The organism is Shewanella sp. SM87 (assembly GCF_025653705.1).
Lineage (GTDB): Bacteria > Pseudomonadota > Gammaproteobacteria > Enterobacterales > Shewanellaceae > Shewanella > Shewanella oncorhynchi.
On the sequence record NZ_JAKKSC010000002.1, the window covers coordinates 115,343 to 173,013 of the forward strand.

The 57,671-nt window shown below is 45.1% G+C and carries 48 protein-coding genes and 2 tRNA genes (2 of these 50 running past the window's edge); 36 read left to right on the forward strand and 14 right to left on the reverse strand.

The window, feature by feature from the left end; genetic code table 11:
- From rlmE to rpsO, 14 genes are all read left to right on the forward strand, one after another.
- A protein-coding gene (gene rlmE / locus L5M11_RS02140) for a 23S rRNA (uridine(2552)-2'-O)-methyltransferase RlmE (protein ID WP_006082724.1) crosses the window boundary here: on the forward strand, window positions 1-445 show its 3' portion. Its footprint begins 185 nt before the window's first position; only the last 445 of its 630 coding nucleotides appear in the window; the start codon falls outside the window, past its left edge; its stop codon occupies window positions 443-445.
- Between the two features lie 29 nt (window positions 446-474).
- On the forward strand, window positions 475-2,445 hold the full coding sequence (gene ftsH, locus L5M11_RS02145) for an ATP-dependent zinc metalloprotease FtsH (RefSeq protein WP_173913187.1): 1,971 nt from the start codon (window positions 475-477) through the stop codon (window positions 2,443-2,445).
- A 210-nt stretch (window positions 2,446-2,655) separates the two neighbouring features.
- Complete coding sequence (gene folP / locus L5M11_RS02150) at window positions 2,656-3,489, forward strand: dihydropteroate synthase (protein ID WP_263172662.1); 834 nt, start codon at window positions 2,656-2,658, stop codon at window positions 3,487-3,489.
- A gap of 80 nt (window positions 3,490-3,569) precedes the next feature.
- Window positions 3,570-4,907, forward strand: a complete 1,338-nt coding sequence (glmM, locus tag L5M11_RS02155) for a phosphoglucosamine mutase (protein WP_263146892.1) — start codon at window positions 3,570-3,572, stop codon at window positions 4,905-4,907.
- Window positions 4,908-5,101: 194 nt separating this feature from the next.
- Window positions 5,102-5,884, forward strand: a complete 783-nt coding sequence (tpiA, locus tag L5M11_RS02160; protein WP_006082720.1) for a triose-phosphate isomerase — start codon at window positions 5,102-5,104, stop codon at window positions 5,882-5,884.
- 1 nt (window position 5,885) lies between these two features.
- Window positions 5,886-6,221 (forward strand): preprotein translocase subunit SecG, encoded by a 336-nt coding sequence (gene secG, locus L5M11_RS02165; RefSeq protein WP_028761453.1) that lies wholly within the window; start codon window positions 5,886-5,888, stop codon window positions 6,219-6,221.
- Window positions 6,222-6,232: 11 nt separating this feature from the next.
- Window positions 6,233-6,319: transfer RNA gene (locus tag L5M11_RS02170), tRNA-Leu, on the forward strand.
- 82 nt (window positions 6,320-6,401) lie between these two features.
- Window positions 6,402-6,478 (forward strand) — tRNA-Met (locus tag L5M11_RS02175).
- A gap of 173 nt (window positions 6,479-6,651) precedes the next feature.
- Window positions 6,652-7,107 carry a ribosome maturation factor RimP gene (gene rimP, locus L5M11_RS02180; RefSeq protein WP_006082718.1) on the forward strand — a complete coding sequence of 152 codons (456 nt, stop codon included), beginning with the start codon at window positions 6,652-6,654 and terminating at the stop codon, window positions 7,105-7,107.
- Window positions 7,108-7,136: 29 nt separating this feature from the next.
- Complete coding sequence (nusA, locus tag L5M11_RS02185) at window positions 7,137-8,636, forward strand: transcription termination factor NusA (RefSeq protein ID WP_028761452.1); 1,500 nt, start codon at window positions 7,137-7,139, stop codon at window positions 8,634-8,636.
- A gap of 25 nt (window positions 8,637-8,661) precedes the next feature.
- Window positions 8,662-11,304 (forward strand): translation initiation factor IF-2, encoded by a 2,643-nt coding sequence (gene infB, locus L5M11_RS02190; RefSeq protein WP_105251699.1) that lies wholly within the window; start codon window positions 8,662-8,664, stop codon window positions 11,302-11,304.
- Window positions 11,305-11,361: 57 nt separating this feature from the next.
- Window positions 11,362-11,820, forward strand: a complete 459-nt coding sequence (rbfA, locus tag L5M11_RS02195; RefSeq protein ID WP_105251700.1) for a 30S ribosome-binding factor RbfA — start codon at window positions 11,362-11,364, stop codon at window positions 11,818-11,820.
- On the forward strand, window positions 11,820-12,785 hold the full coding sequence (gene truB / locus L5M11_RS02200; protein WP_113939302.1) for a tRNA pseudouridine(55) synthase TruB: 966 nt from the start codon (window positions 11,820-11,822) through the stop codon (window positions 12,783-12,785). Before rbfA ends, truB begins: the two co-directional genes overlap by 1 nt.
- A gap of 148 nt (window positions 12,786-12,933) precedes the next feature.
- The gene (gene rpsO, locus L5M11_RS02205; protein WP_028761447.1) at window positions 12,934-13,203 is read left to right on the forward strand and encodes a 30S ribosomal protein S15; all 270 of its coding nucleotides are present in this window, start codon (window positions 12,934-12,936) and stop codon (window positions 13,201-13,203) included.
- Window positions 13,204-13,394: 191 nt separating this feature from the next.
- Here rpsO and L5M11_RS02210 read toward each other — a convergent pair whose 3' ends face one another.
- Window positions 13,395-15,449 carry a putative bifunctional diguanylate cyclase/phosphodiesterase gene (locus L5M11_RS02210; RefSeq protein WP_263185639.1) on the reverse strand — a complete coding sequence of 685 codons (2,055 nt, stop codon included), beginning with the start codon at window positions 15,447-15,449 and terminating at the stop codon, window positions 13,395-13,397.
- 195 nt (window positions 15,450-15,644) lie between these two features.
- Here L5M11_RS02210 and pnp point away from each other — a divergent pair, with 195 nt between their 5' ends.
- From pnp to deoD, 11 genes are all read left to right on the forward strand, one after another.
- Window positions 15,645-17,744, forward strand: a complete 2,100-nt coding sequence (gene pnp / locus L5M11_RS02215; protein ID WP_263191230.1) for a polyribonucleotide nucleotidyltransferase — start codon at window positions 15,645-15,647, stop codon at window positions 17,742-17,744.
- A gap of 192 nt (window positions 17,745-17,936) precedes the next feature.
- The gene (nlpI, locus tag L5M11_RS02220) at window positions 17,937-18,839 is read left to right on the forward strand and encodes a lipoprotein NlpI (RefSeq protein WP_263191232.1); all 903 of its coding nucleotides are present in this window, start codon (window positions 17,937-17,939) and stop codon (window positions 18,837-18,839) included.
- Between the two features lie 99 nt (window positions 18,840-18,938).
- Window positions 18,939-20,519 carry a peptide chain release factor 3 gene (gene prfC, locus L5M11_RS02225; RefSeq protein ID WP_263191233.1) on the forward strand — a complete coding sequence of 527 codons (1,581 nt, stop codon included), beginning with the start codon at window positions 18,939-18,941 and terminating at the stop codon, window positions 20,517-20,519.
- Between the two features lie 91 nt (window positions 20,520-20,610).
- The gene (locus L5M11_RS02230; RefSeq protein WP_168822819.1) at window positions 20,611-20,814 is read left to right on the forward strand and encodes a hypothetical protein; all 204 of its coding nucleotides are present in this window, start codon (window positions 20,611-20,613) and stop codon (window positions 20,812-20,814) included.
- 10 nt (window positions 20,815-20,824) lie between these two features.
- Window positions 20,825-21,589, forward strand: a complete 765-nt coding sequence (locus L5M11_RS02235) for a TatD family hydrolase (protein ID WP_263191234.1) — start codon at window positions 20,825-20,827, stop codon at window positions 21,587-21,589.
- Between the two features lie 176 nt (window positions 21,590-21,765).
- Complete coding sequence (locus L5M11_RS02240; RefSeq protein WP_263140119.1) at window positions 21,766-23,061, forward strand: NupC/NupG family nucleoside CNT transporter; 1,296 nt, start codon at window positions 21,766-21,768, stop codon at window positions 23,059-23,061.
- A gap of 347 nt (window positions 23,062-23,408) precedes the next feature.
- Window positions 23,409-24,248 carry an outer membrane protein OmpK gene (locus L5M11_RS02245; protein WP_113939307.1) on the forward strand — a complete coding sequence of 280 codons (840 nt, stop codon included), beginning with the start codon at window positions 23,409-23,411 and terminating at the stop codon, window positions 24,246-24,248.
- Between the two features lie 421 nt (window positions 24,249-24,669).
- Window positions 24,670-25,440 (forward strand): deoxyribose-phosphate aldolase, encoded by a 771-nt coding sequence (gene deoC, locus L5M11_RS02250; RefSeq protein WP_173497508.1) that lies wholly within the window; start codon window positions 24,670-24,672, stop codon window positions 25,438-25,440.
- 184 nt (window positions 25,441-25,624) lie between these two features.
- The gene (deoA, locus tag L5M11_RS02255; protein ID WP_173243376.1) at window positions 25,625-26,956 is read left to right on the forward strand and encodes a thymidine phosphorylase; all 1,332 of its coding nucleotides are present in this window, start codon (window positions 25,625-25,627) and stop codon (window positions 26,954-26,956) included.
- Window positions 26,957-26,965: 9 nt separating this feature from the next.
- Complete coding sequence (locus L5M11_RS02260) at window positions 26,966-28,180, forward strand: phosphopentomutase (RefSeq protein WP_263191238.1); 1,215 nt, start codon at window positions 26,966-26,968, stop codon at window positions 28,178-28,180.
- A 91-nt stretch (window positions 28,181-28,271) separates the two neighbouring features.
- On the forward strand, window positions 28,272-28,982 hold the full coding sequence (gene deoD, locus L5M11_RS02265) for a purine-nucleoside phosphorylase (RefSeq protein ID WP_006082701.1): 711 nt from the start codon (window positions 28,272-28,274) through the stop codon (window positions 28,980-28,982).
- Between the two features lie 188 nt (window positions 28,983-29,170).
- Here deoD and L5M11_RS02270 read toward each other — a convergent pair whose 3' ends face one another.
- The gene (locus tag L5M11_RS02270) at window positions 29,171-30,205 is read right to left on the reverse strand and encodes a YtjB family periplasmic protein (protein ID WP_411569283.1); all 1,035 of its coding nucleotides are present in this window, start codon (window positions 30,203-30,205) and stop codon (window positions 29,171-29,173) included.
- A gap of 79 nt (window positions 30,206-30,284) precedes the next feature.
- On the opposite strand from L5M11_RS02270, the gene serB reads away from it, so the two are divergent.
- Together serB and L5M11_RS02280 are read left to right on the forward strand one after the other, a co-directional pair.
- Window positions 30,285-31,265, forward strand: coding sequence for a phosphoserine phosphatase SerB (serB, locus tag L5M11_RS02275; RefSeq protein WP_263191243.1), 981 nt, complete (start codon window positions 30,285-30,287; stop codon window positions 31,263-31,265).
- A gap of 128 nt (window positions 31,266-31,393) precedes the next feature.
- Window positions 31,394-32,389, forward strand: coding sequence for an alpha/beta fold hydrolase (locus L5M11_RS02280; RefSeq protein WP_226059603.1), 996 nt, complete (start codon window positions 31,394-31,396; stop codon window positions 32,387-32,389).
- On the opposite strand, the gene L5M11_RS02285 is transcribed toward L5M11_RS02280, so the two are convergent.
- Entirely contained in the window at window positions 32,386-34,767 is a 2,382-nt protein-coding gene (locus L5M11_RS02285) for a PilZ domain-containing protein (protein ID WP_263191247.1), read from the reverse strand. The genes L5M11_RS02280 and L5M11_RS02285 overlap by 4 nt on opposite strands.
- Window positions 34,768-34,867: 100 nt before the next feature.
- On the opposite strand from L5M11_RS02285, the gene radA reads away from it, so the two are divergent.
- Window positions 34,868-36,232: a DNA repair protein RadA gene (radA, locus tag L5M11_RS02290; RefSeq protein WP_263191248.1), complete on the forward strand. Its 1,365-nt coding sequence runs from the start codon at window positions 34,868-34,870 to the stop codon at window positions 36,230-36,232.
- Between the two features lie 81 nt (window positions 36,233-36,313).
- Here the strand turns inward: radA and L5M11_RS02295 are convergent, their stop codons facing one another.
- Window positions 36,314-36,685 carry a PilZ domain-containing protein gene (locus tag L5M11_RS02295; protein ID WP_173243387.1) on the reverse strand — a complete coding sequence of 124 codons (372 nt, stop codon included), beginning with the start codon at window positions 36,683-36,685 and terminating at the stop codon, window positions 36,314-36,316.
- A 694-nt stretch (window positions 36,686-37,379) separates the two neighbouring features.
- Between L5M11_RS02295 and L5M11_RS02300 the strand changes: the two genes are divergently transcribed.
- A complete protein-coding gene (locus L5M11_RS02300; RefSeq protein WP_105251716.1) occupies window positions 37,380-38,732 on the forward strand; it encodes an NCS2 family permease in 1,353 nt (450 codons plus the stop codon).
- A 62-nt stretch (window positions 38,733-38,794) separates the two neighbouring features.
- Here the strand turns inward: L5M11_RS02300 and L5M11_RS02305 are convergent, their stop codons facing one another.
- The 3 genes from L5M11_RS02305 to L5M11_RS02315 form a co-directional block, all read right to left on the reverse strand.
- Complete coding sequence (locus L5M11_RS02305) at window positions 38,795-39,226, reverse strand: CBS domain-containing protein (RefSeq protein WP_113939315.1); 432 nt, start codon at window positions 39,224-39,226, stop codon at window positions 38,795-38,797.
- 115 nt (window positions 39,227-39,341) lie between these two features.
- Window positions 39,342-41,228 (reverse strand): lysophospholipid acyltransferase family protein, encoded by a 1,887-nt coding sequence (locus L5M11_RS02310; RefSeq protein WP_263185647.1) that lies wholly within the window; start codon window positions 41,226-41,228, stop codon window positions 39,342-39,344.
- Window positions 41,218-42,330 (reverse strand): UDP-2,3-diacylglucosamine diphosphatase, encoded by a 1,113-nt coding sequence (locus tag L5M11_RS02315; protein ID WP_263185648.1) that lies wholly within the window; start codon window positions 42,328-42,330, stop codon window positions 41,218-41,220. Before L5M11_RS02315 ends, L5M11_RS02310 begins: the two co-directional genes overlap by 11 nt.
- A 580-nt stretch (window positions 42,331-42,910) precedes the next feature.
- On the opposite strand from L5M11_RS02315, the gene L5M11_RS02320 reads away from it, so the two are divergent.
- Both L5M11_RS02320 and L5M11_RS02325 read left to right on the forward strand, forming a co-directional pair.
- Window positions 42,911-43,522: a hypothetical protein gene (locus L5M11_RS02320; protein ID WP_263186058.1), complete on the forward strand. Its 612-nt coding sequence runs from the start codon at window positions 42,911-42,913 to the stop codon at window positions 43,520-43,522.
- 94 nt (window positions 43,523-43,616) lie between these two features.
- The gene (locus tag L5M11_RS02325) at window positions 43,617-43,988 is read left to right on the forward strand and encodes a pentapeptide repeat-containing protein (protein WP_263186061.1); all 372 of its coding nucleotides are present in this window, start codon (window positions 43,617-43,619) and stop codon (window positions 43,986-43,988) included.
- A gap of 375 nt (window positions 43,989-44,363) precedes the next feature.
- Here the strand turns inward: L5M11_RS02325 and L5M11_RS02330 are convergent, their stop codons facing one another.
- On the reverse strand, window positions 44,364-45,722 hold the full coding sequence (locus tag L5M11_RS02330; RefSeq protein WP_131523258.1) for a YjiH family protein: 1,359 nt from the start codon (window positions 45,720-45,722) through the stop codon (window positions 44,364-44,366).
- 705 nt (window positions 45,723-46,427) lie between these two features.
- Here L5M11_RS02330 and L5M11_RS02335 point away from each other — a divergent pair.
- Window positions 46,428-47,141: a hypothetical protein gene (locus tag L5M11_RS02335; protein WP_028761881.1), complete on the forward strand. Its 714-nt coding sequence runs from the start codon at window positions 46,428-46,430 to the stop codon at window positions 47,139-47,141.
- Window positions 47,142-47,177: 36 nt separating this feature from the next.
- Here L5M11_RS02335 and L5M11_RS02340 read toward each other — a convergent pair whose 3' ends face one another.
- Together L5M11_RS02340 and L5M11_RS02345 are read right to left on the reverse strand one after the other, a co-directional pair.
- Window positions 47,178-48,065: a U32 family peptidase gene (locus tag L5M11_RS02340; RefSeq protein ID WP_263191251.1), complete on the reverse strand. Its 888-nt coding sequence runs from the start codon at window positions 48,063-48,065 to the stop codon at window positions 47,178-47,180.
- A 37-nt stretch (window positions 48,066-48,102) separates the two neighbouring features.
- On the reverse strand, window positions 48,103-49,113 hold the full coding sequence (locus tag L5M11_RS02345) for a peptidase U32 family protein (RefSeq protein WP_263186064.1): 1,011 nt from the start codon (window positions 49,111-49,113) through the stop codon (window positions 48,103-48,105).
- Window positions 49,114-49,251: 138 nt separating this feature from the next.
- Between L5M11_RS02345 and L5M11_RS02350 the strand changes: the two genes are divergently transcribed.
- Window positions 49,252-49,785 (forward strand): SCP2 domain-containing protein, encoded by a 534-nt coding sequence (locus L5M11_RS02350; RefSeq protein WP_219234640.1) that lies wholly within the window; start codon window positions 49,252-49,254, stop codon window positions 49,783-49,785.
- A 109-nt stretch (window positions 49,786-49,894) separates the two neighbouring features.
- On the opposite strand, the gene L5M11_RS02355 is transcribed toward L5M11_RS02350, so the two are convergent.
- The 3 genes from L5M11_RS02355 to yegQ all read right to left on the reverse strand — a co-directional run bounded on the left by L5M11_RS02355 (window position 49,895) and on the right by yegQ (window position 53,929).
- Window positions 49,895-51,784 (reverse strand): S8 family peptidase, encoded by a 1,890-nt coding sequence (locus L5M11_RS02355; protein ID WP_263186065.1) that lies wholly within the window; start codon window positions 51,782-51,784, stop codon window positions 49,895-49,897.
- A gap of 521 nt (window positions 51,785-52,305) precedes the next feature.
- Complete coding sequence (locus L5M11_RS02360) at window positions 52,306-52,557, reverse strand: YfhL family 4Fe-4S dicluster ferredoxin (protein WP_006082676.1); 252 nt, start codon at window positions 52,555-52,557, stop codon at window positions 52,306-52,308.
- Window positions 52,558-52,561: 4 nt separating this feature from the next.
- Window positions 52,562-53,929 (reverse strand): tRNA 5-hydroxyuridine modification protein YegQ, encoded by a 1,368-nt coding sequence (gene yegQ / locus L5M11_RS02365; RefSeq protein ID WP_263186067.1) that lies wholly within the window; start codon window positions 53,927-53,929, stop codon window positions 52,562-52,564.
- A 328-nt stretch (window positions 53,930-54,257) separates the two neighbouring features.
- Between yegQ and L5M11_RS02370 the strand changes: the two genes are divergently transcribed.
- Both L5M11_RS02370 and L5M11_RS02375 read left to right on the forward strand, forming a co-directional pair.
- A complete protein-coding gene (locus L5M11_RS02370; RefSeq protein WP_131523262.1) occupies window positions 54,258-55,100 on the forward strand; it encodes an HDOD domain-containing protein in 843 nt (280 codons plus the stop codon).
- Window positions 55,101-55,190: 90 nt separating this feature from the next.
- On the forward strand, window positions 55,191-56,684 hold the full coding sequence (locus tag L5M11_RS02375) for a putative bifunctional diguanylate cyclase/phosphodiesterase (RefSeq protein WP_263186107.1): 1,494 nt from the start codon (window positions 55,191-55,193) through the stop codon (window positions 56,682-56,684).
- 182 nt (window positions 56,685-56,866) lie between these two features.
- Here the strand turns inward: L5M11_RS02375 and L5M11_RS02380 are convergent, their stop codons facing one another.
- Entirely contained in the window at window positions 56,867-57,292 is a 426-nt protein-coding gene (locus tag L5M11_RS02380; RefSeq protein ID WP_113939326.1) for a thioesterase family protein, read from the reverse strand.
- A 352-nt stretch (window positions 57,293-57,644) separates the two neighbouring features.
- Here L5M11_RS02380 and L5M11_RS02385 point away from each other — a divergent pair, with 352 nt between their 5' ends.
- Window positions 57,645-57,671 carry the beginning of a chemotaxis protein gene (locus tag L5M11_RS02385; RefSeq protein WP_028761419.1) on the forward strand. Its footprint extends 954 nt past the window's final position, so only the first 27 of its 981 coding nucleotides appear in the window; it begins with the start codon at window positions 57,645-57,647; its stop codon lies beyond the right edge, outside the window.

Here is a 57,671-nt window from a genome sequence, read left to right on the forward strand (position 1 = left end):
GGGAGGTTGGTCTCAAGTGGCAGTTAAATTAGCGGGAGATAGAGGTAAAGTCATCGCCTGTGACATTTTGCCTATGGATCCCATCGTCGGCGTCGATTTTTTGCAAGGGGATTTTCGTGAAGATAAAGTCCTTCAAGCATTACTTACTCGCGTCGGTGATGCTAAAGTTGACGTTGTGTTGTCTGATATGGCACCCAACATGAGTGGTTCAGATAGTGTTGATCAACCCCGTGCCATGTATTTAGTGGAATTGGCGTTAGATATGTGCCATCAAGTATTGGCTCCTAATGGCTGTTTTGCGGTAAAAGTCTTTCAGGGGGAGGGCTTTGACGAATACATGAAAGCGGTAAAAGCAGTGTTTAAAGTCGTTAAAACACGTAAACCAGACTCTTCACGGGCTCGTTCCCGCGAAGTCTATCTTGTGGCGACAGGGTACAAGTTGTAGTAACCTAGCGTTAATAATCGCAAGACTTAATGAGGTCTAGTAATTTGAGTGACATGGCAAAAAATCTAATACTCTGGGTTGTCATCGCCGTTGTGCTGATGTCAGTGTTTCAGGGTTACTCCCCCTCTTCTTCGTCATCGCAGAAGATGGATTATTCTACCTTCTTAGATAATGTCCGTGATGGACAGGTCGCAACTGTTGAAGTTAAGAGCGACCAACGTACTATTGAAGGTGCTAAACGAACTGGTGAAAAATTCACTACTATCATGCCGTTATATGACCAAGATTTAATTAATGATCTTGATCGTAAAGGCATCACTATGAAGGGCCAAGAAGCCGAAGAGTCAGGGTTCCTTACCCAAATCTTCATCTCTTGGTTCCCGATGTTATTGCTTATCGGGGTATGGATTTTCTTCATGCGCCAGATGCAAGGCGGCGGTGGCAAAGGCGCTATGTCCTTTGGTAAGAGCAAAGCCAAGCTGATGAGCGAAGATCAGATTAAAACTACTTTTGCCGATGTTGCTGGTTGTGATGAAGCAAAAGAAGAAGTGAAAGAGCTGGTTGATTACCTGCGTGACCCAACTAAATTCCAAAAATTGGGCGGCCGAATTCCAACGGGCGTACTGATGGTGGGTCCTCCAGGTACAGGTAAAACTTTGCTGGCGAAAGCCATTGCGGGTGAATCTAAAGTACCTTTCTTCACTATTTCAGGTTCTGATTTCGTGGAAATGTTTGTTGGTGTCGGTGCATCCCGTGTGCGTGACATGTTTGAACAAGCGAAAAAGTCGGCACCTTGTATTATCTTCATCGATGAAATCGATGCGGTCGGTCGTCAACGCGGCGCGGGTTTAGGTGGTGGTCATGATGAACGTGAGCAAACACTGAACCAAATGCTGGTTGAGATGGATGGCTTCGAAGGTAATGAAGGCGTTATTGTTATCGCGGCAACTAACCGTCCAGACGTACTCGATTCTGCGTTACTTCGTCCGGGTCGTTTTGACCGTCAAGTGGTCGTTGGTTTACCAGACGTTCGTGGTCGTGAGCAGATTTTGAAAGTGCATATGCGTAAAGTGCCGCTTTCTGAAGATGTGAAGGCGAGTGTGATTGCTCGTGGTACGCCAGGTTTCTCGGGTGCTGATTTAGCTAACTTAGTGAACGAAGCTGCCTTGTTTGCGGCTCGCGGAAATCGCCGAGTTGTAGGCATGGAAGAATTTGAGCGTGCAAAAGATAAAATCATGATGGGTGCTGAGCGCCGCTCTATGGTGATGTCTGAAGCAGAAAAAGAAATGACTGCTTACCATGAAGCGGGCCATGCGATTGTGGGTTGTTTAGTGCCAGAGCACGATCCCGTGCACAAGGTCACTATCATTCCTCGCGGCCGTGCGCTGGGTGTCACTTTCTTCTTACCCGAAGCTGACTCAGTGAGCCAGAGCCGTCGTAAGTTAGAAAGCCAAATTTCGGTCGCCTACGGTGGTCGTTTAGCTGAAGAGCTTATTTACGGTACTGAGAAAGTGTCGACTGGCGCATCACAGGACATCAAATACGCGACATCTATTGCGCGTAACATGGTGACTCAGTGGGGCTTCTCGGACAAGCTAGGTCCATTATTGTATGCCGAAGAAGACGGTGAAGTGTTCTTAGGTCGCAGTATGGGTAAAGCCAAAGCCATGTCCGATGAAACTGCAACTATCATCGACGCTGAAGTGAAAGTCTTTATCGACAAGAACTACGCGAGAGCGAGGCAGATATTGACGGATAACCTCGATATTCTGCACTCAATGAAAGAAGCTTTAATGAAGTATGAAACCATTGATTCACTTCAAATTGACGATTTAATGAAACGTCGTGAAGTGCGTCAGCCTGCTGATTGGCAAGTAGATGACAGTGGTTCTAACGATAAAGGCAATGGTCATGGTGAACCAGCAGCGAAAGCTGAAGACAGTGTGACTGCACCTGCTGAGCCAGAACTTAAAGATCCTGATGAATCTCCAGCTAAGTAATGTGTTGTGAAACCAAAGAAAACCCCGTGAAGGGGTTTTCTTGTTTTACCTTGTAGCAATTTGACTGCGCTGTCATTGGTACTCTCTGCCACCATTGATATTTATCTTCTGACATTGGTCTTTTCGGATAGAAAATGAAGGCTTGAAATTAATGACGCAAGTTTTGCCAGTGAGTAAAATCGTAAGTGTTCGTATTACAGGAGTAAATGCGTGTTTGAACTGATTGCTGGCACTAAACGCCTTGCGTTATCTTCGCCCATTGTGATGGGTATTCTTAATGTCACTCCCGATTCTTTTTCCGACGGTGGCCAATATTCTTCCTATGAGTTTGCTTGTCAGCATGCCGATGATATGGTGGCTCAAGGCGCGGGAATGATAGACATTGGCGGTGAGTCGACAAGACCTGGCGCCGTCGAGGTGAGCTTAGCCGATGAACTTGCGCGGGTGATCCCGTTGGTGAAATATGTTGCGGCGCACCATGATGTGTGGATTTCGGTCGATACCAGTAAACCTGAAGTCATGCGTCAAGCTGTTGCTGCGGGCGCACATTTGATTAACGATGTGCGTGCCCTGATGGAGCCTGGTGCGCTTGAAGCTGCTGCAGAGTTGCAAGTCCCTATATGCTTAATGCATATGCAAGGCGAACCCCAAAGCATGCAATTTGCACCGACTTACCATAATGTTATTGAAGAAGTTTCTGCCTTTTTAACTGAGCGGATTGAAGCTTGCTTGCGAGCAGGGATCCCCCGTGAATTATTAATACTCGATCCGGGATTTGGTTTTGGTAAAAGCTTAGAGCATAACTATGAATTACTGGCGAAGCTCGACTGTTTTGCCCAGTTTGATTTACCGATATTGATAGGATTGTCTCGTAAGAGCATGATAGGAAACCTCTTAGCAAAACCGACCTCAGAACGTCTTGCTGGGAGCCTTGCTGGCGCTATGATAGCGGCCCAAAAGGGCGCTCATATCATTCGTGTGCATGATGTTACTGAAACTGTGGATATGCTCAAGGTGTTACAAGCGACACAAGCGTATTTTTAAGCATCGTTATGCTCTCGTTAAGCATTTAATTAATATTATGATCCCAAATCATTGGGACACATTTGAGTTTGTGGAGCGATATGAAAGAACGTAAATTTTTTGGAACTGACGGTATTCGGGGAAAAGTCGGTTCAGGTCAAATGACGCCTGAGCTTGCGCTTAAGTTAGGTTGGGCGGCGGGGCGCGTGTTATCCCGCAGTGGTACCAAAAAGGTGATTATAGGGAAAGATACCCGTATTTCGGGCTATATGTTTGAGTCAGCATTAGAAGCTGGCCTTTCTGCTGCAGGCCTTAATGTGATGTTAATGGGACCTATGCCAACGCCAGCAGTAGCCTATTTGACGCGCACGTTTCGCGCCGAAGCTGGGGTGGTGATCAGCGCGTCACACAATCCGTATTACGATAACGGTATTAAGTTTTTTTCCACCGACGGCAGTAAGTTAGACGATAACCTAGAGCTAGAAATTGAAGCCGAGCTTGAAAAGCCCCTCGTTTGTGTTGAATCGCATCTATTGGGGAAGGTATCGCGTATTGAAGATGCCCGTGGCCGTTATATTGAGTATTGCAAAGGTAATTTTCCTGCAGAACACACGTTAACTGGGCTAAAAATTGTGGTTGATTGTGCCCATGGCGCAACTTATCACATAGCGCCAGCTGTGTTTCGTGAGTTAGGTGCCGAGGTGATTGCTATTGGTGATAAACCCAACGGAATGAACATCAATGATAAAGTGGGCGCGACGTCCATGGGTAAAATTTGTGAAACCGTTCTAGCCGAAAGTGCCGATTTAGGTATTGCACTCGACGGTGACGGTGACCGTATTATGATGGTCAACAGCAAAGGCGAAGTGATCGACGGCGATCAAATTTTATATATTCTGGCCTGTGATGCGAAATCCCGTGGCGTATTACGCGGTGGTGTAGTTGGTACGTTAATGTCAAACCTTGGGCTTGATCTCGCCTTGCAAGCATTAGACATCCCCTTTGCGCGTTCGAAAGTGGGCGACCGTTATGTGATGGAACTACTTAAAGAACTCGATTGGCGCATCGGCGGTGAAAATTCAGGGCATATCCTCAATCTTGATCACGGCACAACTGGTGATGGCATCGTTGCGGGGATTTTAGTGTTAGCGGCTATGCGTCGTCAGAATGCCACGCTAGAAGAACTGACTTCTGCGATGGAAATGTTGCCGCAGGTGTTAGTCAATGTGCGCTTTGAAGGCGAGCACGACCCTCTTAAGTCAGATAAAGTTAAAGCGGCGCAGGCACAGGTTGAATCTCAACTGGGCGCGCGTGGCCGAGTATTATTACGTAAGTCAGGTACTGAACCTTTGATCCGTGTCATGGTTGAAGGTGACGATCATAGTGCAGTATTGGCGCACGCAAATTTGATTGCGGATGCGGTAAAATCGGCAAGCTAATATTTGCTAATTTTGTAATGAGTGCGGCTGATACCAATTTAAAATTAAGGTGTTAGCTGCACAAATGAACAGAAAACAGCTTTGGCGTGTAAAAAATAAGCATTCCAACCTGATATCTGAAAAAATTCGAATTTAGCTATTGTAACTTAATAAGTGGTTCGCTATTATTCACGCCGCTTTCAGAGGAGACAGTGATGGCACTCAGACGTCCTATGGTAGCTGGCAATTGGAAGATGAACGGCAGTGCGGCATTAGCCCAAGAGTTGTTCAAAAAATTTGCCTCTAAGCTCCAAAATGATTCAGCTGAAGTGGTTTTATGCCCGCCTTCTATCTATCTAGAGAGCGTTAGGCAACTGCTAGAAGCAAACAAGGAAGCGTTAGACGGTTCACTTGTTAGGATGGGCGCTCAAAACCTAAGTCAACATGACTTTGGCGCTTATACCGGAGAAGTTTCAGGTCAGATGCTCAAAGATTCAGGATGTCGATATGTAATTATCGGGCATTCAGAACGTCGCCGTATGTACGGAGAGACGAGTAATATCGTAGCGGAGAAATTCGCTGCTGCACAAAAGCATGGCTTAACCCCAATTTTATGTGTGGGTGAGTCAGGTCCAGCACGAGAAGCAAGACGCACCTTCGAGGTGATTGCTGAAGAGTTAGATATAGTGATCCAGAAAAATGGCACTATGGCTTTTGATAACGCTATTATCGCCTACGAGCCGCTTTGGGCTGTAGGAACAGGTAAAAGTGCTACACCAGAGCAGGCACAAGAAGTTCATGCGTTTATTCGCAAACGCCTCTCTGAAGTGTCTCCGTTTATCGGAGAAAATATCAGGATTCTCTACGGTGGTAGTGTGACACCGAGTAATGCTGCAGATTTATTTGCCCAACCTGATGTTGATGGTGGACTGATTGGCGGTGCTAGCTTAAACTCTAGCGAGTTTTTAAGTCTGTGTACCATAGCGATGAGCGCATAATATGTATGAAGTTCTAGTAGTTATTTACTTGTTGGTTGCATTAGGTCTAATAGGCTTAGTATTAATTCAGCAAGGTAAGGGAGCTGACATGGGGGCCTCTTTTGGCGCCGGTGCATCAGGTACTCTTTTTGGTTCAAGCGGTTCAGGTAATTTCCTGACACGCAGTACGGCGATTCTTGCCATTGCGTTTTTCACTTTAAGTCTGCTTATTGGTAACTTAAGTGCAAACCACGCAAAAAATGAAGATTCATGGAAAGATTTAGGTTCAGACACTGAACAGGTTACCCAACCAGTTGAGCAAGGAACCCAAAAGTCAGAAACGAAAATTCCTGACTAGTAAAAGGTGTCGCCGAGGTGGCGAAATTGGTAGACGCGCAGCCTTGAGGTGGCTGTGACCTAACGGTCGTGCGGGTTCAAGTCCCGCTCTCGGCACCAAATATAACTAAGATAGGCGAGATAAGTTCTCTCTTAGTTATTGCAAGAAATGACGATAGTCAATATACTTGCACACAGTTGACGCGGGGTGGAGCAGCATGGTAGCTCGTCGGGCTCATAACCCGAAGGTCGTCGGTTCAAATCCGGCCCCCGCAACCAGCTCCTAGTAACGAATAGTGTTTGAATTCGTTATGGTTTACAGGTTCTTGAAATTAATGACCTCGTGATTACGGGGTTTTTTGTTATCTGGGACTTTTAAATTTGTCGCATGCTTCGTATGTGGCGTTGTACTAGGGCTATTAAGCCCTTTTTTGTTTTTTCGGGGGTCAATCTTGGCAACGTTAGAATTCAGACTGGCAGAAATGCTCAAAGTACCTGTGGAAGCATTAGGCTTTCAGCTGTGGGGCATTGAATATGTTCAAGCGGGTAAGCATTCCACACTGCGAGTGTTCATTGATGGTGAGAATGGTATCAATATTGAAGATTGTGCCAATGCAAGTCGCCAAGTCAGTGCTGTACTCGATGTTGAAGATCCTATTTCTACAGAATATACCCTAGAGGTATCTTCGCCAGGCGTAGATAGACCCTTATTTACTGCTGAGCAGTACGCGGGCTATGTAGGCGAGGATGTAAAGCTTCAATTGACTATGCCGGTTGACGGCAGTCGTAATTTAAAAGGCGCCATCACTGCGGTCGACGGGCAAATGCTCTCGCTGAAAGTGAATGGTAAAGAGTTAGTTGTCGCATTGGATAATATCCGCAAAGGCAACTTAATCGCTAAGTTTTGATGGTTTCAAGGTGAACGAGGCAAGACGAGATGAATAAAGAGATTCTGCTAGTCGCTGAGGCGGTTTCAAATGAAAAGGCCGTTCCACGCGAGAAAATTTTTGAAGCGCTAGAGATTGCTCTGGCCACAGCAACCAAGAAAAAGTACGAAGGTGATATTGACGTTCGTGTTGCTATCGACCGTAAAACCGGTGGTTATGATACTTTCCGTCGTTGGATGGTAGTTGATGATCACGGTGAAGCGTTAGAAAACCCTTATCGTGAAATCACGTTAGAAGCGGCACGTTACGAAAATCCGGACATCCAGCCTGGCGAGTTTATCGAAGACGATATCGAGTCAGTGGTGTTTGACCGTATTACCACTCAAACCGCTAAGCAAGTGATCGTACAGAAAGTACGTGAAGCTGAACGTGCGCAAGTGGTTGAGCAGTTCCAAGATCAAGAAGGTGAGTTAATCACTGGTGTGGTCAAAAAAGCGACTCGCGAGAGCGTAGTGGTTGACTTAGGTAATAACGCTGACGGCGTATTGTTCCGTGAAGACTTAATTTCACGCGAATCTTTCCGCCCTGGTGACCGTGTGCGTGCATTATTGTACTCAGTACGTCCAGAAGCTCGTGGTGCACAGTTATTCTTAAGCCGTACTAAGCCTGAAATGCTGATCGAGCTTTTCCGTGTTGAAGTGCCTGAAATCGCTGACGAACTGATTGAAATCATGGGCGCTGCTCGTGATCCAGGCGCTCGCGCTAAGATCGCCGTTAAGTCGAATGATCGCCGTATTGATCCTATCGGTGCGTGTGTGGGTATGCGCGGTGCGCGTGTACAAGCCGTTTCGAATGAACTGGGTGGCGAACGTGTTGATATCGTGTTGTGGGATGATAATCCAGCACAATACGTGATCAATGCCATGGCGCCAGCCGATGTTGCCTCTATCATAGTCGACGAAGATAACCATTCTATGGATATCGCTGTTGAAGCCGATAGTTTGGCACAAGCCATTGGACGTAATGGCCAGAACGTACGTTTAGCAACACAACTGACTGGTTGGGTTCTGAACGTTATGACAGTGGAAGATATGAATAAGAAACATCAGGCAGAAAGTGCCAAGGTGGTTGATTTATTTGTTAACTCACTGGATGTCGATGAAGATTTTGCACAAGTACTGGCAGATGAGGGCTTTACGTCGCTCGAAGAAGTTGCCTATGTGCCTGTGTCTGAACTATTGGCGATTGACGGTTTTGACGAAGATCTCGTCGAAGCTTTACGTGAACGTGCAAAAGCGGCGATCTCAACTCGAGCTCTCGCTACTGAAGAAGCACTGGATGGTGTGGAGCCAAGTGAAGAGTTGCTAGCACTTGAAGGTGTTGAAAGACACTTAGCCTATGTTTTCGCTAGCAAAGGTATTGTGACTCTAGAAGACTTGGCTGAACAAGGCATTGATGATTTGATCGAAATTGAAGAATTGACAGAAGAAAAAGCAGGTGAGCTCATCATGGCAGCCCGCAATATCTGTTGGTTTGGCGAAGAAGCATAAGTCGATCAACAGGGGGATTTAACTGATGGCAGATACTACCGTAGAGAAATTGGCCACGGAAGTGGGTAAAAGTGTTGAACGTCTGATTGAGCAATTCTCTCAGGCTGGAATTAAGAAAGGCCAAGCTGATAAAGTGACTGAAGCTGAAAAGCAGCAGTTACTGGATTATCTGAAAAAGCAGCACGGTGGCGAAAATGCGCCAACGAAAATGACGCTGCAGCGTAAAACCGTATCGACCCTAAGTGTGGCCGGTAATGGTGGTCAATCTAAAGATGTTAAAGTTGAAGTTCGTAAAACACGAACTTTCGTTAAGCGTGATGCTAATGAGGCTACTCTGAAGGCTGAAGAAGAAGCGAAAGCCGAAGCAGAAGCTTTGGCAAAAGCAAAGGCCGAAGCAGAAGCTGCTGCGGCAGCAAAAGTGAAAGCTGAAGCAGATGCTAAGGCAAAAGTGGAAGCAGAAGCCAAGGCGAAAGCTAAAGCAGCAGCCGAAGTGAAAGTGGTTAAAGATATGTCACCAGAAGCAGAAGCGGCTCGTCTAGAAGCTGAACGTTTGAAAGCGGCGCAAGAAGCGGCAACTAAACGTAAGCAAGACGAAGAAGCGGCTAAAGCGGCAGAAACTGCTCGCTTACTCGCTGAAGAACATTCTAAGCGCTGGGCCGAAGAAGAGCGCCAACGTTTAGAAGCTGAGAAAAACGGTGATCATCACATCACGACATCTAAAGTAGCTCGTGCTGCTGAAGATACTTCTGATCTGGATGAAGAAAAACGCGGACGTCGTGCTCGTAACAAGAGCAACGCGAAAAAACGTGGCGGCAAAGATGCCCGTGACGGCCGTGAAAAACACATGCGTAACCGCAGTACTGCACCTGAGTCTATGGCGCATGGCTTCAATAAGCCTGTGGCAGCAGTGAGCCGTGATGTGCGTATCGGTGAAACTGTTACTGTTTCTGAACTTGCGCATTTAATGGCAGTGAAAGCGACTGAAATCATCAAACAGATGATGAAAATGGGTTCTATGGTCACGATCAACCAAGTGTTAGATCAAGAGACTGCCCAGCTAGTTGCTGAAGAAATGGGTCACAAAGTTGTGCTTATCCGTGAAAACGAGCTTGAGCACCAAGTGCTACAAGACCGTGATGATGAAGATGGCATCAAGCTAGAATCTCGTGCACCAGTTGTGACTATCATGGGTCACGTTGACCACGGTAAGACTTCGTTACTCGACTACATTCGCCGCGCTAAAGTGGCTGCTGGTGAAGCCGGTGGTATTACTCAGCATATCGGTGCATACCATGTTGAAACTGAAAATGGCATGATCACTTTCCTTGATACTCCTGGTCACGCCGCGTTTACCGCAATGCGTGCCCGTGGTGCCAAGGCAACGGATATTGTTGTGCTAGTTGTTGCTGCCGATGACGGTGTAATGCCGCAAACAATCGAAGCTATTCAACATGCTAAAGCTGGTAACGTGCCATTAATCGTGGCTGTGAACAAGATGGATAAACCGGAAGCGGATATCGATCGCGTTAAGAGCGAATTGTCACAACACGGTGTTATGTCTGAAGATTGGGGTGGAGACAACATGTTTGCCTTCGTTTCAGCTAAGACAGGTGAAGGCGTTGACGAACTGTTAGAAGGTATCTTACTGCAAGCTGAAGTTCTCGAACTGAAAGCGGTACGTGATGGTATGGCTGCCGGTGTGGTCATTGAATCACAATTGGACAAAGGTCGCGGCCCTGTGGCTACGATTCTGGTTCAAGAAGGTACGCTGCGCCAAGGTGATATCGTTCTGTGTGGTCTTGAGTACGGTAAAATTCGTGCAATGAAAGACGAAAACGGTCGTTCAATCACTGAAGCGGGTCCATCTATTCCTGTTGAAATTCTAGGTCTGTCAGGCGTTCCGTCTGCAGGTGATGAAGCAACAGTTGTACGTGACGAACGTAAAGCTCGCGAAGTTGCCCTGTATCGTCAAGGTAAGTTCCGTGATGTGAAACTGGCACGTCAGCAAAAATCTAAGCTAGAAAACATGTTTGCGAACATGACAGACGGCGAAGTGAAAGAACTGAACATCGTTCTTAAAGCAGACGTACAAGGTTCACTCGAAGCGATTACTGATTCGTTAACAGGTTTGTCTACCGACGAAGTGAAAGTGAACATCATCGCTCGCGGTGTGGGTGCACTGACTGAAACGGATGCAACCTTAGCGGCTGCCTCTAACGCTATCATGGTTGGCTTTAACGTACGTGCCGATGCACAAGCCCGTAAGACTATCGAAAGTGAAAGTGTTGATTTACGTTACTACAGCGTTATTTATAATTTGATTGATGAAGTGCGTGCAGCGATGACAGGTATGCTGTCTCCTGTGTTCAAACAACAAATTATCGGTCTGGCTGAAGTTCGTGATGTGTTCAAGTCACCTAAGCTGGGTGCAATTGCTGGCTGTATGGTGACCGAAGGTACCATCAAGCGTAGCGCGCCAATTCGCGTACTACGTGATAACGTTGTTATCTACGAAGGTGAACTCGAATCGCTACGTCGCTTCAAAGACGACGTTGCTGAAGTTCGCAATGGTATGGAATGTGGTATTGGCGTTAAGAACTACAACGATGTTCGCGTTGGCGACCAAATCGAAGTATTCGAAACCGTCGAGATTGCTCGTACTCTGTAACGATAATAAGGGCGGCTTTAGCCGCCCTTATCAATTTAAGCTATGGTAAGAAATATTATGGCAAAAGAATTCAGTCGTACTCGTCGAATCGCTCAGCAGCTTCAGCAAGAACTTGCTCAAGTGCTACAGCGCGACATGAAAGATCCTCGTATTGGCTTTGTGACTGTGAATGACGTCGACGTCTCTCGCGATCTCAGCTATGCCAAAGTCTTCGTGACTTTTTTCGAAGAAGACAAAGCTGTCGTTCAAGAAAAGCTAAACGCTTTGATCAGCGCAGCTCCTTATATCCGCACTTTAGTGGCGGGTCGTATGAAGCTGCGTGTCATGCCTGAACTGCGTTTTATCTACGATAGCTCGCTAGTTGAAGGTATGCGCATGTCTAACTTAGTTAGCCAAGTGATCAACCAAGACAAAGCGAAGCAACAGCAATTTGGCAGCGAAGACGCATCGGTTGAAGATGAAGTCTTAGGTGATGATATTGCTGATGACGCAGATGAAACGGAAGGTAAAGATTAATGGCTCGTCGTCCAAAAGGTCGTTTTATCGATGGGATAGTGCTGCTGGATAAATCCACTGGCATGAGTTCTAACTTTGCATTGCAAAGGGTAAAGCGCTTTTTTAATGCGAATAAAGCTGGGCATACGGGCGCACTCGATCCGTTAGCGACAGGTATGTTACCTGTATGCTTAGGTGAAGGGACTAAGTTTTCTCAGCATCTATTGGATGCCGATAAACGCTACTTAGTCACGGCAAAGCTTGGCGAACGGACAGATACCAGTGATTCCGATGGTGAAGTGGTGCAAACCCGCGCCATTGATTTTACCGAGGCGCAGCTATTAACTGCGCTTGATTTCTTCCGTGGTGAAACTCAGCAAGTGCCTTCTATGTATTCCGCGCTGAAATATCAGGGTCAGCCCCTGTATAAATATGCCCGTGAAGGCATAGAAGTGCCGCGTGAATCTCGCCCTATTACGGTATTTGAGCTAAATTTCATCGGTCTTGAAGGCGATGAGCTGACCTTAGACATTCATTGTTCTAAGGGCACTTATATTCGCACTATCATAGACGATCTCGGTGAGATGCTCGGTTGTGGCGCCCATGTGATTATGCTGCGCCGCACCCAAGTTGCACAGTATCCCTATGCCAGAATGGTCACTTTAGAACAACTTGAAACGCTAGTTGCTCAAGCACATGAACAACAGATAGATCCGAGCGTATTACTCGACCCTCTGTTATTGCCTATGGACACGGCCGTGGCCGATTTTCCAGAGGTGAATGTGCCGGATGCGATAGCTCCTTACTTAATGCAAGGTCAAGCGGTTCGAGTACCGGTTAATGCAGATTTGAAAACCGATGAGTTGGTACGTATCACTTTAGGTGACATTCGCCGATTTGTGGGGATTGGCACAATGAACGAAGATGGCTTATTAGCGCCGAAACGACTCATTGTTATCCATGACGAACCTGCAGAAACGCATTAGCCCGCTATCCATCGACAAATGATTAAATTAGTTGATGCATTAGTCCCCGCCTTTTATTGCGCTAGGGTGGGTTTATGGGTAAAATAGCGCGCCCTCTGGCTGAGTTAGTGATCGGCTAGAGATTCATATTATTTATTTGGAGATATACATGTCACTAAGTCCTGAAGCAAAAGCAAAAATTTTGGCTGATTTTGGCCGTTGTGAAAACGACACTGGTTCAACTGAAGTTCAAGTTGCTTTGTTAACTGCGCAAATTAACCATTTGCAAGATCACTTCAAAGAGCACATTCATGATCACCACTCACGTCGTGGTCTGTTACGTATGGTTAGCTCACGTCGTAAGTTAACTGCTTACCTGAAACGTACTGATTTAGCACGTTACACTGCTCTGATCCAAAAGTTAGGTCTACGTCGTTAATTTCGCGTCGACTAACGTGAAAAAGGAGGCTTAGCCTCCTTTTTTATTGCCTAAAATTCAACAGAATATTTATTGTGTAAACGAGAGATATAAAGAAGTTACAGCCAAAATCTGTCTAACGTTTAGGTCTGTTACGCTGAGCTTGATGTGATTAAGCATCGAATCGATACTTAAGTGCCAATGTAAGTATCCTAAGCCCCACGTAAACCATCAAGACTACTTATTGTTGCTGTTTGTGTTGCTATATACAGCGCTTCAAATTCAGCTTGGGGTAGAGGTTGACTAAAATAGAAACCTTGGCCGACTTGGCACTGATTTTCTTTCAACCAATCCAATTGCTGCTCGTTTTCAATGCCTTCGGCCACAATGGTCAGATTAAGTTGCTTACCTAACATCAAAATAGTTGATGCAATTGCGCTATCCCCAGGTAGATCGGAAACGAAACAACGATCGATTTTCATGGTAGTGATAGGCAAATGGCGCAGGTAAGAGAGTGAAGAATACCCTGTGCCAAAGTCATCGACTGCAATGCCAAATCCGGCTGATTTCAATTGTTCAAGCTTAGCGATAGCGAGTTCAATGTCGTTCATCAAAGAGGTTTCAGTGATTTCAATTTCCAGCAACTCGGGTTGGATTTGATAGCGTAATGCCATCTGTTTGATATCGGGAACTAAACTAGCATCGGCAAATTGCTGTGAGGCAACATTAATTGCAATTGGGATGGCATAGTTATATTTTTTCTGCCATTCCCTAAGTACTTTACAGCTTTGCTCTATCACCCAACGACCTATAGGAATGATGATACCGGTTTCTTCCGCGACGGGAATAAAGGAAATGGGGCTGATGAGTCGTCCGTCTTTTTGCCAACGGATCAAGGCTTCACAGGCGATGACTTTGCCTGTTTGCAGATCAAGTTTCGGTTGGAAATACAGTAAAAATTCATTGTTTTTTAACGCATCATGTAAAGATGCTTCAGTGCGTAAACGAACTGCTGCTCGCTCAGTCATCTGTTGTTTGAAGAAGGCCCATTGATTCGAGCCTGCAGCTTTCGCGCTGTACATGGCAATGTCAGCGTGACGGATCAAATCTTCAGCGCTGTTACCGTCTTCGGGATAAATAGAAATCCCAATAGATGCCGCAGGATGAATTGCATGTTCATTTAATTGAATCGGGACATTTAGCTGGATCAGTAGCTTATCTACAAAATCTGCCGCTTGGTCTGGGGTGTGAACTGTATCAGCTAGAATAACAAATTCATCGCCACCTAAGCGGGAAACTGTGCCTTTATCACCAACGAATCGTTCGAGAATGCGGGCGATACGAGCGAGGAATTGATCGCCTAATGCGTGGCCAAGGGAATCGTTGATATTTTTAAAACGGTCTAAGTCGATAAACATCAATGCAAAGCTGCGTTTGTGTACTCGCGAGCGTTGGATAGTGACTGCGATAGTTTCAAGCAATAATGTGCGGTTCGGTAAGCCAGTTAGTGGATCTCGGGTCGCCATTTTGCGCAGTTTGGATTGGGTTTGGCTAAATTGAATAAGAATTTGGTTGAATTTCGAGGTCACTAAGCCGAGTTCATCATCCTTGTGTGCGTTGGACATAGGTAAGAGATTTTCATCCGGAGAGTCGGGTTCGATCTTATCGATGGCCTCACTGATGCGTGCGATAGGCTGAGTCAGGAAGCGATGGAATACCACGGACAGCACTAAGGTGAGTAAGAGTGCACGAGCGAGAGTAGCAAAAAAACTAAATCTTAACTGCGAGAAGAGGGTGTTTGTTAGTTCTTGGGTATCGTAGAAAACCGTTAATGTACCAATGAGTTGCTGTTGTTGGGTACCTTCAAAATAAAAAGGCCTATACAAAGGGCGAGAAATTTCTTTGAGATCATCAAATAATTTATTACTTAAACTGATAAAAGTCTGTGAGTTATTCTGCTTATTATTACTGACAGAAACAAACATTGAGCCATCGTCTAGCTCAATCACCGCCGAGCCAACATGTTCGACTTTGATGGCACCCTCTAAAGTTTGACGGGCTAAATTATCATCTAATGCCCATACAGCATTTGCTGCAGGTTGTTCAACTGAATCAAGGAGTTCTTGCTGAGTGGTCGTGAGTTGTTGTTTGGTTGATACGACGACTAAAGCGATTTCAACAATAAAAATGGCAATGGCAAAAAATAGGGCAGTAAATACGACTAGGTTAGTTTGTTTCCATGTCAGTGACTTAAAACTGCCTGTCATCGGGCGCATCCTTCATGATAATTATTCACCATCGGCGAGATTTTCCGTATCAATATAAACCGCAACTCTTTGTTGATTTAACCACTTTAGTGAAAAGTTACGTATTTGTCATCATTATCTGCTCTTTATCTATTGATCCGAATTGCAGTATACTTACGCGCGTAATTCAAGGTCATTAATTAAGGAATGGGTCACGTGAATCCTATTGTAAAGAGTTTTGAGTATGGTCAACATACAGTCACCCTGGAAACAGGTGTTATAGCGCGTCAAGCTGATGCAGCCGTTTTAGCGAGTATGGGTGACACGACAGTGTTAGTCACTGTTGTCGGTAAAAAAGATGCAGATGCAGGTCGTGACTTTTTCCCTCTGACTGTTAACTATCAAGAAAAAACCTACGCAGCGGGTAAAATTCCTGGTGGTTTCTTTAAGCGTGAAGGCCGTCCTTCAGAAGATGAGACATTAATCGCTCGTCTGATCGACCGTCCAATTCGCCCTCTTTTCCCTAATGGTTTCAAAAACGAAGTTCAAGTTATCATTACCGTAGTATCTGTCGATCCACAAATCGAGCCAGATATCATCTCCATGATCGGTACTTCTGCGGCACTGGCTATTTCTGGTATTCCATTCAGTGGTCCTTTAGGTGCTGCACGTGTGGGTTACATTGATGGCGAATACGTGTTGAACCCAAGTGTTGCACAACTTGCAACCAGCCAACTGAACTTAGTGGTTGCTGGTACTGCTGGTGCAGTATTAATGGTGGAATCAGAAGCCCAAGCATTACCAGAAGAAGTGATGTTAGGTTCTGTAGTTTACGGTCACGATCAACAACAAGTGGTTATCAAGGCGATTGCTGAATTTAAAGCAGAAGCCGGTAAACCAACTTGGGATTGGACTGCACCAACGCAAGATGCCGATTTAGTTGCCCAAATCAAAGAGCTTGCTGAAGCTGGTTTAGGTGATGCGTATAAAATCCAAGTCAAACAAGATCGTTATGCTCAAGTTTCTGTTGTAAAAGCAGCAGCAAAAGAAGCCTTGTTAGCGAGCAATCCAAGCGTTGATTTACGTGAAGTTGACAACTTACTGGGTAGCTTAGAGAAGAAAGTGGTTCGTGGTCGCATCATCCGTGGCGAGCCACGTATTGATGGTCGTGAACCAGACATGATCCGTGCATTGAGCGTGTTAGCGGGCGTATTGCCACGTACTCACGGTAGTGCATTGTTCACTCGTGGCGAAACTCAAGCGTTGGTAACTTGTACTTTAGGTACTGAACGTGATGCACAGAAGATCGACAGCATCATGGGCGAGCGCACTAACCGTTTCATGCTGCACTATAACTTCCCTCCATACTCTGTTGGTGAAACAGGCATGGTGGGATCACCTAAGCGCCGCGAAATCGGTCATGGTAAGTTAGCTTGGCGCGGTATTAACGCTGTTATGCCTTCAGCGGCTGAATTCCCATACAGCGTACGCGTTGTATCTGAAATCACTGAATCTAACGGTTCAAGCTCTATGGCGTCAGTATGTGGTACTTCTCTCGCGTTGATGGATGCCGGTGTACCTATCAAGACTTCTGTAGCGGGTATCGCTATGGGTCTAGTGAAAGAAGGCGATGATTTCGTTGTGCTTTCTGACATCTTAGGTGATGAAGATCATTTAGGTGACATGGACTTTAAAGTTGCGGGTACGCGTGATGGTATTACTGCACTGCAGATGGATATCAAGATCGAAGGTATCACTAAAGAAATCATGGATATCGCACTGCAACAAGCCTATGGTGCACGTGTACATATTCTAAACGTGATGGATCAAGCGATTGGTTCACACCGTGATGATATTTCTGATCACGCTCCACGTATCACTGTTATCAAGATCAACCCAGAAAAAATCCGTGACGTTATCGGTAAAGGTGGCGCAGTTATCCGTGCTCTGACCGAAGAAACGGGCACTACGATTGAACTGGAAGATGATGGTACTGTGAAAATCGCTTCTTCAAACGGCGAAGCAACTAAAGAAGCTATCCGTCGTATCGAAGAAATCACTTCAGAAGTTGAAGTGGGTCGTATCTACAATGGTAAGGTTATCCGTATCGTTGATTTCGGCGCATTCGTGAATATTCTGCCGGGCAAAGACGGTTTAGTACACATTTCACAAATCAGTGATGAACGTGTTGCTAACGTGTCTGATCACCTTGAGCTGAACCAAGAAGTTGCCGTTAAGGTGATGGAAGTGGATCGTCAAGGCCGCGTACGTCTGTCAATTAAAGAAGCACAAACGAGAGAAGCTGCTGCTGAATAATGAGTCTTTGACTTATTTATAGGCACACACTTTTTAAGTGATTGCATCAAAAGGAGATCAAATGATCTCCTTTTTTGTTTTGGCATTAAGAAAGTCACTATTAATCTTAATTCCCTAATAGCGGTCCTGTGGTGGGATTGCTATCATGAAGATTCTTCTGCGTATGTTGGGAATCTAAAAAGGTAGAAATGGATGAGTCTTAAAATTAGAACCGCTGTCGTTGCTGTGCTGGCGAGTGCCAGTCTGTTGTTAGCCGGATGCGCAACCACCCAGTCTCCTTTAGATAACCATAATGATGTTGAAGGTAAATTGGTTGTCGCGCCTGTCATGCCTGATTATAAAGTCGAAGTGACACTGGCAAAACTCAACGAGATTTTGGCTACGGTCGAACTGACGAATGAACAGAGAGCTAGATTTCATTACGATCGTGGTGTGATTTACGACAGTGTAGGCTTAAGACTGCTCGCACGGATTGATTTTATGCAAGCGTTAAAACTTCAGCCTGATCTTGCTGATGCCTATAATTTCCTTGGAATTTATTACACCCAAGAAGGTGAATACGACAGCGCCTATGAAGCCTTCGATGGCGTATTAGAGTTAGCACCTAATTATGATTATGCCTATTTGAATCGCGGTATTGCTTTGTACTATGGCGACCGCATTGATTTAGCGACTAAAGATATGCAGGCGTTTTATGCAGGCGATAATAAAGACGGTTATCGGGCATTATGGCTGTATTTGATTGATTTTAAAGCTGACTCCGTTGAAGCGAAAAAACAGTTAGCGCAGCATCGTCAGAATTTAGAAAATGATGCTTGGGCGACCGTTATCGTCGATTATTATTTAGGTAAAAAAAGCCGTGATGAGGTGTTTTCTGCCGCTAAAGTAGGCTTAACATATCCGAAAGAATATGCTGAACGTTTATGCGAAGCTTATTTTTACCTTGCAAAAATGGCGATAGAAACTAAGCAATATCAAGATGCTGCAAACTATTTTCGCTTAGCATTGGCAACCAATATCTATGATTTTGTCGAACATAGATATGCGCGTATTGAACTCGCCAAAGTCAAAGGTTTGCTCGAAGCCACAAAATAACCTCTCTCAGCCCGAGTTCATCTCGGGCTTTGCCTAGCCAAGCTCGAACTGAGGCGCTATAATTTGCGCCTTTTTAGCGATACAAGTGCATAGGTTAACATGTCAGGCAATAAAGTAGAGGTCGATAAACGTCGCACCTTCGCGATCATATCGCACCCCGACGCGGGTAAAACAACCATTACCGAAAAAGTGCTGTTATTCGGAAACGCTTTGCAGAAAGCGGGTACGGTTAAAGGCAAAAAATCGGGTCAGCATGCTAAGTCTGACTGGATGGAAATGGAGAAAGACCGCGGTATTTCTATTACTACGTCTGTCATGCAATTTCCCTATGGTGGCGCCCTTGTTAACCTACTCGATACGCCTGGTCACGAAGACTTCTCTGAAGATACTTATCGTACTCTGACGGCTGTAGATTCCTGTCTGATGGTCATTGACTCTGCAAAGGGTGTAGAAGACCGTACCATTAAGTTGATGGAAGTGACACGTCTGCGTGATACGCCGATTGTGACCTTTATGAATAAACTCGACCGCGATATCCGTGATCCTATTGATCTAATGGATGAAGTCGAAAGCGTGCTGAATATTGCCTGTGCACCTATTACTTGGCCTATTGGCAGCGGTAAAGAATTTAAAGGTATTTACCACATACTACGTGATGAAGTGGTGTTGTATCAAGGCGGTATGGGACACACGATCCAAGAGCGTCGTGTAATTAAAGGCATTAATAATCCTGATCTTGAGAAAGTGATTGGCAGTTATGCCGCTGATTTGCGCAATGAGATGGAATTAGTACGTGGCGCGTCGAATGAGTTTGACCATGCGGCTTTTTTGAAAGGTGAGTTGACCCCAGTATTTTTTGGTACTGCTTTGGGTAACTTCGGTGTGGATCATATTCTTGACGGTATCGTTGAGTGGGCACCTAAGCCACTTCCTCGCGAAAGCGATGTGCGAGTGATCATGCCTGACGAAGAAAAATTCACTGGTTTTGTATTTAAGATCCAAGCAAACATGGATCCTAAACACCGTGACCGTGTTGCCTTTATGCGTGTCTGTTCAGGTCGTTACGAGCAGGGCATGAAAATGCACCATGTGCGTATTGGTAAAGATGTTAACGTTAGCGATGCATTGACCTTTATGGCGGGCGATCGTGAGCGTGCTGAAGAAGCTTATCCCGGCGATATCATCGGCTTACATAACCATGGCACTATCCGTATTGGCGATACGTTTACCCAAGGTGAAAAATTCCGTTTCACTGGCGTACCTAACTTCGCCCCTGAAATGTTCCGCCGTATTCGTCTGCGTGATCCGCTTAAACAGAAACAGCTCTTAAAAGGCTTAGTACAGTTATCTGAAGAAGGTGCTGTACAAGTATTCCGCCCAATTGATACTAACGATTTGATTGTTGGCGCTGTGGGTGTACTGCAGTTTGAAGTGGTTGTTGGTCGTCTGAAGAGTGAATATAACGTCGAAGCTATTTACGAAGGTATTAGCGTGTCTACCGCTCGCTGGGTTTATTGTAAGGATGAGCGTAAGCTTGAAGAGTTCCGCCGTAAGTGTAGCCAAAACTTGGCTCTCGATGGTGGCGATAACTTAACCTATATAGCACCAACTATGGTTAACCTTAATCTTTCGATGGAAAGATATCCTGATATTGAGTTTGCGAAAACCCGCGAACACTAATAGGGTTCGGTCTAGAATAGTGGTTGAAATGGCGGTGAATTCACCGCCATTTTTGTATCTAATGAAAACTAAAAATCGGTTCTGGATGTGAATGATGGCGAATTGGATCACAAAAACATGGCAGGCTTATATTCATTGGTGCGACCGAATGGGGCTGACACCTGAAAATCGTCGCTGTTGCATGCCGCGCCTTGAAGATCCTCCATTAGCGGTAAAATGCGTCAAAGCTTTGGTGGTTGACGAAACGGTATCGCCACCTGAACCTCATTCAATTGGTAAATCGACCGCAGAGTGAGGCATTTACTGTGATTGATACCCACGCCCATTTGGATTTTGCCGAGTTTGATGTTGACCGCGACGATGTGGTGTTGCGAATGCACAGTGTTGGCGTAGATAATCTGATTATTCCCGGTGTGTCGCCGCAGCACTGGCACAAACAGCTCACCGTTGCCGAACAATACCAAACTTATTTTGCCCTCGGTATTCATCCTTGGTTTTGTCCAGAGGATGTTGATGCTGGGATCTTAGCATTAACATCTCAAGTTTCGGCGTTACTAGAATGTCCTCGCTTTGTTGCTATTGGTGAATGTGGCTTAGATAAGCTCTATTCCTCAACGTGGCCTCAGCAGCTCGCATTTTTTGAGGCACAATTAGCTTTAGCTAAGTCCGTTAATCTGCCAGTTATTATTCATAGCGTAAAAGCACATTCAGAGGTTTTAGAGTGTTTGAAAAAGTATCAATTGCCTAGAGGCGGTGTGATACATGCTTTTTCTGGCAGTACTGAAATTGCACTGGAATATATCAAATTAGGTTTTAAGCTGGGAATTGGTGGTTTGATTATGAACCCTAATGCTAAAAAATTGCTCAAAACTGTCAGCGAATTACCACTTCAGCACTTCATACTTGAGACTGACTCTCCTGCAATGACACCGATAAATGTTACTGAAAAACGTAACCAGCCCGCTAACCTTGTTCTTTTTATAGACAAAATTGCCAATTTGCAAAAAAAATCAAGTGTTCTAATATCAGAACACTTGGTGTTGAATGCAATGCAACTGTTTGACCTTTAGCTGTTTTTAAATAAACAGGTGTAGGTCGCACTAGCATTCTGCACTAAGCGATTGAAATTAAACTCCAAAAATATGATCAAAACGACGATTTTCGACTTTGCCTCGGGTATAATCTGACTCGGAAATAGGTTGATTAACAACATAATTAAAAAGTGTTAACAATAGGGTGATGGTTAATGGATATATTAATGAGTTTAGTAGGGGTGGTCACCCTACTTGCGATAGGTTTCCTCCTATCGAATAACAAAAAAGCAATTAATTTACGTACAGTGGGCGGCGCGTTAGCTATCCAAGCTGCCTTCGGTGGTTTTGTACTGTATATTCCTGTTGGTAAAGACATTCTGAAAGGAATGTCTGATGCGGTTTCTAGCGTTATTGGTTACGCACAAAACGGTATCGGTTTCCTGTTTGGTGATTTAGCTAACTTCAAACTTGGCTTTATCTTCGCAGTTAACGTGTTACCCGTTATTGTGTTTTTCTCTTCTCTGATTGCGGTTCTATATTACTTAGGCGTTATGCAGTGGATCATCCGTATCATCGGTGGTGGTTTACAAAAAGCATTGGGCACAAGCCGTACTGAATCTATGTCAGCAACTGCTAACATCTTCGTTGGTCAGACTGAAGCCCCATTAGTGGTTCGCCCATTCATTCCAACTATGACGCAGTCTGAACTGTTTGCGATCATGGTGGGTGGTTTGGCATCAATCGCGGGTTCAGTATTAGCTGGTTACGCGCAGATGGGTGTACCTATCGAATACTTAGTTGCCGCTTCATTCATGGCAGCACCAGGTGGTCTATTAATGGCTAAACTGATGCACCCTGAAACTGAAGCTGCTAAAAATGACATGAGCGATTTACCAGAAGATCCTGACAAACCAGCTAACGTATTAGACGCCGCTGCTGCAGGTGCTTCATCTGGTATGCATTTAGCCTTAAACGTAGGCGCTATGTTGTTAGCCTTCGTTGGTTTGATCGCTATGGTCAACGGTATTATTGGTGGTGTGGGTGGTTGGTTTGGCGTTGAAGGTTTAACACTTGAACTGATCCTTGGCTATGTGTTTATGCCATTAGCATTCCTTATCGGTGTGCCTTGGAATGAAGCATTAGTAGCAGGTTCTTTCATCGGTCAAAAGATCATTGTTAACGAATTCGTTGCTTACTTAAACTTTGCTCCATATATCTCTGATGCTGCCACTACTTGTACAGCGGTTGCTGCTGAAGTTGTTAAAGGCCTGCCGTTATGCGTTGCTGAAACTCAAGCTGTGATGACTCATAGAACACAAGCGATTATTTCGTTTGCTCTGTGTGGTTTCGCTAACTTGTCTTCAATCGCGATTTTGCTTGGTGGTTTAGGTGCTATGGCTCCTAACCGTCGTCATGATTTAGCTACAATGGGTATTCGTGCGGTTATCGCCGGCTCTTTAGCTAACTTAATGAGCGCAACACTTGCTGGTTTGTTCTTAGCTATCTAAGTAACAGCAGCAGGGGGAAACCCCACTAACTGGGTCCTGACCATGCAGGGCAGGGCCTAAGTTAATTCAACCATTTTCCAGTAGTGATTCCTGTAGTGAATAGTTTCTCCAATTGAAAGACACAGAATGCAACTGAAGTGTAGCTGTCATTCTGTCTTAAATGTCGTGAGTCTACGGTTACGTTAATTAATCGTAATGCAGAAGTCGCGACTTTGTTCACAATTAAGAATTTTGTGTTTGTGATTTTACGCTAGATTATTGAGATTTTTTTTAATCTAGGTAGAATGCGAACGCCACAAAAAGAACGCTACCCTCGATGGTAGCAAACAAGATAAATGGGGTTGATGATGAAAAACGTTAAAACTTTAGCTTTAGCCGCTACTGCAGTAGCAGCAATCTCTGGCAACGCATTTGCTGCTGATCGTACTGATCTTCACGGTACTGATTATAAGTGGATGCAGTTCAACGCTATGTACTCTATTGGTGAAAAGCCAGATAACCCAGCAACAGGCGATCAACACAACTATTTAGAAATGGAATTCGGCGGTCGTTCTGGCGTATTCGATCTATACGGTTATGTTGACGTATTCAACTTAGCAAACCAATCAAGCAGCAACGGTGACAAGAACCCAGGTTCTGGCACAAGCAAAATTTTCATGAAGTTTGCTCCACGTGTGTCTATCGATGCTTTGACTGGTAAAGACTTATCTTTTGGCCCAGTTCAAGAAGTTTACTTCTCTACTCTGTTCAACTGGGACGGTCTGAATGGTGAAGGCGTTAACTCTTCATTCTGGGGTGTTGGTGCTGATGTAAACGTGCCTTGGTTAGGCAAAACAGGTATGAACCTATATGGTTTTTACGACCTGAATGCTAAAGAGTGGAACGGATATCAGTTCTCTGCTAACTGGTTCAAACCTTTCTACTTCTTTGATAACAAGAGCTTCCTGTCATTCCAAGGTTACATCGATTATCAATTCGGTGCAGATGAAGACCAAGCTGCTTTCGTACCAAAAACGTCAAACGGTGGTAACATCTTCTTCGGCCTATACTGGCATTCAGATCGTTATGCTCTGGGCTATGGCTTGAAAGGCTTCAAAGACGTTTATCTGTTAGAAGATGGTGCTGGTGCTCTAGCTCTAGAATCAACAGGTTGGTCACACTACCTGTCAGCAACTTACAAGTTCTAATCTCTTGTAATTATTGCTTGTTGGAGCCGCATTATGCGGCTCCATCTTTAGTTTTACCATGAGTCTTTATCTAAGCCTATTAGGCTAACAAGTGGGTTTATATAAAGGTTTGTGTTTTTCTCGCGCTAAAATGGATTTTTCGCGGAAAAGTAGGAGCAAGATTTTATTCGTATCCTCTCTTCCGGTCTTCAAGGATTCAAGTCGTGGTCACTTATAAGTTATTTTAAGTGTCAGGATGCCTATTGCTCTTTATGACTTAGGCAAGATTGAATACCTACAACAAGGTAGTTTGTACAAGCAAATTACTCGGCACCGCCTGAAGGCCCGGCCATATAAAAATAATCAAAATAATGCCACCTCTCAAGCGTTGCTTTTATGCGACTGATTTCTATTCATTTAATTTTTATTTTGGAGAGCTATTATGACTGATTTAAAAAAAGCAGCACAACGCGCCATTGAGTTAATGGACTTAACGACTTTGAATGATGACGACACAGATCAAAAAGTGATCGACCTGTGCCACAAAGCGAAAACGGCTGCGGGCAATACTGCCGCTATCTGCATTTACCCACGTTTCATCCCGATTGCACGCAAGACGTTAGATGAAATCGGTGCTGAAGATATCCAAATCGCCACTGTGACTAACTTTCCCCATGGCAATGATGACATTGCCATTGCTGTGTTAGAAACTCGCGCCGCTGTTGCCTATGGTGCTGACGAAGTTGACGTGGTATTCCCATACCGCGCACTGATGGAAGGCAATGAAACAATTGGTTTTGAATTAGTTAAAGCCTGTAAAGAAGCCTGTGGTGAAGTCTTGTTAAAAGTCATCATCGAATCTGGCGTGTTAGCTGCTCCTGCACTTATCCGTCGTGCATCTGAGCTTTCAATCGATGCAGGTGCTGACTTTATTAAAACCTCTACTGGTAAAGTGCCTGTAAACGCCACACTTGAAGCCGCTGAAATCATGTTAACTGTGATTAGCGAGAAGAATACCCAAGTAGGCTTCAAGCCTGCCGGTGGTGTGCGTGATGCTGCACAAGCGGCTGAATTCCTCGGTGTTGCTGAGCGTATTTTAGGTGCTGATTGGGTTTCACCACGTACCTTTAGATTTGGTGCTTCAAGTTTACTAAACAGCTTGTTACACACACTAGAATTAGCTGATGCGCCTAAGCCGACTCAAGGCTATTAATTGCAAACTATCGCTGATTAATACTATCAGCGTATAGCGAGCCTAATTAAGTGTGACCTAAATCTATTTGGCAAACTCAAAACTTCGATAGTATGAACTTGTAATATTGCTACAGTTTTGATGTTTCATTGCAAAGATAAGCACTAGCTACAAGGTTGTTAGTGCCTATCTTGGAGGCAGTATCATGTTTCTAGCTCAAGAGATTATTCGTAAAAAACGTAATGGTTTAGCGCTAAGTTCCGCAGAAATACAGTTTTTTGTTCAAGGTATCACTACTAACGCAGTGTCCGAAGGTCAGATTGCCGCATTAGGCATGGCTGTGTACTTTAATGACATGAATATGGATGAAAGAATCGCTTTAACGACAGCGATGCGTGATTCTGGCACTGTACTTAATTGGCAGTCATTGGGACTCAATGGCCCTGTTATCGACAAACACAGCACTGGCGGTGTGGGCGATGTGATTAGTCTCATGCTTGGTCCTATGGCTGCGGCTTGTGGTGGTTATGTGCCTATGATTTCTGGGCGTGGCCTAGGTCATACGGGCGGCACGCTCGATAAGTTTGATGCCATTCCGGGTTATCAAACTGAGCCATCAAGTGAATTGTTCCGCAAAGTGGTTAAAGAAGTCGGTGTGGCGATTATTGGTCAAACAGGCGATCTCGTTCCTGCCGACAAACGTTTCTATTCTATCCGCGATAATACCGCCACCGTTGAATCTATTTCCCTCATCACAGCGTCAATTCTGTCTAAGAAATTAGCCTGTAATTTAGATGCGTTGGCGATGGACGTGAAAGTCGGTAGCGGTGCTTTCATGCCAACCTATGAAGCATCGGAAGAATTAGCTCGCAGTATTGCAGCTGTTGCTAATGGCGCGGGCACTAAAACGACAGCTTTGCTTACCGATATGAATCAAGTGCTTGCATCTTGCGCCGGTAACGCAGTTGAAGTGAAAGAAGCCATCGACTTTTTAACGGGTGCTTACCGTAACCCGCGTTTATATGAAGTCACTATGGGTCTTTGCGCTGAGATGTTGCTTCTGGGCGGTCTTGCAAGCAATGAAGCCGACGCTCGCGCTAAACTGAATCGTGTGCTCGATAATGGTCGCGCTGCAGAACTCTTTGGCAAGATGGTGTCGGGTCTTGGTGGCCCAGTCGATTTTGTTGAAAACTACAGTAAATACCTACCGCAATCACAAATTATTCGTCCAGTTTTTGCCGATATGCAAGGTTATGCCTATAGCATGGATACCCGTGAATTAGGTTTAGCGGTTGTGACCTTAGGTGGCGGCCGCCGTAAGCCCGGTGATGCACTAGACTATAGTGTTGGCTTAACCCAAGTGTGTGCCCTAGGCGATAAAGTGGATTCATCTACGCCGATTGCCGTTATCCATGCACAGTCTGAAGCCGCCTTCGCGGAAGCTGAACTTGCGGTGAAAAAAGCGATTCACATTGGTGAAACCGCACCAGAAAAAACACCTGAGATCTATGCCTATATTCGTGCATCAGATCTTTAAGGAAGAATTATGAAACGTACCATTATTATGATGTTGGACTCCTTTGGAGTCGGTGCTTCTGCTGATGCAGCAAGCTTTGGTGATGTCGGTTCCGATACCTTTGGTCATATTGCTAAAGCATGCGCCGAAGGCAAAGCCGATATTGGCCGTGAAGGCCCGCTGAAATTACCTAACTTAGCGCGCTTAGGTTTAGGCCATGCAGCGATGGAAAGTACTGGTGCCTTTGCACCCGGTTTTGGCGATAATGTTGAGCTGATTGGTGCTTATGGTCATGCACAAGAGTTAAGTTCGGGTAAAGATACGCCGAGCGGTCACTGGGAGATGGCGGGCGTGCCCGTACTATTCGAGTGGGGTTATTTCAGCGAGCACCAAAATTCTTTCCCTAAAGAACTGACGGATAAGATCTTAGCCCGTGCAGGTCTGGATGGATTCTTAGGTAATTGCCATGCCTCAGGTACAACCATTTTAGAAGAGTTAGGCGAAGAGCACATGCGCTCTGGCAAGCCTATTTTCTACACCTCTGCTGATTCAGTATTCCAAATCGCTTGCCATGAAGAAACGTTTGGTTTAGAAAATCTCTATCGTCTTTGCGAAATAACCCGTGAAGAGTTAGAGCCTTACAACATAGGTCGCGTCATTGCCCGTCCATTTGATGGTACTGGTCCAAGTGATTTTGCCCGTACCGGCAATCGTAAGGATTATTCGCTCACGCCACCTGCAAAAACTGTACTCGATAAGCTGAAAGAGGCTGGCGGTGAAGTGGTGAGTGTAGGCAAGATTGCCGACATTTATGCTTACTGTGGTATCACTAAAAAAGTGAAGGCGAACGGCTTAGAAGCACTTTTCGATGCGACCTTAGCCGAAGTGAAATCTGCGGGTGATAACACTATAGTGTTTACTAACTTCGTTGATTTCGACTCTCACTACGGTCATCGCCGTGATGTTGCTGGCTATGCCAAAGGGCTGGAATATTTCGATGCCCGTTTGCCTGAAATGCTCGCATTACTAGGTGAAAATGATCTGCTGATTTTAACGGCGGATCACGGTTGCGATCCAACATGGCAAGGCACGGATCATACCCGTGAATATGTGCCAGTATTAGTCTTTGGCGCTGGATTGAAAGCGGGATCGCTGGGTCGTCGTAATAGCTTTGCTGATATCGGCCAATCTATTGCGAGCCACTTTAAGCTTGAACCTATGGCCTATGGCGAATCGTTCCTTTAGGCAAATTAGCATTTATTTCGATTTGGCGGCTGACATTTGCCGTCAGTAAACAAAGACTTAAGTCTTAATAAAATAAACAGGGGTTATTTCGATGGCAACACCACACATTAATGCTGTAGAGGGCGCATTCGCTGAGACAATGCTGTTTCCAGGCGATCCATTACGTGCAAAATATATTGCTGAAACATTCTTAGAAAATGTTGAGCAAGTGACTGATGTTCGAAACATGCTAGGTTTTACTGGTACTTACAAAGGTAAGCGTATTTCAGTAATGGGTTCTGGCATGGGTATTCCTTCATGCTCTATCTATGCAACTGAATTAATTCGTGATTACGGCGTTAAGAACCTGATCCGTGTGGGTACTTGTGGTGCGATCAGCACTGACGTTAAAGTACGTGACGTGATCATCGGTATGGGTGCATGTACTGACTCAGCGGTTAACCGTTTACGTTTTAAAGGCCAAGATTTTGCCGCTATCGCTAACTATGAGCTGATGAATGCGGTTATCGAATCTGCGAAAGTTCGTGGCACTAAAATCCGCGTAGGTAACATTTTCTCTGCGGACCTGTTCTACACTCCTGATCCACAAATGTTCGATGTGATGGAGAAGATGGGCGTGTTAGGCGTTGAAATGGAAGCGGCTGGTCTGTACGGTGTTGCCCATGAGTTTGGTGCACGTGCCCTGTGTGTTGTGACTGTATCTGATCATATCCGCACCGGTGAAAAGACTTCTGCAGAAGAACGTCAAACCACATTCAATGACATGATCATCATGACATTAGAAGCGGCGATTACACTGTAACTGTGTAAGAGTGTGCTACTGAAAAGAGGGTTCGCATTGCGGACCCTTTTTTATGCCAATTCTTAGCTGCTTTTCTATTCGACCTTGTTATTTATGGATTGGTTATTAGAAATTGGTTGTTTATGGCTTAGTATTTATAGCGAAGCTATCAATAGATTAGTGATTTACCCTATCTATTGGGATAACTATTAACCGGTTGAATCAGTGTCGAGATCGCTTGGCTCGCTGGGCGTTTTTGGCGTCGAGGTTTCGGCCGTAACGGCTGTTGCTTTAGCCGCGTGTTTTACCTGACGGACACTTTTAACCTTAGGTTTAACCTTTACAGGTGCCGCTTGTTCCGCATCGTTTGTCGCGTTTTTAACTGCTGTATTATCCTGTAACTCCAATGATTTTTCTGACGTTTTTTCGGTCTTAGTTTGCACGCTGGTCTGAGTGAGCTTATCGACATTTGTCTCTGTTACGGCTTTTGGCGCCTTAGTGGATTTAGCCGCTTTCTCTTGTGGATGATCAGTGGTCGACACAGGTTGATCTTCGGTTAGCACTTGCGCTGATCCATCACTCGCACTTTCAGATGGCTCTTCAGCTGAGGATTTTTTCTTAGATTTTTTCGGCGATTGACGCAATTTAACCCGAAAACGGCGGCGGTCAAAATCGGCGCGTTTGAAAGACAAAGAGCGCGAAAGCAACATACCAATCAAGCCTGCAACCAGCAGCATGATTTGTTGTTGTTCCATGTTTAAATTATGGGCTTCTTTGATTTCGTTGAAAAATAACTTGGTATCAAGCCTGACTTCGACATAACCTAGATTTTTCCCTTCTTGGATCACGGGCTCTACATAGGGAGGATATTTGCTTAGCAGCAAATTCATTTCTTCCGAGTCAGGATCAACTACATCCTTAGTGATGCTTTGAGCGAAGGATAGCCGCATGCCTTGGTCACTGAAGATGGCGGCGGACATTACCTTAGGATCTTCTACTAAAGCGCTGGCGAGCCATTGCAACTGTTCGTAATTTTGCAGTTGTAGCGCGGGCGCGGCACCATAAGCGGTTTGCTGTACCAGTAATCTGGCCATCTTTTGAGTTTGGGACTTTAGAAGCAGCTGACCTTGTAGTAGGCTTGTCTGCCACAATTGTACTAAGCCGAATATCAAGGCGAAGGCGGCGGCAATTTGGATCAGTCGACTGATTTTATGGCTTTTCTTTAGCCCTTTAAGATATAACACTTTGACCCTTAAAATGTAGAGCGCTTGCCTAATCATAATTGATTCTGAGTGAGCCCGATAGTTGGAGAATTTAAGTCCGATGGAAAGCTTGAACCAAGATGCGCTTTTTTTGTGGTTAGTCTCTGACCATTCCCCAAGGTTTGAACGCCAAGGGCAAGTGTTTGAACGTTATCAAGAGTCAGCAAACCCCGCTGGTGTTTCGCGTTTGCGTGTGATCTATCAAGATACGTTAGCGCAGGCAGGGATATCGGCCTGGATTGCGCAGTTGTCTCAGTCTGATGTTATCGGTATTGCCCATATCGAACGCCAAGTTGGTTTACATTGCATCGAGTTGGCGCTGGTGAATATGCCTTCTCAGGCACAGTTAGCGGCATTCCCTCAGTCTTTGGCTGAACTGCATGTCATCAATTTTGATTTGCCTCGCTTGAATCATCCCGGCTTATTAGTGATGGACATGGATTCCACGGCGATTCAGATTGAATGTATTGATGAATTAGCGGCCATGGCGGGCGTTGGCGAGCGCGTGGCGGCGATTACTGAACGTGCTATGCAAGGCGAGCTGGATTTTGAACAGAGTCTACGTCAGCGCGTGGCACAGCTTAAGGGCGCCGATGCCAGTATTATTACAACTTTGTGCGATAACTTGCCTTTAATGCCAGGGCTTGAGCCCATGCTTTTGGAGCTTAAATCCCATGGCTGGCGCTTAGTGGTTGCATCCGGCGGTTTTACCCCTTTTGTGGGCCATTTAAAGCAGCTGCTAAGCCTAGATGCGGCCTTTGCTAATGAGTTAGTCATCACTGACGGCAAACTCGCGGGTGAAGTGACGGGTAAAGTGGTGGATGCGCAGTTTAAGGCGGTTGTGGTTGAGCGTTGCAGTGAGCAGTGGGACATTCAAAAAGGTCAAAGAGTCGCTATCGGCGATGGCGCGAATGATATCCCTATGGTGATGGCGGCGGATTTTGGTATCGCTTTCCATGCCAAACCTAAGCTGGTAGCGGCGGCGGATGCGAATATTCGCCACCTCGACCTGCGGGTTTTACCTTATCTGTTGCAAATCTAGGTTATTCACTTACTTGAAATATAAGTCGAGATGAAAGCCTAAGTAAGGACTGAGTTAGAGTAATGACTCTTGTCTTTTATTGATGAGCTGGTAGTTTAGGGAGATTGACAAACTACCAGTGACTTATTTTGACTCAGCTCGCCCAAGGCTCAACATCACCCATTTCACAGTCCTCAATCTACCTGCCGTACCGCGATGGACAGCTGCATCTACGGCAGTTATTACCGTCGGTGCCTGATTTTTCTAAAACGCCTATTCTCATGCTCCATGGCGCCATGTCTAACGGTCGGGTGTTCTATAGCCAAAGTGGCCGTGGCCTAGGTTGTTTTTTGGCTAAGGCGGGATTTGTGGTGTATGTACTGGATACTGCTGGCAGAGGGCTCAGTTTGCCGAAAATTGATCGTGATTTTACCTTAGGGCAAGGTGAAGTGATCCGCGAGCAATTACCTTTAGTGCAGCAGGCCATTCTCGATTTACATCAAAAAGCCTGTCAAGAACAAGCGGCTCAAGATGATCGCAAAGCCGTGTCGCCTTCGCAGGTGCATTGGTGCGCCCATTCATGGGGCGGGGTGTTAATGGCGAGCAGTCTGGCCCGTTATCCTGAGTTACAACAAAGCGTTCGTTCACTGCTTACCTTCGGTAGCAAGCGGACGATTCGGGTTAAGTCCTTCAAAAAGTGGTTGATGGTCGATGTCTTTTGGAACCGTCTAGCGCCAGGCTTAGCGATGGGCCAAGGTTACCTTGCTGCCGATAAGCTGCGCATCGGTATGGATAATGAGAGCCGCGCCTCGTTAGTTCAAAGTATCGATTGGGTGCAGGGTGATTGGATCGATCACGACGATGGATTTGATTATGCGAAAGCGGCAAAGCGCGCTCATTGGCCACCGGCTTGGTTTATCTCAGGGCAGAACGATACTGTGCTGGGGCATCCCGAAGATGTGGCGGATATGGTCGCAGAGTGCGGCTTTAAACGAGTTAAATCAACGCTTCTTTCTAAAGAGAATGGCTTTAAGCATGACTATGGTCATGCTGATATGCTGACGCATTTAGATGCCACCAGCGATCATTTCCCCAAAATTAGTGATTGGTATTTAAGTTTTGATTTGGCGGTGTTAAATGGTTAAGACTGTTTTTTGTGGAGCACTGGGTATCTTAATTCAACCTCTTGGGTGATATCCAAGAGTTCACCGACGCCAATCACTCGCCATAACTGTTCTTCTAACTGTTTGGCTTTGTGGTTTGCATGAATATGAATGTATTCCAACTCGCGGCGCAGATAACTCATGTCTGGCTTCTCTGTCGCGCCACGGTAAATGCGTAGAGCAATAAAACGGCCAGTAATGTTACTTTGATTGATAAAGGCTAACTGCGCTTGAGCGTTACCGATTTCTGTCGTTCGCATACACTTCAGATGAATTTTTCCGCGAGATTGTCGAGTTACTTGGACAAACACTTCAATGAAATCCATGTCTTGTTGTGGTTTCATCTGACGGATAGGTTCGAGAATATCCCGTTTAAAGAATCCGTCTTTTAGTAGCGGTGCTAAGTTATATTGCAGGGTATCTGAGGTTCCCGCAGCAAAAATATCGCTGACCTCATCTTGCCGCGTGCCGACGCCTAAACACGCGACTTGAGCTGCTTTTGTTGTTTTTTCAACAAAATAGGGCACAGAATGCAAATCACGTAATAATAAATTTTTTAAACCATCGGCTAGTTCATTAGCCTCACTATTGTTTTCGGTTAGTTGTTCTAACTTTTCCTTATTATGAGCGATGAGTTTATTTAAAAACTCCACTCCCACATGGGGAGAATGACCCATTACTGCGGTTAAATGCAGCGTCACGCCATTCTTACGGACTCTTACTAAGCGATAGGGGAGGTTATCTAGCTGTGTCTTGCCTGCAATGGTTTGGAGCTTTGGGAAGCTTAACAGTAGTGGTTTATTTGATGAAAAATCTGCAGGATTATCCAAGGTTAATTGCATGCCTCGGCTTGAAATATCTAAAGTAATGCCCGTGGCTTTGTGCTTGTCTTGAGTCACATTGACTAAGGTTTTAAAGGCGAAACGCGCTTCTTGGCGTCGCTCGCTAAACTGCATGGAAACTAACTTAATTTGATTGGTGGTCAGTCTTTGTTGACCAAAGGTTTTTAGGGCGTTGGCATTGCTATCGTCTTGCCAAGCTTTGTAATGGCCTCTGGTATCTTCGTTGCTGATTTCGATGAGCTGAAGCAAATGACTAAATTGTGATAATTGTTGTTCGACCAATGGGCTAAATTTTGCTTCATCTCCTGGGAGGGTCGCACGTCGATAACCCTTATCATGATAAATTTTATCTTGGGTGACTTTGAAGATCCGCCAGCTGGGCTTGGTCGATGCAAAGCCTAAAAATAAAGGCATCATGCCCTTAGCTTTAAGCTCTGCTAAGGTGGCAGAGTAAAAATATAAGCAACCTTGGGCATTATAGGTAAAGCTAAAAAATAGCCCATGGTCGGGATTTTCAGGATGATTAAGTAGCTCAGATAAACGGCTTGGTGTCAGCATAGCTGGTAACTGGCTCACATCATTTTCATCTTGAAAATAATGCACTATCTGCTGGTTATCTCGGCTGAGTAGCATGTGGCTCAAACCTTGAGTTTGAGTATTGAAATATAAAGGTAAGTGCGGCAAATGGGGTAAATAATGACGCTCAAATCCAAGCCCTGTTGCTGTGACTATCACATCATTCACATCTACTTTGTAACGCAGTTTGTAGCCGCGGATTAAATTGCCAAGCATTTCACTTAAGGCTTCGCTGCCCCCAATACGCTTGAGTCTTAACCAAATATATTCACCATTGGTTTGGCTATCGACAACCTCATAGTCAACACCGAGCTGGAGATCGGGATAGTAAAACTCTTCACTGAGTTCCAGTAACTTTATTTTTAGAGGATGGTCGAGATCGAAGGGATGGTTAGCTACAAGGCGAATACGGGCACCACCTACGGATAAATCTGCAGTTATCCCTTGTACTTCACCACGGCCGGTTTGCGATGCTGCGATGCGAATACTGTAATTCATCCGCTCTTCTGTGCGGTTGAAATAACTGCCTAATACCACGCCGGGCACCATAAAAGGCTCTGATTCTGCGGCCTCTACCTGCGTGACACTTTGGCGCAACTTTAACCGACGTTGCTGGTGAGCATTGAGCACATACTCGTATACTCCCAAGGTATATTGGTTGCGAAACAGTGACATGGCCTCATGCATACTGTTTTTGGCGGGTTCATCTAAAAAATGTCGCTGTTGACCTAACATCACTTCAACACAAGGAAGCTCAGATTTATCCCTGAGATCGATAATTCGCGTGCATGGTGAAGCCAAACGACTGAGTTCCATTTTCACTAGAAAACGGGTCGAATTGGTTTCATCTATCGTCAGCTGCTGGAAAATCTCTTGGAAGTTAGGTTCCATGAGCAATGGCTTGAGCTGTTCGATGAGTGCACTATGGTTATCTAGACTCATGTAGGGTTCTTTTTAATGCTTATTTTGTATTGGGCTGTTAGTCTTATGTCGGCAGTATTCGCAGTTACTTAAATTGATTTTATACAGATTTTAATGAGTTATGGCAAAGAATAAAACGGCGTACGTATGTAATGAGTGTGGACAAGACTTTCCCCGTTGGCAAGGGCAGTGTAGCGCTTGTCAAGAATGGAATACGATCACTGAGGTGAGGCTCGGTGCAGTGTCGCCTGGGCGCAGCACTAAGTTTGTCGGTTATGCCGGAGCAAGCAGCAATGAAGTGAAGACATTAGATCAAATCGATCTTAATGCATTACCGCGGATCTTGAGTCATTTTGGCGAATTAGATCGAGTGCTCGGTGGTGGGATTGTACCAGGTTCTGCCATTTTGATAGGCGGACATCCAGGCGCAGGTAAGAGTACGCTTTTATTGCAAACTCTGTGTCATCTGGCCGAGCAAATGCCTGCACTGTATGTCACGGGTGAAGAATCGTTGCAGCAGGTAGCGATGCGCGCCCATCGCCTTGGTTTACCAACCAATAAATTGCGGATGTTGTCTGAAACCAGCGTCGAGCAAATTTGTGAAGTTGCCCTTAAAGAATTGCCTAAAGTCATCGTCGTTGACTCGATTCAAGTGATGCACATGAGTGATGTGGCATCGAGCCCTGGCAGTGTGTCGCAGGTGCGTGAATCCGCTTCTTACTTAACCCGTTTTGCGAAAGAAAATGGCATTGCCGTGATTATGGTCGGCCATGTGACCAAAGATGGCAGTTTGGCTGGGCCCAAGGTATTGGAACATTGTATCGACTGCTCTGTGATGTTCGAAGGGGATAGCGATAGTCGTTACCGCACCTTGCGCTCCCATAAAAATCGTTTTGGCGCGATCAATGAATTAGGCGTATTTGCCATGACAGAGCGCGGCTTAAAGGAAGTCGCCAATCCTTCGGCAATCTTCCTCTCTCGTGGTGAAGAAGAATCATCTGGCTCGCTTGTTATGGTGGTTTGGGAAGGCACGCGGCCGCTACTGGTGGAACTGCAAGTATTGGTGGATAACTCGGCCATGGCTAACCCGCGCCGCGTGGCTGTGGGTATGGATGCAAACCGTTTGGCCATGTTGCTTGCCGTAATGCACCGCCATGGTGGTTTGCAGATGTCGGATCAGGACGTGTTTGTTAACGTGGTGGGTGGCGTGAAAGTGACTGAAACCAGTGCCGACTTAACCTTGCTGCTTGCTATGGTATCGAGTTTTCGCGGTGATATTTTACCTAGCGATTTAGTTGCCTTTGGTGAGGTCGGGCTGTCCGGCGAAATTCGTCCTGTGCCCAATGGGCAAGAGCGATTAATCGAAGCCGCTAAGCATGGTTTTAAGCGAGCAATCGTGCCCAAGGCCAATGTGCCGAAAAAGCCTCCAGCTGGGATGGAAGTGGTGGGTGTTTCTAAGTTATCCGAAGCGCTAGAAGCGATTTAGCATCAAATGCTCGCGAGTGAGATTAACACCAGCAAGCAAAACAGCGCCATTAGGCGCTGTTTGTATTTGTGAGCGAGTGTCTTAATCTGTGATATTGTGTTTTTCGATAAACAACATGAGTTCACGATTCAGCAAAGAAGCATCACCTAGGTTCAGTTCCACCATACGTTTTAGGTGGCTGATACTATCAACATCGATAAAGTTACACTTCAAACCTAATTGGGCATTTTTTTGATGGACCAACTCAGTTTCCATACGGATCTCAATGTCAGATTCTGGTAAGGCAAAACTGAGGGTAATAGCATCACCCGAATTAATAAAATTTTGCGGTTCTTCAACCAAGGCGCCATTTAGACTCAAATCGAGAATGGTCGTCTCCCACTGTGCACCACCTTGTTGTAGATGTGCGCTCGTGGCAAATAGAATCCGCGAAAACTTACGCCTTTCGTCCATACCCAATCCTTTTTCTTTCATAGTCAGCTAAGTGTAGTCCCATCAGTGCCTCTAAGCATAAGTCATATTGATGTGACTGTAAAAGCAGAGTAATTTTTTGTTCAATAAAGCTACCAAGATCGCATATTCACGCAGGCGGTGTGAATGACGAGGTGTTCGTTACATAAAGCGTAAGTGTGGCTCCTTGTACAACAACCCCTGTAACATTAATACACCAAGTATCAATACACTAAGTATCAAGGTTTGGTTGACTTGCCATATTCTAATATTGGGAGATGAAGGAGGGGGGAAGTTAGCGTACGTTTACGCGGCACTGGCAGACTCTTATCGTGATTAATGTGATATTAAGTAGCAGTTATTACATAAGTTTAGGCGTTTTTTTAAACAACAGATTTCAGTTTTTGCCGCTAATTTTTTATCGAAGTGTAGGCGATGTCTTAGCTATCTTTGGGATATTCCAGTATCATCCGCGGCCAACAACGGCTGCGTCTACATGGTTAATGGCTTTTTAATCATCGCGAGGCATCACTGCTTGCAGATCATGGATTTTTCCCACAGTAGGAAAATGATGTGGATCTCTCACCCAAGTCTGATGGATTTGGGGCTCTAATCTGCCGCAGCCAGCGTCGCCAATTGCGTTTTAGGGTAATTGGTACCGACCCCATTTTAAGAGATCACAAGGTATAACAATATTATGTCTGAGCAATTGAGTTCAACAGCCGTATCCTCTGGTTCGTTTCTGGACCGTTATTTTTCTATTCAACAACGTGGTAGCACAGTTCGCCAAGAAGTGATTGCGGGATTCACAACCTTCCTCGCCATGGTCTACTCAGTGATTGTGGTGCCTAACATGTTAGGCCAAGCGGGATTTGATCCCGGCGCCGTGTTTATCGCCACCTGTTTAATTGCTTCATTTGGTTCTTTGCTCATGGGTTTATGGGCTAACTTACCTATGGCGATTGGCTGCGCGATTTCGCTCACGGCCTTTACTGCGTTTAGCTTAGTCCTAGGTCAGGGAATGTCGATTCCAGTCACCTTAGGCGCGATTTTCCTAATGGGCGTGACGTTCACGCTTGTGAGTGTGACAGGTATTCGCCAGTGGGTGCTTGCGAATTTACCAAAGGGCATAGCCCACGGTACAGGCATAGGTATCGGCTTGTTTTTACTTTTGATTGCGACTAACAGTGTGCAGTTGATTGTGGCCAATAGCGCAGGCTTACCGGTGAAGTTAGGTGACATTAACAGCTTACCTGTTATCGCTACCGTTATAGGTTTAGCGGCGACAATTGGTTTAGAGCGCCGGGGTGTACCTGGTGGTATTTTGTTGGTGATTATCGCGCTATCGGTATTTGGTTTAGTGTTCGATCCGAGCGTTAAATACCAAGGTTTGTTCGCTTTACCTGATTTTACCTCAGAGCATTCACTGATTGGACAGCTCGATATTATGGGTGCCTTTAATCCTGTGGTATTGCCTATCGTATTAGCGTTAGTGATGACGGCGATTTTCGATGCGACCGGCACTATTCGTGCGGTGGCTGGGCAAGCAAATTTACTCGATAAAGACGACAATATTGTCGGCGGTGGTAAAGCCTTAACCTCAGACTCAGTCAGCAGTATGGTGGCAGGTTTAGTCGGCGGTGCACCAGCGGCTGTGTATATCGAGTCGGCGGCGGGTACTGCAGCGGGCGGTAAGACAGGTTTAACGGCTACCATAGTTGGCGTACTGTTTTTATTGATGATGTTTTTAGCGCCATTAAGCTATTTAGTGCCAGCCTATGCGACAGCGCCTGCTTTGATGTATGTGGGTTTGTTGATGCTGAGTAATGTGGCGAAACTCGACTTTGACGATAAAGTTGATGCCATGTCGGGCTTAACCTGCGCTGTGTTTATCATCTTAAGCTGTAATATCGTTACCGGTATTATGCTGGGTTTTGTGACACTGGTGGTAGGCCGTATTTGCAGTGGCGAATGGCGTAAACTGAAGTTAGGCGTGCTTGCCATCACCTTAGGTTTAGTGGTGTTTTATATGGGTGGTTGGGCGATTTAAGTTAGGCAAACTGAGTGATTTGAACTTAGTTATTGAGAACAGAAGCGAGTGCAGTCTTAGGATTAGCACTCGCTTTGATTTTGTGCTCTGTACTCACAATAGGCACGTAATAAGTCTTTCCAAGTAACAATTCCAACCAATTTACCGTCCTCTAACACGGGTAAGCAGCCTATATTGTTATCTAATAACATGCGGGTGGCCGTGTCTAAATTGATGTGAGGTGCGACGGTAACCGGATTACGCGTCATCACTTGATGTACACGTTTTTGTAGGGTTTCTAAGTCTCTTGCGGTTTCCGCGCTACTGCCCAAGTTCGGGCTAATCGCGCGCAATAGATCCCGCTCCGATAACACGCCTTCAAGTTGGTACTCATCGACGACCAACAAGTGATGAAAGCTCGCTTGGTCGAAGATTTCCTTCGCCACAGTTAATCGATCGTCCATTTCAACCGTGACGACTCGGGTACTCATAATATCGGCGATAATGATCGGCATGATGATCCCCTGTTATGCTTGCGCATCCTAGGATGCGCTCTGTTAATGCGCTGCATTACAGTTACTTATAACAGAGTGGTGCAAGTTTAGCCAACACCCATTACAAAGTTTTAACTCAAAGATCTTGGACCTCTGGCTCATCATCCGCTGTGATTGGCATCCGCTCCGATTCGGGCAAGTGTGCGCCTATGTAGCGTTGATACTTTTTGCCTTTCAGTTTGTGGGTGTCCACCAGCACTAAGCCATCGATACAATCGCCAAAGTCGGCGTCGATACCAAAGGCGAGAAACTTAACCCCATCCGCTTTACACAGTTCACCATATTGTTTGTAGAGCGTAGGTACGGCCGCCCCCATACTCGCGAGCACTTGTTTGAGTTGCTTAAAGTTACTCTGATAATCCTCGGAGAAATACAAGTCATCTAACTTAGCTTTTTGGGATTTAGATAAGCCAAAGGGCGACATGGAAACTGCCATCTGCTGTGCAGGTGCAAATTCCCGCGCATAGAAGTGCACTAGCATTTCCCTAGCACTTCCAGGCAGTTGATTACTGATGGACACTGGGCCAAATAGATAACGATATTCAGGATGCTTGGCGAGATAAGCCCCAATGCCAAACCACAGATAATCTAAACTGCGTTTACCCCAATATTTAGGCTGCACAAAGCTGCGACCGAGTTCTAACCCTTGCTTCACAAAGGGCAAAAAGCTGTCGGCGTATTGGAATAGGGATTGGCTGTAGAGTGCGTTGTCGCCATATTTTGCTAAGACTTGCTCACCACTGGCAAAACGATAGGCGCCGATAATTTCAAACTGCTCTTTATCCCACAACACTAAGTGTTGGTAGTAGGAATCGTATTTATCGATATCGCGGCGCTTGCCCGAACCTTCGCCTACGGCGCGAAAGGCGATTTCCCTCAGGCGGCCGATTTCCCGCATGATGGGATTACTGTCGTGGTGTTGGTACAGATAAATCAACTTGTTATCTTGCGTTTCCCCTAGAAGTTCACATTGTTGCAGTGCCGCTTGCAGTTCACGGCGCGATTCTGGGTGGGCGATAGCGCTCTGGGTGATAAACAGTGGATCTTTATCTTTGCCAATACGATACAAGTGATTTTTAAGCAGTTTTATCTTGGTCTTGAGTGGAAAGTCCATTGAGCGTACGGCTTCATTGGGAATGAGCTCGCCAATGCGGATCGGCATATTACGTTTAGCCTGCTTGAACATTTCCTTCACTAGCAGCAGTGTCGCGAGTGGCTTGTAAATCATAGATGCGCCGTAGAAAGTGGCAGAGTTTTTGGCATCTAAAAATATTGGCAGTAGGGGCGCATTGCAGGAAATTGCCATCTTTAAAAAGCCTGAGTGCCATTGGGTATCACGCACGCCGTTAGGACGCAGACGCGAGACTTCGCCCGACGGAAAAATCAGCACTGCGCCTTCGTTACGCAGGTGCTGGTGGATTTTTTCTAAATGTTGTTTCGGTGTGCCACCAGTCATATTGCGCACTGGCAGTAGAATTGAGTGCAGCGGCTCCAGCGCCATCAAGAGTTCATTCGCGACGACTTTAATATCAGGGCGAACTTCACTGATGAGTTTGATGAGCGCTAATGCATCGAGTGAACCTATTGGGTGGTTCGCGAATATGACCACTCGCCCTTCACAGGGAATGTTTTCTATCTCGTTGGCGGGCACGGTAAAGCTAAAGTCAAAACTCGCTAGCATTTGTTCGACAAAGTCTACGCCCTGTAAATAGGTATATTGATTGGCGATATCGTTGCACTGTTTTTCATTGAGTAGGTAACGCAGCATGGCCTTGGCAGGTTTAGCGAGCCAAGGTTTGTCATTGATCGCTGGTAGATTTTGTTCAACCACATTATCAACGGTAAAAATCATGTTATTCGCCTTAAACGGCACAGCATGCTTTTTGTGGCTAAGGTTGCTGTTTAGCGTTTTTTCATTGTATTCCATAGCGTTATGTAATTGATTCATAGTGTTAGGCAACATCCCTTGGGCGAGTTTCGCCGGTATTTATGTTTGGCATTTGCTGCGCTGCCGTTTTTTGTTGCTTGTCTTTGTGCGTCTCAGGCGGCTGTTGTACCAGCGCTATACTGTTGAGAATATCGAGCTTGAGCGTTTGCTCGTTCCAGCGGCAAAGTTGTAATTCGCCGCTTAAGGTTTCTGTGATTAAACTGCAGTTTTCGACCCAGTCACCGTCGTTGGCGTAGATGATCTGCCTCTTTTCAAGGGGACTGAGTGGTGAGTAATATTGGGCTGCTCTGGGGTGAGTCGAGAGTTCGGGCTGATGGATATGACCGCAGATCACACCGTCAACATCAAAGTGCTGGGCATAGTTGAGTACCGCTTGACGGTAATGTCCAATAGCGGCTTGAGCCTTGCCCACTTTGGACTTGATATAACTTGCCAGTGACCAATAGGGGTAACCTAAGCGTTCCCGCAAGCTATGGAGATTGCGATTGAGGAACAATAATAGGTCATATAAATGGTCGCCCAATATGGCGTAGAAACGGCCGACACACACATCGGCATCAAACTGATCCCCGTGGAGCATCAAGAGTTTATGGCCGCCAATTCCGTGGTGAATATGTTGGCGGGCAATTTTAATATTCCACAGGCTTAGCTCGGCGTAGGGTTTAATCAGTTCGTCGTGGTTGCCCGGCAGATAAATCACTTGGATGCCGTTTTGTGCCAGTTCAATGAATTTTTGCAGTACTTTATTGTGGCTATCGGGCCAGTGCAGCTTACGTTTCAACGCCCATAAATCGACTATGTCACCGACCAGATACAAGTGCTGACAACGCACGGTTTCAAGCAAGCTGAGCAGGTAGTCAGCCTTGCAATCCTTACAGCCTAAATGGATATCTGACAACCAGAGGGCGTTAACTGTGATGCTTGCTGTCTGGGGTGATGCCGTCTGGTCTGAAGTTAATGCGGATGGGGTAATAGCGGCACAATTGAATTGATTTGAGGATGTTGGTGCTAATGTTGGCGTTTGTGTTGAGCGATTAAAGATGGGAGGGGAAAGGCTGGGGTCATTTATCTCTTCCCGCGTAGACCTCTCAAGTTTCCTGAAATTAAATCCTGTCATCTCGTATTCACCCCATTAGGCTGTTAACGAATATGAGCTTAGTGGGGGGCTTTGACCGAATGATGAAGTTTAGATGACATGCAGATGACAAAAGGTGAATTAGCCTGGACTGAACCTGCAAGATTCACATCAGGATGCAATTAGATCCGATAGGTTGGTTTAACTTACTTCTGCCCCAAAGCTTGCTAGCATTCATTTGGTGAGTCGCAAACTGACGAATGAATTGCCCTACAAAATCTTATCTATTTACCTAATGTATGGCCCTACCGCACAGCGACTAACAATGTATGGGTATACAGTCGTATTTAAATTTAGATGCTTTTGAGTGTTTTTGCACTCATTAGTTTGCGCGTTTATCCAGCCTAAAATTTATAAAACCCTTTAAAATCATTTGCATATACTTTTCCAAAATTAGTTAATAGGTTTGGAAAACGCGCATGCGCGTTTTTCCGGATGGTGTATTAGATAAAAAGCTGATAAGTTCTTTGCAATACAAGCAGTTAATGATGCGCGTTTTTACTGGTCTAATAAGGTAAACGCGCATGCGCACTAATAAAATGTTAGCTTCCAAGGAAATACCGTGAGAGCAGCATTAACACTAATATTTTTATTACTTTCTTTTCCAGCCTTTTCTGAGCAAGAAAATAGTAAGTACTTCGTTTTTATTGGTAAAAAGATCAGCCTAGAGACTGTACCTCCGAAGGATGGCGAAATATCCCTAGACGGCCAATTCTTGGCAACGTACGAAATACTGGAACCGTACAGGGGGACGTACAAAGGAAATCGCATCGAATTTACTGCTTACGATCACTACGGCACCCCACAATTTTCTTTATATGAACATGTACTCTTGTACGTAGAAATGCACAACGGCCAATATTTTCACTCAAAATATCAGTTCTCACCTCTATACAAAGACAAGAGTGGCAAGTGGGCTGGCACCTACGCATCATATGATTATGAGCACAGCTACAATAAAAACACGCCGATTAAGCCTGTAAGAATTGAGTTTAACGAACCAATTTTTTACGACATATCTGATATCGCAAAAGACCGCATAGCAAAGGCATTTCCTGCACCTTACTACAGAGTTGAAGGCAAAAAAGCTATTGCTGTATACGGAAATTATGTTGATGAGCTGTTTCGTCTAAAGCAAAGTGGTGTTTTAAAAGCTCGCGGTGACTTCCAGTGAGAAAGCTAACAACTGGTTCAAGTCGCTCGCTTCGCTCACTCGGGACCGCGTTCCGCGGCCCCTTAACCAAACGTTATGTATGCGAGCAACAGCAATGGATAAATATCAAGCGCCATCTAGTAGAGAAGAATTGGAAAGCCGATACGCGAACGGAGAAAGATATTTTCCTGAGTGCGATCTCTCTGAGTTGGATCTATCAGGAATAACGTTGGATGGGGCTTCTTTTGAAATACATTCTTGGTTTTCTGACTGCAATTTTGAGAATGCAAGCTTACGTGGCGTTAGCTTTCGTGAATGTAATGTTAAGTGTGCCAATTTTAAGAATGCCAATCTTAGTGGCGCCTCATTTGAAGGTGCTGCCATTGAATCTGCTGAGTTCCATGGCGCAAATATTGAAGGTGTAAAAGTCATTGGTGCCACTAGTTATGGCTACACGTTGGTAGCTGGTGATGAACTAGTACAGTAAAAGCACATAACAATGCGTAACAACCCGCGCACTTCGTGCACTGGACAGTTTGTAAGCCGCAGCTTTGTGGTTTTGCTGCGCAAAAGTAATCCACAAAACTACAACTTACAAACTGCCGTTGTACTCGGCGTTAACCCATAGAAATTTTTATCCGAAATTCACCTTATACAGTCGACGTCCTGACACGCTTTTGTCCAAAAGTGAGTTGTGTGGTGTCGAGTGGAGATTGTACGATTAAGTCACGCTGTATAATCAAATCAGCCAGTTCGTGTATGAGTTAGTACAAAAAGGGGAGTCAGTTAATCTGACTCCCCTTTTTTGGAACGCTTGTTGGACTTACATTAAAACCTACGTTAGGCCCAAACTAGCGTAATGTTAGAACAATAAATGCGCTACACCTGCGATAACAGGCAGTGTCACTAAGGTGCGTAGAATAAACACCACGAAAAGCTCAACGAAGTTGACGGGAATTTTACTGCCGATAAGCAGTGCACCGACTTCACTCATATAGATCAACTGAGTCACAGATAAGGCTGCAATTACAAAGCGGGTCATATCTGATTCAATTGAGCTGGCAAGGATTGACGGAATAAACATATCCGCAAAACCGACCACAATTGTTTTAGAGGCTTCAGTGGCTTCTGGAATATGCAGTAATTCGAGTAATGGAATAAACGGCATACCCAGATAGTTAAATATGGGCGTGTGCTCGGCAATAATCAGTGCCAGCGTACCAATGGCCATTACCACAGGGATAATGCCAAATACCATATCGACAACGTTTTTAATGCCTTCATTTAAGACCGCTTTTATGCCACCAGCACTGGCGGCTTTTTCTAAGGCTTTATCAAAGCCCCAAGATAAGGCGCCATGTCCTGCAGGGATCAGCTCATCATCTGGCATGCGTGGTGTGTCATCTATGTAGTTGTCTTTCTTCCACGATAATGGTGGCAACTTAGGCACAATCACAGCGGCGGCAAAACCCGCGAGGCACACAGTCAAATAAAAGGGCACAAACATATGCTCTAACTTAACTTGTGAGATCACCACTAAGCTGAAGGTAATCGATACCGCCGAGAAGGTTGTACCAATAACTGCGGCTTCTCTCTGGGTATAAAAACGGGCTTCGTATTGTTTGCTGGTCAGCAAAATACCGACACTGCCATCACCTAACCATGAGGCCATACAATCGATAGCGCTACGACCCGGTAGATTGAACACGGGACGCATGACTTTCGTTAAGAGTGTGCCAAAGAGCTCGAGTAGGCCGAAGTTCAGCAGCAGCGGCAGTAACATACCTGCAAAGATAAATACCGAGAACAACACAGGTAATAAGTCGTTTAAGACTAATGCGCCAGTGCTCGAGGAGTTGATGATCTCTGGACCTAAACCTAAGTAAGTCAGTACGATAAACACTGCACCTAAGATCCGAGTCGTCAACCACATAGGGCTGACATTCAATAAACCATTAAGGAAGTGATTTTGGCTAACAAATGTGGGCTTAAACACTTTTGACAGCAAAGAGGCCAGCGCCGTAGTCACAACAATAATAGTCACTATGAGGGTTAGCACACCGCTTAATGCGCCTTGCAGTGCTTTAGATATGATAGCGATAGGAATTGTGATCGCATCGTTGTAGCTGATAGGGGTCATAAATAACAACAGACCAATCAGCGAAGGGACGATAAAGGTGAGTATCGTCTTAATGTTTCGGTTTTTATTTTCAGTAGCCAATGTTGTACACCTTAAAGTACGAGTCGTACATGGTAAATTTGAATAAATAGCCGCACGTAACAAGCTGTCGACGCTAATTAAGGTGCATTTAAATTCAACTCAAAAACGAGAATGGGGAAGATTACTCGCTTAGCTTCTCTATGTAAAACGATTCGCTAGTTAGTTTGATATAAGCAGCAAAACAGCATAGTTATTTTACTTCAGTTGTCGATAAATTAAGAGTGGTTATATTGGCTTGTATTACTATAAAAGCATTATTAAACATGGTTTTACCATCAATTACCTTAGGTTGGTTAACGACTGGTTAATTACTTGTTTACTGATGTGTGTGAAACTATCTAGATGTTATTTCTGCACAAAAAACATCAGCAACTTTAGCGCTACTGCCATGTTGGCTGGTTTTCTGTTCGATTTGAAAGTGCAATAGAGATAACTCTGGCTATATAGCGTTGACGAGAACCTGTTGTGCATATCGCGGTAATGTTAAGGAGTCTTGGGCACTAGGACACATTTTTATGCGATAAGCTTTTAAATCGACCTATCTCTAAAAGTGACCTTCTCCATTATCTTGATGCTTTTGTGATTGACTAAAAAGTCGCAAATAACGATGAAAGTAAAAATATTATTCATAAAGCGGATACCCGCCGCTTTAAATCTTCTCATTTCCATGTAAGTTAGTATTACTCCCATCCAGCTCTAGTATTCATGATCGCAAAAGTACAGAAGGTTACGATTAAAGGCGGCTCAACACTGGCCATTAAGTTTGGTTTTTTGGGGATCTTTGGGCTTTTAATTGGCATTGTTATTACTGTTTTGGGGTTCGATGATTCTGAATTCCATCGCTTCAATTTTTTGAATCATACCCTAAGTGAATTAGGGACTTATGGTCATTCGTCTTTCGCTGTCATTCTCAACGGTGGGTTGTTTTTTGGCAGTTTAAGCCTCGTTTTCTATTGTTTGTCTTCTTTGCAGCAGGTGACTTCTTGCTGGGGATACCCTTTCTTTATCAGTTTGGCTCTCACTTTTCTGGCTTTAGCGAGCGTGGGATTATTTCCGGTGAACGTGTATCACTTGCATGTTCTTGGGCTGAAATGGTTTTTCTATCTGGGGAGTTTGAGTGCGATCTTCTACTTAGCCTTGGTCTGTTTCGGCAAGTCTAACTTTGGCCGTTGGACTGGGTTGTTGGCGTTAATAGTCTTATGTAGCATGTTGACGTTTCTGTATGCGCCACAGCTCAATTTAGGTTTGACCGAAGGCGATAGACCGTTTTATCAGGAGATGGTATTGCAACTGCCGCGTCCTACTTTGTGGTGGCCAGCCCTACTAGAATGGATTGGACTGGGAAGTTTATTGTGCTGGACAAGTGTGCTGCTTTTTAGCCAGTTAAGCTTCAGCCAAGATCCCAAAATCATTGGCTGAGTTATCTTTGAATTTAGACTTATCTTCAGCTCTAGGCTATGGATTCACATGCACAGCAAGGCCCGCTTCACCAAACCAATAACCGTTGCACTGGGTTATACCAAGATTGCTATTCATCGAAAAATCCTGAGTATTTTTAGTCGCTTGAATCGTATCGACCAAAGCATTGGCTTTAGTGATGCAGTCAAGACTACTGGGTGATACTCGAAACACATCGACCCCCATCTGTGTCATTGCCGCTATTTCACTGCGTAAATCTAAACAGCTAGCGGATTGGGTTTGAATTCCATTGAGCCTGAGTAAAGGCTGCTGCTCTTGGGTTTGCGCGAGTAGTCCTTTACTGTATTCACGGCACACCGTTTCGCAATGATCTTTCGTGAGCTGTTTGTGTCTAGCGGTAAAGCAGCGCGCCGAATGGGCGAGTGGTAAATAGCCGTGGCCGAGCACTTCCACCTCAAATGATGGCTGTTCTTGAATCACTTGTTGCAACCAAGCCTTAGATAGCTCCACTGGCATGACAAATCTTTGCATTCCAAACCGCTGTAAAATGTCTAAACTAGCGCGATTGTAGTTATTGATACTCGCGCCGCAGACAAAGGGTAACTTACGCTCTTTAGCAAGATACACTGCCGCCATATCGTTTGCTTCGACGATAAATTCACCGTTATCGACCTGGCGTTTGAGCTCAGTATATTCAGATGGCGCTTCGATTAAGGCCAGCGTTGAAAGCACGACTTCTTTACCCGCCTGCTTGAGCATTTGCGCCAGCTCTAGATAATCGCCCCACTTGAGTTCGCGTCTGCGGCTACAAACCGCCTCACCTAAATACACTAAGGGAATTTGACTGGCGGCGACTTGCTGGTAAAAATCAGTGACTTGCTGTTTCTGCCAGCAATACAACAGTGGTCCTAGGGAAATCTTCATAAGGTGTCCTTTGTCAATCTTGCTCTCTATTTACCTTTTATTGCCAATCGCGCTCGTAGGCGCCAAGCGTAGTGATCTGACCCTCGGATACTTTCGCTAGGGCTTGTTCCCAATGGGGTTGATTTTGGCTTTGTGAGTAAAGCGCTGGATTATTTAGATAGGTGTCTATGGCTTGACGCCATACTCGAGTGACTTGTTCAACATAGGCGGGGCTGCGTTGACGTCCTTCGATTTTAAGCGACACTATGCCAGCCTTGGCTAGCTCTGGAAGTAAGCTTAAGGTATTCAAACTGGTTGGTGATTCGAGTAAATATTGCGGCGAATCTTGATCTGCTGTGATGTAACGGCCTTTGCATACCACGGGATAACCCATTTGTTCGTCGAGGGCTGATTTATCAATTAACACATCGTTGAGCCGGGTTAATCTGTTCTGTCCTTCTTCTTGCCAGCGTACGTGTTTTGCTGGTGAACAAGATCCACCTGTGTTGGGCGATTGGCCCGTTACATAGGATGACAGCTGGCAACGCCCTTCGGCCATAATGCACAGACTACCAAAGGCGAATACTTCCAAATCCACTGGGCTGACTTTAGCAAGATCCCGTACTTGTTTCATGGATAACACTCGTGGCAATACTACTCGGGCGATGTTAAAGGCTTCCTTATAAAAGCTCAGCGCACCCAGATTGGTTGCACTGGCCTGCACCGATAAATGCAGTGACAGGTTTGGATAGTGCCTATGGGCATAATCGAGTAAAGAAAGATCGGCGACAATTAATGCATCCATACCCAGTTTTGCCGCTAAATCGATAGCCTGATACCAACGATGCTCTTCACCGGGCTTTGGAAAAGTATTTAAGGTCAAAAAGATTTTTTTGCCGTGCTTTTGCGTCAGCTCAGTGGCTTCTTGCAATTTTGCGGGGGTGAAGTTTAATCCTGCAAACGAGCGCGCGTTGGTGTCGTCTTTTAACCCTAGATACACAGCGTCGGCTCCGGCATGTAATGCCGACTTTAGCGAGGCCAGATTTCCTGCTGGACACAACAGCTCCATAGTGATGCTCCCGATAAAATGATAGCCGCTGAGTGTAGGTAAGATTGAATGGCGATGAATTGATTTAAAACAGGTTTAAGATCATAAAATCCCGATAAACTGGGATATATCATGTTTTATTCTTGTAGGGTTCCCGCTATGTCCGCTGTTTTTTTCGCAAAATTTGCTCAGCAACTTTTAGAGTTCACCCCAAAAGCCATTGGCTTTCCCCTTGCTAAGATGCCGTTTAGCCTCAAAGCAAAAGCCATCAGCCAATTGCTTGAACTCTTACTTGCCGAGCAAGCTGCTGACGATGAGCTTGGATTTTTGACGGATAAATGGGTCGCGATTCGAGTGGAAGATATAAACTTAGCCTTCGAAGTCAGTTTTAATGGAAAATGGCAAGTCAGAGAGCTCACCGATGCGCAGGTGACCTTTAGTGCCAACTCTGCTGAGCTAGTGTTAGTGGCGGCGGCGAAGGAAGATCCCGACACGCTATTCTTCCAGCGTAAGCTGAGTATTCAAGGTGATACTGAATTAGGACTTGAAGTGAAAAACCTGCTGTTAAGTATCGAATTTGCCAGTATGCCAGCCCCAATTCGTCTTAGTGTTGAAAAGCTTGCCGCTGTGATTGAGCGTCTGCAAATTGAAGCGAAACCGACAATTATTCTCGCCAAATCCCCAAGCTTTTAACGTTATTTAGTGAGACTACACACTGCTAATTCCATAAAGAAGCCCGCTAAGTTGTTATCTTAGTGGGCTTATTTTTATTTAAACTTTATTGTATGGTTTGGTCAATGAGTTAGTAGCTTGCACTCAGTTGTAGTCCCGAGTAGCTCGAATAAGCGCGTAACATCACATGGTAAGTTCCCGCTTGAGTCACGGTAATCGAACAGCTTTCATTGTTCCCGTTTTTATAGGGACGGCAATCATAGCTGGTGGTCGTTGGGGGAGTGCCTGCTTTAACATACAGGTCTACATCTCCAGTTCCGCCACTGGTGGCAATGTTGAGTTGGCTATTGGCTGGAACCACTATCTTGTACAGTTTCTCTGTTGCCGTTGCCCCGCTTAAATTCGTGACAGGTACGCCATTGGTTAAGCAGTTTGCATCGGTGCAGCTTCCGCCACCATTCAGGTTATAGCTGGCTGTCAGTTGGGCATTGGCGTAATTATTATAGCCTTGCACCATCACATACCACCGACCCGCCGTAGGTGTCGTGAAGTTACAGCTCTCGTTGTTGCCATTTTGATAGGGGCGGCATTGGTAGCTTGTTGTCGTCGGTTTTTGCCCTTGGCTGACATAAATATCCGCATCACCAGAACCACCCGCTAGATTGATCCCTAAACTTGCCGCATTGACTGGGACATCGATGTAGTAATACGTCGCAGAACCTGTGGCACCACTGATTGCGACACCCACATTATTTTGCAGTGGTGTTTCATCGACGGGACAATTATTGCCACAGCCACCATCATCGCCTGCGAGTGAAAAGAGTAATTTATTGGGTGAACCTGTTTTCGCGTCTGTAACTTTATTTGACGTGGCGCGCGTCGTAAGTAAGTTTGTCACCTGTGCGGGAGAGAGATTTGGATTTTCATCTAAGTATAATGCGGCAACGCCTGCCACATGTGGCGCTGCCATTGAGGTACCACTTATGGTATTAGTCGCTGAATTCGAGTTATACCAAGCGGACGTAATGCTCGAACCAGGCGCATAGATATCAAGGCAAGTTCCGAAGTTAGAAAAACTCGAGCGGGAATCGTTACTGGTGGTTGAACCAACCGTGATGGCATTTACCGCCCGTGCGGGTGAGTAGTTACAAGCGCTGCTGTTGTCGTTACCCGCCGCCACTACGAAAGTGACCCCTGCGGCAACTGCGGCATTGACTGCATCATCAGTTGCTTGGGAGGCGCCTCCTCCTAAACTCATGTTTGCGACTGCGGGGCCGGAAGCATTGTTTTTCACCCAGTTTATCCCTGCAATTACGCCAGAGTTACTGCCTGAACCTGAACAGTTGAGTACTCTGACGCCCACAAGATTGACGTTTTTAGCCACACCGTAGGTAGCGCCGCCAACGGTTCCTGCCACATGGGTACCATGGCCGTTACAGTCAGTTGCATCGTAATCATTATCCACAAAATCATAGCCACTGCTGGCGCGACCACCAAACTCATTGTGAGTATTAAGCACGCCAGTATCGATCACAAAGGCGGTTACACCAGAGCCGTCGAAATCCGTGTGATAGTTACTATCCAATGGCAAGTTTCGTTGATCGATTCTGTCTATGCCCCAGGTCGGACTCGGTTGATTGGCATTGGCTTCAACCATAGGCGTTACTGACATGATTTGATCTTGTTCTATGTATTTCACATTTGGATCTTTACGCAGTGCTTTAATCTGTTGGGCGCTGGCCTTGATGAGTACACCATTGAGCACATTGCCAAAGTTTTTCATCACAGTGACATCATATTGGTTGACTAAACTCTCGGCTTGTTTCGTCGCGAATTCAGCTATGGTGTTGTTATTACTTAGATTAAGAATGCTTGGGGTATTGAATACAACAATGTAAGTATCTTTGATGGCTTTAGATTGTGGGACACTTACCATACTCGCTTGGTATTCATTAGCGTTAACAGGGAAGTAAGCAAGTCCAGTTGCGACCGCGACTGCAATTAAATGTTTCTTATGCATGTTGAACTCCATTTTCTTTTTATGTCTCCACGGACTTCGAGACATAATTCAATGTAGAAGGTATTTTCAACCTGCCCAGTTCGATGCTTAAGGTATATCTAATTCATAGGGTTGAAATGTAACACTTGATTTACAATTTGACCGTGGGTGACTTTTTACTTAGCTAAAGAGTGAGGTGTACAAATAAGCGTCAAAATAATAACTATTAGTCTATTAAAACAACCGAGTTTGTAAAAGTGGTGATTTATCAAGCGATATTTAGTCCGAATCATAAACTGTGAAGCAGCGATAAATTCCGTCTGCTACTTTTTTGACATTCACCGCTGAAAAGAAGTCAGTCTAAAGTAGTGTTTTGACTAATGCTGAGATAAAGGCTTGGATTTAAGCGATTTAAAGGTTTCTCATACCGTTAAATGCATCTTTATTGTGATTTTTTATGCGGCTTGTTTTGCGCAGGTTATGGCAGGTATTAGAGCAGATTTGACCGAGAGGCATTATAGCCACTCGGTCAGGTGACGTGATTAAGCTTTTTGCGTTAACACGGCAAATTTCACTAACAATTCGTCGTTAGATTCGACACGGTTTGGATCTGGGTCGATGCAATCAATGGGGCAGACAGACACGCAAGTCGGTTTGTCGTAGTGACCCACACATTCGGTGCAACGGTCTGGATCGATTTCATAGATCTCTTCGCCCATAGTGATGGCCTGATTAGGACATTCAGGTTCACACATGTCGCAATTGATGCAGCTATCGTCGATCAGTAGTGCCATGATCTTAACCTAGTTCATGTGGGTTGCGAGTATCCTGACCTTGGGGCAAGTTACGCAGCAAAATACCGTGACTCAAATCGACTTCTTTCGGCACGGGTAGATACACAGTGTGCCCAGAACCTAAGCCTGCTTCAACTGCTTCAGCTTTGCGATTTTCGAGTTGTTCAATCGTCAAACTGATATTGCCTTGCGGTGTCATCAGTTCAACACTGTCGCCAACGGAGAACTTGTTTTTTACTTCAATTTCGGCCAATCCTGCAAGATTACGTTTGCCCGTCAGTTCACCTACAAATTGTTGGGTGTCACTAACTGAGTAGCCATAGTCATAATTTTGGTATTCATCATGGACATGGCGACGTAAAAAGCCTTCGGTATAACCACGGTGGGCTAGGCCTTCTAATTGATTCATTAGGCTGCGGTCGAAATCTTTACCCGATGAAGCATCTTCAATCGCGCGGCGATAAAGTTGTGCGGTACGGGCAACGTAATAGAAGGACTTAGTGCGGCCTTCAATTTTGAGCGAGTCTATGCCCATTTTAGTCAGGCGCTCAACGTGCTGAATGGCCCGTAAGTCTTTAGAGTTCATGATATAAGTGCCGTGCTCATCTTCGAAGGCGGGCATGTATTCGCCGGGGCGATTGGCTTCCTGTAGTAGGTAAATTTTATCTGTGGGAGCGCCTGCGCCTAAGGTCGTTGGCGTTTCAATTTGCACCGCATTTGGCATGGCAATGATGTCACCGCTGTCATTTTGCTGGGCTTCGTGTACATCGTATTTCCAGCGACAAGCATTAGTGCAGGTGCCTTGGTTAGGATCGCGTTTGTTGATATAACCCGAGAGTAAACAACGGCCTGAATACGCCATACACAGGGCGCCATGCACAAACACTTCAAGCTCGATATCTGGGCAGCGCTGACGAATTTCTTCGATTTCATCTAAGGACAATTCGCGTGACAGGATCACGCGTTTGATGCCTTGGGTTTGCCAAAACTTTACCGAGGCCCAGTTGATGGCATTCGCTTGCACGGATAAATGCACCACTTGATCAGGAAACGCTTCACGCACCATCATGATTAAACCTGGATCGGACATGATCAGTGCGTCAGGCTTCATCGCCACAACGGGTTCCATGTCCTTGATATAGGTTTTTAGCTTGGCATTGTGGGGCGCGATATTGCTCACCACATACAGCTTTTTACCGAGTGCATGGGCTTCTTCAATCCCAGTGGCAAGGTTTTCCATTTTAAAGTCATTGTTACGTACCCTTAGACTATATCTTGGCTGACCGGCATACACTGCATCTGCGCCATAGGCAAAGGCGTAGCGCATGTTCTTTAAGGTTCCAGCTGGAGACAGCAGCTCAGGTTTAAACATAATCACTCTCAAATGGGTTAATAAATGACGCGGTGCGCGGGGGCGGCATTTTACACAATGAAAGTAGGGGTATGCAAATTGCCTTAGTTAACTTTAGCAGTACTTCACATTTTACGAATATAGTGAGTTTTACTTAGATCGACTGGAGCGGAATATTTCAACTTGAGTGATGATTGAGGTCGATGATCAAGACAGATAAGTAAGGCAAAATTGATAACGCAATCATACAAATTATTAACGTCTGCTGTTTTTTCTACGCATCTAATGACAGCCAACTGATATACTCCAACAATCCAATGTTGATGTTTACAGATTGATGGGAGTTAAGATGTCTACCGAACATCTACTGTTAGTCAGTTTATTAAAAAAACTAAAAGACGATGCCTTAGTACTACCGACCTTGCCTGAAGTGGCGATGCGGGTGCAAGAAGTGGTTGGACGCTCCGATGCGAGCCTTAAACAAGTGGCTGAAGTGATCGGCCAAGATGCAGCGATTTCTGCGCGTATTATTAAGGTCGCTAACAGCGCGCTATATAGCCGAGGCGTGCCAGCTGAAAGTATCAACAGTGCGGTTTCTCGTATTGGGTTAATCCAGATTAAAAGCATTGCCACTTCGGTGGCGATGGAGCAATTATTCATTTCCACCAATGAAATGGTGTGGGAAGTCATGGACGAAGTGTGGCGTACCTCAATCGATGTAACTGCTGCGTCTTGTGCCATGCTGCAGATGTACAATAAGCGCCATTCAACCAGTCGGTTAAATTTTGATACCTTAACCTTAGCTGGACTCGTGCATAACATTGGCGCCTTACCTGTATTGACAGAAGCGGAGGCGCATCCCCATTTATTCACTAGCATTGATCAATTACGCGCGCTCGTACGTAAAATGCAAGGGCCTTTGGGTCGTGCTGTTTTGAAAAGTTGGGATTTCTCTACCGAAGTGATGGAAGTGGTTGAGCGTTGGGCTGATTTACCTTATCTACCCGATCATGTCACCTATCTCGACTTTATCCGTGCAGCGGCCTTTTATACTGGTGAATTGCGAGCGGGCACTGAACTAGAGCAACGTCTCGGTGTGTTTGTCGCCCGAGGATTACCTGTGACGACCGATGATTTAGCCAGTGATGAGTTTATGGATAAATTCCATTCAATTAGAGAAAGTTACCAATAATCGTTAGGCCTAAATGGAATTCAAATGGCGCTGATATCTTTTATCGTGTCATTTGAGAAAAAGCTTACGTGGTATGGCAGAGGCCAAGGTATGTTCGTAATCGGGTTAGTTGTCGCTTCTCTTATTTTATTGATATTTTCATTGTATATCCTGCAGGCAAAATACAGATCTTTACGGTCGCAGCAAAAATTTTTAGCACAGCTTTGTACCCAGCTAGAGCAGCAAAAGGTTGAACGCCAAGCTTTAGACATTGGCATCGTCCCTCTAGCGTTTGTTCCTCTCTACCATACTTTAAATGAATTATTAAAGGCGTTACCGGCAAGTGTGGGTAAGGATAAGCTAACAGGACTTGTTAATCGTGTCGGCTTGAAACGTACTCTTACTGGCATGATGCCGCTGACTCAAGGGACATTAGTGCTAATTGATATTTATCGATTTCGCTATGTGAATGATCTCTTTGGTTTTGTGTTTGGCGATATCCTGCTGAAGCAATTTGCCGAACGCTTAAACAGCTTAAGTTTATCCCCGAGATTAATCGCACGCCTCAATGGTGATGAATTTTGTTTATATTACGAGCAAGCGTTGACTGAGGAGCAATTAGTCCACTTAAGAGGGCGGTTGCAAGTGCCTTTTAGCATTAAGAACACACCCGTCAGCGTTAAGCTTCAAATCGGCTGTCTGCATTTACAAGAACATCACGCCGACACGAGTCAGATGCTACGTCGAGTCGATTTGGCGCTGAAGAAAGCCCGCCATTCTCGTAGTGCGATTGCTTACTATGCCCAAAATGATGATATTCGTCAGTTAAGGGAACTGAAAATTATTGATAGTTTGCCTAAAGGTTTGCAACGTAATCAAGTATATATGGTGTATCAAGCTAAACAGGATATTGCCACGGGTCGATGTTTTCAGGTTGAAGCCTTAATGCGTTGGGAGCATGACGAACTCGGGATTATTTCTCCTGGAGAATTTATTCCCTTAGCTGAATATGCTGGCATGATTGATTTAGTCAGCCAATGGGCACTCGATCAGGTTTTAGCACAGCAGGCAAAATGGCGCGCGGCGGGGATACAATTGTGTGTTGCAGTTAACCTGTCGACACGGGACCTTGACAGTGAAACCTTACCCCAAGAAATTGCTGCAAGATTAGCCTATTACCAGCTCCCACCCGAATCCTTGATGATCGAAATTACTGAAAGCACTTTAATGGCGGATTTAACTAAGGCTGTCGAGACGTTAGGAAAGATACGTGCCTTAGGGGTTAGACTTGCAATTGATGATTTTGGTACGGGTCATTCTTCCTTAGCTTATTTAAAGCATTTACCCGTTAATGAAGTCAAAATCGATAAAGCCTTTTTAAAGGATCTGGAGCAGGATAAACCGTCGGAATACATCCTTGAAGCCAGTATTAATATTGCCAAAAAACTCGGCTATGAGGTAACTGTTGAAGGAATTGAAACGCTTGAGATTAGAGATAGGTTAGTGGCTATGGGGGTTGATACTATACAAGGCATGTATTACGCGAAGCCTATGAGTGCCGCCGAACTCGAAATGAACTGGGCCCAACTACATAATACAATCTAAACTTTGTGCTCGTTAAATCAAATGCTCGTTAAATCAAGAGTACTAAGGCTTGCAGCCGAGCCTTAATACTGTCCAGTTATCGTTATTTGAGTTGTACTTCTTTGAGTGATTTTTGATGCCTTTGCTTATGTCGAAATAAGCTCAGGAAATCGCGCGTGTACTTGTATGTAAGAGTATTAGCTTTATTCGCTTGATGTGAAACCAAGACTTAATATGGCGATTAACTCTGCCGGCATAGGCGCTAGTTGGCGGGCTTGATTCATACACACCATTTCAATGGTTGCCGTGACCGCAGGCTTTTTACCCTGTGGACGCCAAATCTCCTGCTGCCACACAGTGCGGTACTTACTCTCAAAGTAAAACTTAGTGCGAACATCGATAATATCGGCAAATTCCACCCCCTCATGGCACAACATATCGCTACGATACACAGCAAAACCCAGTTGGTTTTGTTGCCATAATGCACTTAAACGCTCAGCACCAATCACATGCTCACGGGCTCGCTCGAAGTATTTTAAAAAGTTGGGGTGATACACCACGCCAGAAAAATCAGTATCTTCATAGTAGATTTGCACTGGGAAAGAAAAGGTCGGGCTAAATTGCGGCATGGGCTACGGCTATGCTAGATAGTTTTATTGCGCGATAGTTTAGCGGCTTATCTTTTAAAACAAAACCTTTAATGCGGAGAGGCAAAAGCGCTGTTAAGGGAAATGTGCAGACGACTTTAGGTCGGCAACGGCGATGCTTAATCTGGACATGATTGACAATGTGACTACTGAAATCGTCATTAGGTTCGATTATGGGACGTTTTTCTGCTTATAGATAAAATGCTTGTTACCCAAAAAATATCACGCTAATCAGGCAGTAAAATCACACTATCGTGCCTAATTCGTTAATCCCTTCCTATACTGATAACTGCAATCCCTTTCTTACGTTGATTTGCTAGGTTGAGAGCTTTATATGAGCGAAATTAAAAAATCAGAAATA

Coding starts and splice junctions, on each gene's coding strand:
- ftsH (WP_173913187.1), top strand. CDS start 475: ATGAGGTCTAGTAATTTGAGTGACATGGCAAAAAATCTAATACTCTGG.
- glmM (WP_263146892.1), top strand. CDS start 3,570: ATGAAAGAACGTAAATTTTTTGGAACTGACGGTATTCGGGGAAAAGTC.
- tpiA (WP_006082720.1), top strand. CDS start 5,102: ATGGCACTCAGACGTCCTATGGTAGCTGGCAATTGGAAGATGAACGGC.
- secG (WP_028761453.1), top strand. CDS start 5,886: ATGTATGAAGTTCTAGTAGTTATTTACTTGTTGGTTGCATTAGGTCTA.
- nusA (WP_028761452.1), top strand. CDS start 7,137: ATGAATAAAGAGATTCTGCTAGTCGCTGAGGCGGTTTCAAATGAAAAG.
- infB (WP_105251699.1), top strand. CDS start 8,662: ATGGCAGATACTACCGTAGAGAAATTGGCCACGGAAGTGGGTAAAAGT.
- rbfA (WP_105251700.1), top strand. CDS start 11,362: ATGGCAAAAGAATTCAGTCGTACTCGTCGAATCGCTCAGCAGCTTCAG.
- truB (WP_113939302.1), top strand. CDS start 11,820: ATGGCTCGTCGTCCAAAAGGTCGTTTTATCGATGGGATAGTGCTGCTG.
- rpsO (WP_028761447.1), top strand. CDS start 12,934: ATGTCACTAAGTCCTGAAGCAAAAGCAAAAATTTTGGCTGATTTTGGC.
- L5M11_RS02210 (WP_263185639.1), bottom strand. CDS start 15,449: ATGACAGGCAGTTTTAAGTCACTGACATGGAAACAAACTAACCTAGTC.
- nlpI (WP_263191232.1), top strand. CDS start 17,937: ATGAGTCTTAAAATTAGAACCGCTGTCGTTGCTGTGCTGGCGAGTGCC.
- prfC (WP_263191233.1), top strand. CDS start 18,939: ATGTCAGGCAATAAAGTAGAGGTCGATAAACGTCGCACCTTCGCGATC.
- L5M11_RS02230 (WP_168822819.1), top strand. CDS start 20,611: ATGATGGCGAATTGGATCACAAAAACATGGCAGGCTTATATTCATTGG.
- L5M11_RS02240 (WP_263140119.1), top strand. CDS start 21,766: ATGGATATATTAATGAGTTTAGTAGGGGTGGTCACCCTACTTGCGATA.
- L5M11_RS02245 (WP_113939307.1), top strand. CDS start 23,409: ATGAAAAACGTTAAAACTTTAGCTTTAGCCGCTACTGCAGTAGCAGCA.
- deoC (WP_173497508.1), top strand. CDS start 24,670: ATGACTGATTTAAAAAAAGCAGCACAACGCGCCATTGAGTTAATGGAC.
- deoA (WP_173243376.1), top strand. CDS start 25,625: ATGTTTCTAGCTCAAGAGATTATTCGTAAAAAACGTAATGGTTTAGCG.
- L5M11_RS02260 (WP_263191238.1), top strand. CDS start 26,966: ATGAAACGTACCATTATTATGATGTTGGACTCCTTTGGAGTCGGTGCT.
- deoD (WP_006082701.1), top strand. CDS start 28,272: ATGGCAACACCACACATTAATGCTGTAGAGGGCGCATTCGCTGAGACA.
- serB (WP_263191243.1), top strand. CDS start 30,285: ATGGAAAGCTTGAACCAAGATGCGCTTTTTTTGTGGTTAGTCTCTGAC.
- L5M11_RS02285 (WP_263191247.1), bottom strand. CDS start 34,767: ATGAGTCTAGATAACCATAGTGCACTCATCGAACAGCTCAAGCCATTG.
- radA (WP_263191248.1), top strand. CDS start 34,868: ATGGCAAAGAATAAAACGGCGTACGTATGTAATGAGTGTGGACAAGAC.
- L5M11_RS02295 (WP_173243387.1), bottom strand. CDS start 36,685: ATGGACGAAAGGCGTAAGTTTTCGCGGATTCTATTTGCCACGAGCGCA.
- L5M11_RS02300 (WP_105251716.1), top strand. CDS start 37,380: ATGTCTGAGCAATTGAGTTCAACAGCCGTATCCTCTGGTTCGTTTCTG.
- L5M11_RS02305 (WP_113939315.1), bottom strand. CDS start 39,226: ATGCCGATCATTATCGCCGATATTATGAGTACCCGAGTCGTCACGGTT.
- L5M11_RS02310 (WP_263185647.1), bottom strand. CDS start 41,228: ATGTTGCCTAACACTATGAATCAATTACATAACGCTATGGAATACAAT.
- L5M11_RS02315 (WP_263185648.1), bottom strand. CDS start 42,330: ATGACAGGATTTAATTTCAGGAAACTTGAGAGGTCTACGCGGGAAGAG.
- L5M11_RS02325 (WP_263186061.1), top strand. CDS start 43,617: ATGGATAAATATCAAGCGCCATCTAGTAGAGAAGAATTGGAAAGCCGA.
- L5M11_RS02335 (WP_028761881.1), top strand. CDS start 46,428: ATGATCGCAAAAGTACAGAAGGTTACGATTAAAGGCGGCTCAACACTG.
- L5M11_RS02340 (WP_263191251.1), bottom strand. CDS start 48,065: ATGAAGATTTCCCTAGGACCACTGTTGTATTGCTGGCAGAAACAGCAA.
- L5M11_RS02345 (WP_263186064.1), bottom strand. CDS start 49,113: ATGGAGCTGTTGTGTCCAGCAGGAAATCTGGCCTCGCTAAAGTCGGCA.
- L5M11_RS02350 (WP_219234640.1), top strand. CDS start 49,252: ATGTCCGCTGTTTTTTTCGCAAAATTTGCTCAGCAACTTTTAGAGTTC.
- L5M11_RS02355 (WP_263186065.1), bottom strand. CDS start 51,784: ATGCATAAGAAACATTTAATTGCAGTCGCGGTCGCAACTGGACTTGCT.
- L5M11_RS02360 (WP_006082676.1), bottom strand. CDS start 52,557: ATGGCACTACTGATCGACGATAGCTGCATCAATTGCGACATGTGTGAA.
- yegQ (WP_263186067.1), bottom strand. CDS start 53,929: ATGTTTAAACCTGAGCTGCTGTCTCCAGCTGGAACCTTAAAGAACATG.
- L5M11_RS02370 (WP_131523262.1), top strand. CDS start 54,258: ATGTCTACCGAACATCTACTGTTAGTCAGTTTATTAAAAAAACTAAAA.
- L5M11_RS02375 (WP_263186107.1), top strand. CDS start 55,191: ATGTTCGTAATCGGGTTAGTTGTCGCTTCTCTTATTTTATTGATATTT.
- L5M11_RS02380 (WP_113939326.1), bottom strand. CDS start 57,292: ATGCCGCAATTTAGCCCGACCTTTTCTTTCCCAGTGCAAATCTACTAT.